Below are 48,908 nucleotides of genomic sequence, written 5' to 3'. Positions count from 1 at the left end.
CGGCACCTGCGCCGTCCAAACCTGCGACCGACCCGCCGCCACCGCCCAAGCAGCCCACCTCATCGCCTGGCAACACGGCGGCCCCACCGACCTGACCCACGGCGCACTGCTCTGCAGCCGACACCACACCCTCGCCGACCACCCCGACTACCGCATCGAACACCTACGCCCCGGACGCATCCGCATCCACCGACGCTGCTGAGCCGATCTCTACGCAGAGGTTGGTCCGGGCGCGCTCGCGTCAGCCGGCAGGCCGGCATCGATCAGCTGCTCCCAGCACTCGAGGAAGTCCTCGTTGAGGTGCCGGTTGTCGTCCAGCGCTCCCGAGACGACGGCACCGGTCCGCGCCATCATGAGCTTCTCGGCGCCGCCGCGCGGGTCGCGGTGGTCGAGCCGGCGCAGCAGCTCCTCGAGCCGGCCGGTGACCCATCGGCGGATCTCCTTGGCCGCGACGCGCGATGCGTGGGCGCCGGTGAACTCGGCCGAGGCGTTGATGAAGGGGCAGCCACGTCGCATCGCGGCGAAGTCGTCGCGCGTCAGCACGGTGGCGAGCTCGGTCAGGGCGCGGCGCGGGTCGTCGGGATAGGCGTCGATGATCGCGTCGACCTGGGTGTGGTCGTACGAGGCCCGCCGTCCCAGGTACGCCGCGATCAGGTCGTCCTTGGACGGGAAGTGGCGGTAGAGGGTCACCCGGGTGACTCCCGACTCGGCGATGATGCGTTGGATGCCGACGGCGTGGATGCCCTCGTCGTAGAACAGCCTGTCCGCCGTCAGCAGGATGCGTTCCCTCGCCTTCGAGGTCTGCCCCGTGGCCGTCGGCGTCGGCGTCGACGGTCCGACGGATCCGCGTGCGGGGAGTGTCATGGCCGCTCTGCTCCTCTGGCTGAACTCGATCCAGTGCCGTTGCCGGGGCCCTTGCCAAGGTCTCGGTCGCGCCTCTACGTTAGCCCGCAGGTAGGTAGATCGATCGGTCTACCCGTGAAGCGGAGGATCCGAGATGCCCGAGCACGCCCCTGTCCTGTTCATCCACGGCCTGTGGCTGCACGCCAGCTCATGGGACGACTGGATCGGTCACTTCGCCGCCGCCGGCTACGACGGCTCCGCCCCGGGGTGGCCGGGAGACCCGGACACCGTGCTCGAGGCCCGTGCGCATCCTGAGGCCATCGCCGATCACGGCATCGACGATGTCGTCGCGCACTTCGCCGAAGTGATCGAGGCCCTGCCTGCCAAGCCCATCCTCGTCGGGCACTCCTTCGGCGGCATGATCGCCCAGCGGCTCCTCGGCGAGGACCTGGCGGCCGCGGCCATCGCGATCGACGCCGCACAGATCAAAGGGGTGCTCCCGCTTCCCCTCTCCGCACTCAAGGCGACGCTGCCGGTGTTCAAGAACCCGGCCAACAAGCATCGGGCGGTGTCGCTGACCGCCGAGCAGTTCCGGTTCGCCTTCGGCAACGCGATCCCGGCCGAGGAGTCGGACGCCCTCTTCGAGCGCTGGGCGATCCCGGCCCCCGGAAAGCCACTGTTCGAGGCGGCGGCCGCCAACTTCAACCCGCACTCGCCCGCCAAGGTGGACACGGCCAATGCGGGCCGCGGGCCGCTGCTGCTCATCATGGGCGGCCAGGACCACACGGTCCCCGAGGCGGTCACGAAGGCCACCCTCAAGCAGTACCGCCACAGCGAGGCCACCACCGACCTCCAGGAGTTCTCCGACCGCGCCCACTCGCTGACGATCGACCACGGCTGGCGCGAGGTCGCCGACGCGTGCCTGTCGTGGCTCAAGGACCAAGGGTTGTGAGCATGGACCTCGAGCTCGCCGGCCGGACCGCGCTGGTCACCGGTGCGAGCAAGGGCATCGGGCTGGCCATCGCCCGTGCGCTGGCGGCCGAGGGTGCCTCGGTCGTCGCCGGTGCCCTCACCGGGAGCAGCGAGCTCGACGAGCTGGCCGGGTCGGCCGACGTACGCGTCGTGTCGGTCGACCTCACCACCCCGGCAGGCCCCGGGGAGCTCGTCGACGTCGCGGCGGGGCTCGGAGGCATCGACATCCTGGTCAACAACGTCGGCGCCGTCCGCCCGCGGCTGCAGGGCTTCGCGGCGTTGACCGACGACGACTGGGACTGGGCGCTGACCATCAACTTCCTGGCCGCCGTGCGCACCATGCGCAGCGCGATCCCGCACATGGTCGACCGGCCGGGCGCCAACATCGTCACCATCAGCTCCGTCAACGCCTTCCTCCCGGATCCGGGGGTCATCGACTACAGCGCTGCGAAAGGTGCGCTGACGAACCTCTGCAAGTCGCTCTCGAAGGAGCTGGGGCCCGGGATCCGCGTGAACACGATCAGCCCGGGGCCGGTGCGGACCGACCTGTGGCTCGGCAGCAACGGCGTGGCGGCGACGGTCGCCCACGGGAACGAGGCCGACCCTGCCGAGATCGTCCGACGACAGGAGGCGCAGGCCGCCACCGGTCGCTTCACCTACCCCGGCGAGATCGCCGATCTCGTGCTCTTCCTGGCCAGTCCACGCGCGGCGAACATCACCGGCAGCGACTTCGTCATCGACGGCGGTCTGATCACCACGCTCTGACCTGCCCGCGACGGGCGGGGCCCGCCATGTCAGCCCGCCGTCAGCCCGCGGTGTCAGCCCGCGGTGTCAGCCCTCCACGTGGCGCGACCACGAGTACGGGCCGAAGCTCGTGCTGGTCGTGGGTCGGTGGCCACCCGGGGTGACGACCAGCTTGAGGTACTCCAGCGGCACCGTGCTCCCGTGCACGACGATCCGGTGGAAGTTCGAGACGTCGTACGACGGGTGGCTGTTCCAGGCGTCGTAGGAGCACACTCCCGCGTCGGCGGCGCACGGTGCGGCATGCTGGAGCGGGTTGTCCGAGCGGTAGACGTGCGAATCGCCCTCGAGAGCGAGCACCGGGCGGCCGAACGCCTCGGTGTGCTCGGCCAGGCTCTGCACGATCGGTTCGTACTGGCTGAGGTGGGCCGCCGTCTTGCCGTCGAGGTCCCACAAGTCGGCCTGCTCGACCAGCACGAGGCCCTGGGCGTCGTCAGCCGACGCGACGGCGAAGGCGCGGTCCAGCCAGCGCAGGTCGGCAGCCGTGCGCTGCCGGGTCTCCGCCGCCTGCTCGTCGCTCATCGCCGGCGCGCCGTACCAGGGGTCGGTGTCGTTGTTCGAGCCGCCCGGGATGTTGAGCGTGACGAACACGAACCCCTTCTGCTTCCAGATCACGTTCTCGACGTACGCCGCGTCCTCGGGGTGCGCCGGGTCGAACGCGGTGGCCTGCGAGGTCGTGTGCAGGGACCCGCTCCCGAGCGTGGCGCCCGGCTCCGGGAAGAAGGTCGAGCGGACCAGGTCGAGGTTCCGGACCGGGTTGCCGCCCGCGTAGTCCACCGGGTTGCCCTGCGCGTCCTTGACGACGTCGATCTGCCCGGTCGTCCTGTTGTAGGTGCCGCCGCCCTCGGCAGCCTTGTGGCAGTCGGTCCACTCGTTGTCACCGGGCGTGTACACCAGCGGATCCGCGAAGTGGCTCCACAGCCCCGCGATCTGCCGGTCGTACGCCTCGGTGCAGAACTGCTTGCCCGAGTGGATGTCTCCGACGTGGACCACGGTGCTGACCTCGGGGTCGGCGTTCACCGACTCGATGAACGCCGGCGTCGCGTCGGTCTCCGACGTGTCGGTCGGACCCACTCCGTAGGGCGCGTCGCCGTAGACGGCGTAGGTGAACGAGCCGTGGGTGCTCGTCTTGCCGACGGGCTCTGACTGCGCGGCATGGGCGGCGAGGGGGAGGACGATCAGGGCCGCGCCGGCGGCGACGGCCGGGATGAGTGAGGTTCGCATGGCTCTCCTGTGCTCGGGGGTCATCCTCACTCTGGACAGGGGGATCGCGGGGTGGTCGACAGTGACGTGAAGGTCCGGCGAACACCTGTCGTCGCGGGCGACGGGCGAAGGGCCCCGAACCAGAGGTCCGGGGCCCTTCGTCCAGGATCGAGCGATCAGAGGAACTGGTTCAGGAACGCACGCGAGTACGCCGTGTCGACCCGCTGGTAGCTGCCGTTGGCGTTGCAGGTCAGCGAGTTGACGTACGACGCGTCCCCGATCACGTACGGCCCGAGGAACGCACCTCCGCCGGAGTCGCCGAAGCACGATCCGCCACCGGCCTTCGAGTCGCGGTCGTTGATCTGGAAGACCACGACCTCGCTCTGGACGTTCTTGAGGAACGACGTGGTCGAGCGCCGCTCCCTGATGACGACCTGCGCCTTCTTGTCACCGATCTCCACGCCGTACCCGACGAGTGTGAAGGTCTGGTCCTTGAGCGCACCCTGGTTGGCGTCCAGGGTGCCGAGCGGGAGCAGCGGAGCCGGCGAGACGGCGGGCCACTTGCTCGTGGCCGGGGCGTCGAGCACGACCACGCCCTGGTCGTGCTGCTGCGAGATGCTCAGCTTGCCGGTCCACGCGGGGTCGGGGTGGGCCGTGCCGGTGATGTAGTGCGCGGCGCGGGCGGCACTCTCCGCCGGCGTGATGTTCGCCGCGAGCGGGTCGCCGGGCAGGTCCGTGTCGAAGGAGACGTAGACGTTCGTGGCCGGGTGCGCCGCGTCGACGCCGGTGCAATGGCCGGCCGTGAGCACGACGGTGGGCGAGATCAGCGTGCCCGAGCAGCGGAACCTGCCCTCGGACGTGGTGAAGCGAACGACGCCGACGTTGGTGTGCACCTCGTCGCGCTGGCCGTCGGTGATCGCCGAGGCCGGCTGGGCCTGCGCCACGAATCCGATGACGAGCAGGAGGCCTGTGAGCGCCGCGCCCACATGACCGAACCGAATCTTCTGCATCAGGAAGTCCCTCCCGTTGGTGGTCCTGCAGTCCACCACCGGGATCAGGCTCGGAGAATCGCCAGAACCGATGATGACTTCCCGCCGGTCGCGTTCGTGGGGCGCCGGCCTCAGCCGGGCTCGCGGCCCGGCCCGAGCCGGTCGAGCAGCCCGCGCACCGACGCGGGCACGGGAAGGTCCGACGCCCACGGTGCCGGGACCGGCGGGTCCGCGACCCATCGGCCGGGCACGAGTCCGCTCCAGACACCCGGGTCGGCGCCGGCCGTCTCGGGCGTGGCCGGCCAGTCGTCGGCGATCTTCAGCAGCCAGCCGCCGTCGGAGATCGGCAGCGACAGCACCAGGGTCGCGGCCAGCTCCTTGCGGTTCGGGGGTCGCACCTCCTCGGTGCGCCCGGGCAGCACCACGTCGCTGAACAGGTCGAGCGCGGCGGGGTGGTCGTCGACAGGGGTCAGCCGGCCGCGGACGGTGGCCGAGCGGTAGTTGACCGACGACTCGAAGGTCGTCGGCGCGACCACGAGCGCGTCGATCGCGAAGACCGTCAGCACGGCCGGCGCTCCTGCCGCGACCTGACGAAGCGCGCCGGCGCCGGTCGAGCCGTGCAGCAGGACGCGGTCGCGGTCGCGGGCGTACAGCATCGGGACGGCGAGCGGCTCGCCGTCCACCACGCACGAGAGCACGCCCGCCCACTGCGAGTCGAGCAGTGCGTCCAGGGCGGCACGATCCTGCACCCCCAGCTCCGGATAGCGGTTCAGGGCGGTCACGACTCGGCCCTCGCGGACGGGAGGACGGCACGGGGCATCACGACGTCATCGTGGCACTGGTGGCGGGTCGTCGGGGCGTTGCGGCGAGCCGCGTCACAGCGTGCGGACCCACGTGGCCACTCCTTCGTCCAGGGCGAGCGTCGCGTCGGTCTCGGCAGCCGCCTCGAGGTCGTGCGTGGCGAGGACGACCGACGCGCCCCGCGCGGCCTCCTCCCGCAGCGCTGCGATCATCCGCCCGCGGTTCTCTGCGTCCAGGTCGCTGGTCGACTCGTCGGCGAGCAGCACCGCCGGGCGCAGGGCGAAGGCCCGCGCCAGGGCCACCCGCTGCTGCTGGCCTCCCGAGAGCTGGTCGACGAGATGGCGACCGGACTCCGCCAGGCCGACCCGCGTGAGCGAGTCGTCGACGCGGGCCAGCGCCTCGCGTGCGGGCACCCCGAGTGCGAGCAGCGGGACCAGGACGCTCTCCTCGGCCGTGAGGGCACCGCCCAGGCCGTTGCCCTGGGGCACGAGGACGACGCCGGCCCGTGCGGCGCCCTCCCGATCCTCGAGCACGGAGCCGTCGACGCACACGGTGCCGCGCACGGTGGCGGCCGCTGGGCGGATCGCACCGGCCAGCGCCCACAGCAAGGACGACTTGCCGGCGCCTGAGGGGCCCGTCACCGACAGCAACCGCCCGCCGGGCACGCGCAGGTCCAGCGGGTGCACGGCGACGGTGTCGCCGTACGTGACGCTCAGTCCGACCGCCCGCAGCTCGCTCATGGCCGCTCCGGCCGCAGCTCGTAGTGGTCGCCCACCTCGTGGATCCGGACCAGCGTGCCCGGCGGCAGCCCTTCGCGCAGGTGGCCCAGGAGCGGGAGGAAGCCGTCGGCGGTCACCACGGCGTACTCCTCCCCGCTGCGGCCCTCGCCGCCGATCCGACCGTCGCGGATGGTCACGGTGCGCGGCAGCACCCGGGCCACGTCGGGATCGTGGGTGACCAGGACGACGGTCGTCCCGTACGTGCGGTTGACGTGCGCGAGCGCCGCCAGGACCTGGTCGCGGGCGGCGTGGTCGAGCTGGCTCGTGGGCTCGTCGCACAGGAGCAGGCCGGGGCGGGTGGAGATCGCGACGGCGACAGCTGCCAGCTGCAGCCCGCCGGGTGTCAGCTCGCTCAGCGGTCGGTCGGCGTGGTCGGCGAGCCCCACCTCCGCGAGGACCTCCCGCGGGTCGGTCAGCGGCCTTCCGGCCCGCCGTGCCGGGTGCTGGGCGAACCGGACGTTGTCGTCGGGGGTGGCGTGCGGGAGCAGGTTGCGCCCGGCGCCCTGCAGCATCAGCGCGATCTCGGTCGCGCGCAGGCGGTCGAGGTCGCGCGGCGGCGCGGCGGACAGCTCCGTGCCGCCCACGAAGACCTTGCCGGCGCTGGGCCGGAGCACGCCGGCCAGGAGGCTCATCAGGGTGGACTTGCCCGACCCGGACGGCCCCAGCAGCCCGACCATCTCGCCCGGGGTGACGTGCAGGTCGACGCCGGAGAGCGCGGCCACGTCGTGCCCGTCGGCGTGGTAGATGTGCACCAGGCCGCGGGTCCGGATCTCGAGTCCGGGCATCAGACGGTCTCCTTCACGCGCTCCAGGTGCGCCCGGCGGGCGACCCGGCGGCCCGCCAGAGCGGCCGCCAGCGGCAGCACCACCACGTAGACGGCGGCGGCGAGCAGGACGGCCGGCCACGAGGTGGCCAGGTCCACGACGGGAGTCTCCAGGGGCGCGCTGAAGAGCGGGACATCAGGCAGGGCCAGCGCCCCGCCCACCAGGCCGGAGACGACGCCGGCGGCGATGGCGAGCAGGATGGCCGGCTGCTGGGCCCAGACCGCCAGGCGCCGGGTCGTGCGCTTCGCGGCGCCGCTGAGTCGCAGCACGGCGAGGTCACGGGAGCGCTCGCGCCAACCCGTGATTGCAAGCACGAGCAGGACGAGCAGCGCGATGAGGATCGCGGCCGCGCCGACCACCGCCCCCAGGGCGAGGCTCCAGGTGGCGACGGTGTCCTGGTAGGACTGCCGGACCGCCGTGAAGCGGCGTACGCCGTTGACGGTGATCCCGTGCCCGCGCAGTGAGCTCCGCACGGCCGCCAGGAGCGCAGGGTCGTCGACGAGCCAGGCCTCCATCCGGGCCTCGTGGCCGATCTGTACGCCGCGGGAGAGTGAGTCGATGTCCACCAGCGCCGAGCGCCGGGGCATCGTCGGGACGAGGACGACGCGACCGACCGAATGCGCCGGCCGGTCCTTGCCGTCGAGCCCGGTCACCTCCACTCCGAGCGGATCGCGGCGGGCGGTGGGGAGCAGCGCTGGGACGGTGACCGGGACCCAGGCCGGCGTGACGTCGGCCGGGTAGATGCCCTGGGCGCTCACCGCGAGGTGCAGGACACCGTCGGACCCCGAGCCGCTCGGCCGGATGACGGAGTACTGGCCCTTGGTCGTGTTCCAGTCCGTGGCCGGGGAGCCCCAGTCGACCGGCCGCCCGTCGACCCGCAGGTCGCTGAGGTCGAGCTCGCCGTCGATCTGGACCCCGGGAGCCGCGGTGACCTGCACGGCCGCCAGCTGACAGCCGGCGGCGCAGGCCGGGTCACGGGCGACGAGCGTCGTGCGGCCGCCGGACCGTGCGATCGCGCCGAGCGGGATCGTCCGGAGCGCCCCGGTGGAGGTGGTCGCGACGAGGTCGATGTCGACCTCGGAGTCGGTGCCGAGCGCGTCCTTGGCGGTCGCCCCCTCGCCGGTCTGCACCGTCAGCGACATCCGCGTCCCCGTCAGCGTGACGGGCCTCTTGTCCGGGGGCGCGATCGCTCGCCACTGTGCGGCGGTCGGCGCGCCGCGCGGGAAGAAGGCGATCCGGCGGAAGCCGTCCGGCTCCACGGCGAGCGTGGTGCCGGCGACCAGCACCGGGGTCGCACGGCGGCCGGTGGCGTCGACCGACCGCAGCGCCTCGCGGACCCCGTCCACGTCGTGTCCCTCCAGCCGGAGCACCACCGGCGCGCCGGCGTCCTGCTCGCTGGCACTGGTGCGGTTGCGCGCGCCCACGGCGAGGGCGTCGACGGCGAAGACGGCGAGCGCGGTGGCCACGGTGATCACCGCGATCACCGCACGGGTGTCCCGCCGCCGGCCCGTCTCGAGCAGGGTCATGCCGGTGACGAGCCGCCCTCGGCGCAGCTGCGAACGCCCCGACGCGGACGCGGCGGGACCGGTGACGTGCGCGAGCAGCAGCCCGGCGAGCAGCGCCAGGAGCGCGGGGCCGGCCAGGGCGAAGGGCCCGCTGAGGCTCCCGGTGACGAATGCGAGGACGCCCGTGCCCACGGCGGCGATGAGGAAGGCGTCGAGCGCGCCGAGCGCCCAGCGTGTCGACGGGGCCTGCCCGCGGCGAACCAGGCCGTCCAGCGGCTCCCGGGCGACGCGTACGGCGGCCGCGACCGTGGTCAGCACCACGGCCGCCACGGCGAGGGTGATCGCCGTGACGAACCCCGGGCCGATCTCGAACGGTGTCGATCCGGGCAGCAGCGCCCGGGCCAGCGCGCCACCGAGCAGCGCGACCGCCGCCCCCGGTATGACGCCCACCAGGAGGACCGGCAGCAGCTCGATCAGCAGCAGGCCGACGGCCCCGGCGGGCCCACGGCCGCGGAGTCGGGCGACGGCTACCTCCCCGCGCCGCTGCTGGGTCGCGGCTCCGAGCACCAGCCAGAGGACGTACAGCGCCAGCACGGCCATCGGCGCCATCAGCATCGGCACGGTGCGATGGGCCTGGCGGGTCTGCGCGCGAACGTCCTTCGTGACGAGATCGAGGTCGGTGACGACGTACAGGCCCTCGCTCGCGATGCCGCGTGACACCTGGCTCACGCGATCGCCGAGCGTCAGCACCTCGTCGACGCCGATCGTCGCGGTGCGCACCGGAGCACCTGCCTGCGCGGTCTCCCCGGGCAGGATCGGACTGTCGACGAAGGTCTCCTCGGTCGTCAGCCACGCGTCGTGGGCGGCTGTCGGATCGGTGCCCTGGGAGACGCCCGAGATGCCCAGCAGGGTCTGTCCCTGCCACCACTCGGTGTCCCGAGGCTCGTAGGTGCCGACGACCTCGAGCGGCACGGCCTGCTGACCGTCGAGTGCCGTGCCCACCGTGGGGGTCGCGCCGATCGAGAGGCCGTAGCTCTTCGCGTCGACCTCGCTCACCAGGATCTGCCCCGGCCCGGTGGGACAGGTGCCGCTCAGCAGGCGGAGGTGTGCGCACTCGCCCTCCCGCCAGACGAGCGGGCCGGTCGGCGGGACGGATCCGAGCGGTGAGGTGACGCTGGCGGTGCGGCCGAGCACGGGCGGACCGAGGCGTGCAGCGACGTCGCCCGGAACCATCTCCTCGAGGCCGCGGGGGTCCTGCGCCTCCGTGGCACCGCCCGCGTTGACCTGCGCCTCCGACACGATCGTGACGGTCTTCTCGGCGAGGTCGGCATGGGCCAGCAGGGTGTCGACGAGCGCCTGCTGCATGGCCCGGTCGTAGACCGGCGCGAACGCGGTGCACGCGGTGATCAGCGCGGAGACGGCGACGAGCGCCAGGGTCTGTCCGCGCCGGTGGCCCAGGGCGGAGCGCCGCGCGAAGCGGATGGGCGACCAGCTCGGTCCGCGCCGGGATCGCCAGCCCCTCATCGCCACTTCCTGTCGTCGTATAGGTGCGGGGAGGGTATCCCGTCCTCGGCACGACGGTGTGGGGTTGAGCAGCGTCTCAGGATTCCAGCGTGGCGAGCAGCGCCCGGTCCTCCTCGGACAGCCAGGTCTCCTCGAGAAGGGTGGCCCCGGCCGACCGCAGCGCCGCGCTGAGGGGTCCGGCCCAGAGGTGCTCGATCAGGGCGACGACGGCGAGGCCCTGCTCCGGGACGACGTCGGCCAGCGACCAGGTCTCCGCAGCGCCCGGCTCCTCGGCAGCGACGCCGCCGAGGAGGGCGGCCGCCACCTCGCCGCGGCCCTCGAGGTGGGCCTCCACGATCTCGAGCGTCCCGTCGTCGGCACGGCTCACGACGAGCAGGTCGACGAGGCGTACGACGCCCGCCTCACCCAGGCGCGTCAGCTCGGCGAGCACCGACCCGTCGAAGTGCGGCTCGTCGAGACCGAGCACGAGCACCTGCACCGGCCCCGTGCTCACGGCCGCGCCCTCACGGCTGCTCGCTCACGGCTGGACCCTGGCGGAGATCGTCGTGAACTCCTCGTCGGTGATCACGCCCTTCTCGCGCATCCTGCGGAGCTGGCGCACGACCTTCGGCTCCCTCGCGGTGGTCGCGGACCGGCCCATCGGCGGGAGGGCCAGCGACGCAGGCACCGGCTCGTTCGGATGTTGCAGGGCGTGGATGTGCGCAGGGGTCAACCTGCCGCCGTAGTAGGGCACCTGCCCCGTCATCCCCGCCCGCTGCAGCTGCCTGGGCACCAGGATCATCGGAGACCTCCTTCGACAGTGTGAACGGTGTCGGCGGTGCGCCGGTGTCAGCCTGCGCCGGCGGCCTCGCCGGCGTCGTTCGCGAGGGCCTCCTGGTCGACCTTGAGCTCCTTCTGGGCGACCTCCTCGGCGCGTTGCATCGCCTCACGCACCCGCGACTCCATGTCGGCGACGGCGACGACCACCAGGCCTGCCTGGCCGGCGTCGAGCTGCTCGCCGAGCTCCTTCAGGTCGCTTCGGCTCATGCCCGCGGCAGCATGACCGGCCACGGCACCCAGGACGGCCCCACCGGCGGCGGTGCCGACGAGCAGCCCGCCACCGAGGGCGGCGAACGGGAAGAGCGCGACCACCAGGCCGGTGGCCAGGCCCACGCCGCCGCCCAGCACTCCGCCGGCCCGGGTCGGTGTCTCGTGCTTCCTGCCGAGCTTGACCTTGCCGTCCTCGCGCCGCTCGACGATCGCGGCGTCGTACGCGTCCACCAGCCCGGCCTTGCCGAAGAGGTCCTTGACGAGCTCGTAGTCGGCCTCTGCGGACTCCTTGTCCGGGTAGACCCCGGTGAACACGATGAAGGTGTCGAACGCCATGTGCTGCTCCTCGCTGGTCTGACCGACGCGCTGCCCGCGCCCAACGATCCGCACCGGCACCCGCGCGCGGCTTCCCCCGGGACGGGTGAAGCGCGAGGTCGGCCACGAGGACGGCCGGGGGCCGCCGCCCCCGTACGCTGCTGCCATGAAGATCGCCATCGTCGGCACGGGCTACGTCGGCCTCTCGAACGCTGTCATCCTCGCCCAGCACCACGAGGTCTGGGCGCTCGACCTCGACGCAGCGAAGGTCGACAAGGTCAACAGCCGGGTCTCCCCGATCGAGGACACGGAGATCGAGGACTACCTCGCCCACCGGCCGCTGAACCTCACCGCGACGCTCGACAAGCAGGCGGCGTACGACGGCGCCTCGTTCGTCGTGATCGCGACCCCGACCGACTACGACGAGCGCACCAACTACTTCAACACCCGCTCCGTCGAGAGCGTCATCGCCGACGTCCTGGCGATCAACCCGACCGCCGTCATGGTCATCAAGTCGACCGTCCCGGTGGGCTTCACCCAGCGGATGCGGGAGGAGCACCCGGACGCCTCGATCATGTTCAGCCCGGAGTTCCTCCGCGAGGGCCGGGCGCTGTACGACAACCTGCACCCGTCCCGCATCATCGTCGGCGACCGCACCGAGCGTGGGAAGGCCTTCGCCGAGCTGCTCCTCGAGGGCGCGATCGACAAGGACGCGCCGGTCCTGTTCACCGACTCGACCGAGGCGGAGGCGATCAAGCTGTTCGCCAACACCTACCTCGCCCTGCGCGTCGCCTACTTCAACGAGCTCGACACCTACGCCGTGATGCACGGCCTCGACAGCGCCCAGATCATCGAGGGGGTCGGCCTCGACCCGCGCATCGGCTCGCACTACAACAATCCGTCGTTCGGGTACGGCGGCTACTGCCTGCCCAAGGACACCAAGCAGCTGCAGGCCAACTACCGCGAGGTGCCGCAGAACCTGATCAGCGCCATCGTCGACGCGAACACCACCCGCAAGGACTTCATCGCGACCGACATCCTGCGCCGCGACCCGAAGGTGGTCGGCATCTACCGGCTGATCATGAAGGCCGGCTCCGACAACTTCCGGATGTCCTCGATCCAGGGCGTCATGAAGCGGATCAAGGCCAAGGGCGTGGAGGTCGTCGTCTACGAGCCGTCCCTGACGGAGGACACGTTCTTCCACTCCCGTGTCGTCCGCGACCTCGAGGAGTTCAAGGCCGTGTCCGACGTGATCGTCGCCAACCGGCGCACCGACACCCTCGACGACGTCGCGGCGAAGGTCTACACACGCGACATCTACGGCCGCGACTGAGGCCGTCGGTCGAGGAGGGGGCGTTCGCTGGTCGAGCAGCGAGCGCCAGCGAGCGTGTCGAGACCCCGCGGGTAGGGTGCCGCCCGTGACTGACGCTCCCACCGACGACCACGGTTTCGCGGCCTGGCTGGCCGAGCAGGCCGGAGCGCGCCTCCTCGAGGTGCGTGCGACCTCTGGCCTCGAGGGCGAGGAGCTGAAGGACGCCGGTGACGCCGCCGCGCAGGCCCTGCTCGCCGAGCTGCTCGCCCTCCATCGCCCGCACGACGCCGTCCTCTCCGAGGAGGCCGTCGAGACCCACGGCGACTCCGGTCGGCTGAACGCCGAGCGCGTCTGGATCATCGACCCGCTCGACGGCACCCGTGAGTTCTCCGAGCCGCCTCGGGACGACTGGGCGGTGCACGTCGCGCTCTGGTCGGGAGGCGCGCTGACCGTTGGCGCCGTGGCGCAGCCCGCGCTGGGGGAGACGTTCCACACCGGCGTACCGCCCGTGGTGCCGCCGTCCTCCTCCGAGCGTCCGCGGATCGCCGTGTCCCGCTCCCGGCCGCCGGCCTTCGTCTCCGCACTGGCGGAGGAGCTCGGTGCCGAGCTGGTCCCGATGGGCTCGGCCGGCGTGAAGATGATGAGCGTCGTGCGCGACGTCGCCGACGCCTACGTGCACGCCGGCGGGCAGTATGAGTGGGACTCCGCGGCTCCGGTCGCCGTGGCCGCCGCGGCCGGTCTCCACACCTCCCGGGTCGACGGCTCGCCGCTGGTCTACAACCGGCCCGACCCCTACCTTCCCGACGTGGTCGTCTGCCGCCCCGCCCTGGCCGACCCGATCCTCGACTTCATCCGGCGGCACGGGACGGACTGACCCTCACCGGCCCCCGGGCCCTCGGCCCCGGGTGGCGCCGGTCAGCTGGCCTGGCTCTCCCTGAGCCGATGCCGGGGCTGGGTGGTCGGCATCCGGTGGGCGGCGTTCGAGCAGCCGCACCGGGTGGCGTCCGCGCGCGTGCCGGAGACGACGGCGCGGCAGGAGTGCTGCGGGTGGCCGACCGGCGCCATCAGTGGCCGGTAGACCAGGTGTCCGCAGTCGGGGCACGGGATCGGCTCGACGGCGTTGGTCTGCATGCGTCGATCCTGGCGGCCGCGCCCACGTGCTCGGTGAAGATCGCGCAGTCCCATCCCCTATCTGGGGTATGGAACCCCCCGAGTGGGGCATCACCGGTCTAGGCCGGTCACTGCCGGTCGGACTCACGCACCTGCCACGCACCGGAGTTGCGGTCGAAGGCCGGCACGCCGGCGGTCTGGCGGATCAGGCCCCACAGCAACGGGCCCAGCAGGAGGAGCCCGGCGCCGATGATGCCGACCCAGTTCGGGGGGACGCCGAGCATCTTCAGCCCGGTCAGCGTCAGCACGATGACGATGCCGCGGCGGATCACCGACTGCCCCACCCACGCCGCGGCCCGCGCGCCCAGGAACGTGCCCGGCGTGCCGCCGATGATGAGCGGCACGAGCACGCCGACGTCGACGCCGGTGTTGGCGACGTGGCCGATCGCGGCCGCGAGCACCAGCGGGACCGCCTGGACCAGGTCCGTCCCGACGAGCTTGACCGCCGACAGTGTCGGGTAGAGCAGCAGCAGCGCCACCATGATCAGTGAGCCGGAGCCGACCGACGTGATGCCGACCAGCAGACCGCCGACGGCGCCGACGAGCATGGTGGGCAGGGGCCGTACGTCGATGTGCGTCGTCGTCTGGCGCCCGCTCGCGATGATCCGCAGCTGCAGATACATCCGCAGCGTGTACGACGCCGCTGCGAGGAGGAGGGCGACACCGATCGCGTACGTCAGGAACGTCTCCGCGTCGGCGCCGCCGATGTGCTTCACGATGAATCCGCCGGCGAAGGCGAACGGGACCGAGCCGATGATGAGGTAGAGCGCGAGTCGCAGGTTCGGGGAGCCCTGCCGCCAGTGCACGGCCGCGCCGACGGACTTGTTCACCGACGCCGCGACCAGGTCGTTCGCGACCGCTGCGGTGGGGTTGATCCCCAGGAAGATGAGCGCCGGCGTCATGAGGGCCCCGCCGCCCATGCCGGTGAGCCCGACGACGATGCCGACGCCGAAGCTGACGATGAGCACGGAGAGGGCGTCGGTCGTGAAGAGCTCGTGCACGGTGCGCCATCCTGCCAGACGGCCCGAGAAGGTTTAGTTCGTCCCGAATGAGGAAAATGGACTAGACCAGGGGCGAATTTCCTCGGATCGCCCGTCGACCGGCCGAAGGGGACGTCATGGGAGTGGTGACCACCATCGCGATCGTGCTCGTCGCGTGGTGCGCGTGCGCCCTCGTGGTCGGCGTCGTCGTCGGTCGCGCGATCTCCCTGAAGCCGCGCGGCGGGGTCCCGACCCCCGAGCCGCACCGAGGCCCGGCCCGCATGGCGCCGCTCTCGGTCTCCTACCGCGAGCGTCTCTAGGCCCGCTGGTCCCGCGCGAGAGCGGGGAGCACGACGGCCAGCAGCCGCTCGATCCGGGCCGCCGCCTCCGAGGCCGCTTCCGGTCCACGACGGTAGGGGTCGCTCACGTCGAGCGCAGGGTCGGCGCTCCCTCGCGACTGCGACAGCCGCGCCAGCAGCTCCTCGCGGGGCAGCCCGGGCTCCAGCCGTCCGATCGCCGCTGCGGCCTGCCCGAGGGTGAAGACCTTGCGGAACAGCCCCGGCTGCTCGTCGAGGATGAACGCTCGGTGGCTCGCCTCCGCGGTCAGCACCAGGTCGGCGCCCTCGAGCAGCTCGCGGGTCAGCGGCCTGCTCCGGAACGCCGCCGCCCCACCGTTCAGTCGTGACGCCATCTCCACGTCCATCTCGGCCGCGTCGAAGCCGCGCGTGCCGGCGCTCGAGAAGACGATGTCGCTCTCGTCGGGCACGATCCGCCGCGCGGTCAGCTCCATGTACGGCGACCGGCAGATGTTGGCCGTGCACACGAAGAGGACCCGCAGCGGCCGCGTCGCGGGCCCGGTGGTGGACGCGGTGCCCAGGTCGAGGAGTCCCTGCGCGCGCAGCCCGGCGAGCACGTCGCCGAGGGCGTCCTCGACGGTCCGCCCGGTCGTGTCGACGACGACGTCGGCGTCGCGCGGCGCCTCGTACGGCGAGGAGATGCCCGTGAACTCGGGGATCTCCCCGGCCCGGGCCTTGGCGTACATGCCCTTCCGGTCGCGGCGCTCGCACTCCTCGAGCGGTGTCGCCACGTGCACGAGGAAGAACGCACCGCCGGCGTCGGCGACGTAGCCCCGCACGTCCTGCCGGGTCGCGTCGAACGGTGCGATCGGGCTGCAGACGGCCACCCCGCCGTGGCGGGCGATCTCGGCGGCGACCCAGCCGATCCGGCGGATGTTGGTCTCGCGGTCCTCCTTCGAGAAGGACAGGCCGGCCGAGAGGTTGCGGCGCACCACGTCGCCGTCCAGGGAGGTCACGGTCCGCTCGCCCTGCTCGAGGACGAGGTCGACGAGCGCGCGGGCGAGCGTGGACTTCCCGCTGCCGGACAGGCCGGTGAAGAAGACGACCAGGCCGCGCTCCGACGGCGCGGGCTCGTCGAGCACGACCGGCGGGGCGACCGCCGGGTCGCCGTACGCCGCGAGGACCCGGGGCAACCGCGGGTCGCTCGCCGCGACCGGGATCGCGACGACGTCGCCGTGCTCGGCAAGGGCGGCACGCAGCACCGCCGGCCGGTCGGCGATGCCGCCGACCAGCACCGCGGTGAACCCGCCCGGGTGGCGCTCGAGGGCCTCGTCGGGCGTCAGGTAGAGCCGCCGGAACGGCCCGTGCGCCGGCCGGGCCAGCGCCGTCACCTCGCGTGACGGCCAGGTCGCCTCGGCCAGCGGGAGCCCTTCGGGGTCGACGAGCGCGACCGCGCCGGCCTCGCTCGCGAGGGCGGCGACGTCGGCCGGCAGGTCCAGCTCCAGCGGTCCGCCGAGCGCTCCGGAGACGATCAGCTCGAGGTCGTCGAGCTCGTGCGGGGTCGGGTGGAACTGCGGCGCTGGCACGCCTGTCATCCTTCCATCCCTGCATCGCTACCCTTGCGCCCATGTCCGTCCCCGTTGCCGAGATCGTCCGTTCGGGGTTCGTGGAGGGGCATCACCACGGCTCGGTCGTCGCGCTCGGTGCGGACGGCGCGGTCGCGTGGTCGGTCGGCGACGTGACGTCGCAGATCCTGCCGCGCTCGACGAACAAGCCCCTGCAGGCCGTCGGCATGGTGGGCCTCGGGCTGGACCTGCCGCCCCGCCTGCTCGCGCTGGCCGCGGCGTCGCACTCGGGTGAGGAGATCCACCTGGCCGGCGTACGCGAGATCCTCGGGTCCGCCGGCCTGACCGAGCAGGCGCTCGGCAACATCCCCGACCTGCCGTTGGACCCCGTGGTGCGCGACCGGTGGCTGCGCGAGGGCCGCGAGCCGAGCAAGCTCGTCCAGAACTGCTCCGGCAAGCACGCCGCCATGCTCGCCACCTGCGTCGTGCACGACTGGCAGCTCTCCGGCTACTTCGAGCCCGACCATCCGCTCCAGCTGCACCTCCAGCGCCGCTTCGAGCAGCTCACCGGCGAGCCGGCGGTCGTCGCCGTCGACGGTTGCGGCGCGCCACTCCTCTCGGCGTCGTTGACGGGCCTCGCCCGCGCGTTCCGCACGCTCGCGCTGGCGACCGAGGGCCCCGAGCGTCGCGTGGCCGACGCGATCCGAGACTTCCCCGAGTACGTGTCGGGCACGGGCCGCGACGAGGTCCGCCTGCTGCGCGCCCTGCCGGGCGCGATCGGCAAGCTCGGCGCCGAGGCGGTCTACGCGGTCGCGCTGCCGGACGGTCGCGCGGTCGCGCTCAAGATCGAGGACGGCGGCGACCGCGCCCGTCCCGTCGTCATGGCCGAGGCTCTGCGCCGCCTCGGTGTGGAGTCCGCCGAGGTCGACGCGGTCGGCACACACACGCTGTACGGCGGCGGGGTGCCCGTCGGGGAGATCCGAGCGACCCTCTGATGGGGCGGCGCTGATGGTCGAGCCGCTGCTGACCCACGACGTCTTCCCGGCGGTGTGGCCAGGTGTCGGCCTGGCGCTGCTGGTGCTCGCCTCGGCGATCGGGCCGCGCTTCGGGCGCCCCGGCGGGGTGGTGATCGCGCTGCTCTCGACGCTCTGGCTGCTCGGCAACAAGCCCCTGGAGGGTGGTGTGCTCGTGGTGCTCTGGCCGGGCACCGGGCTGACGGCCGCCGATCTCGCCGGCCTCGCCGGGCTGGCGGTCGCCGCTCGGTTGCTGGCGTGTGGACGACTGTGACCGGTGCACCACCGCCGAGCCGCTCCCGACTGTGACAGGTCCCACTCCCGTACTGCTTGCAACTGTTAGCATTTGCTAGCAAAATAGGAAGCATGGTGAGGAGCAAGGGCAAGGTCACGCAGAGAGCGCGTGCCCTGGGTGAGTACCTCAAGGAGCAGCGGGTCTCGGCCCAGCTGTCACTGCGCCAGCTCGCCGAGCAGGCGGGGGTCTCGAACCCCTACCTGAGCCAGATCGAGCGCGGGCTGCGCAAGCCGTCCGCCGAGGTGCTGCAGCAGATCGCCAAGGCGCTGCGGATCTCTGCCGAGCAGCTCTACGTCCGCGCGGGGATCCTCAACCCCGAGGACGGCGTCGGCGGGTCGGTCGAGCTGGCCGTGCTCGGCGACACCTCGCTCACCGAGCGTCAGAAGCAGTCGCTGCTCGATGTGTACGCCTCCTTCCTTGCTCTCAACTCACGCCAAGAAGACACGTCCGGATCACCGGACGAGTCCTGATGCCTCCCTCCCCTAAGGAGAAACTGATGCCCAAGTTCGAACTCCCCAAGCTCCCCAAGCTCCCCGCAGTCGAGGTCCCGAAGCCGGTCTACGCCGGTGCGGCTGTCGCCGGGATGGCCGTCGAGGCCGTCAAGGAGTACGTCGACACGCTCACCGCCCTCGCGCAGACCCGTCGCGCCGCCGTGACCGCCCGCGTCTACGGCTACCAGAAGCAGGTCGCTGGCTTCGAGCCCAAGTCCTTCGCCGACAGCGTCCAGGGCAAGGCCACTGCCCGCGTCGAGTCGCTCACCGCCGAGGCCAAGGCCCGTCGGGCCAAGGTCGAGGCCCGCGTCGGCGAGCTCCAGGTCGACGCCCTGGCACTGCCGGACAAGGTGACGTCCTTCTACAAGGAGACCGCCACCGAGGCCCTCGGGACCTACGAGGACCTGGCCAAGCGCGGCGAGGTGCTCGTCGCCCGGCTCCGCGGCGAGACGCCTGCTGCCCCGGCCGCCACGAAGGCGCCCGCCAAGAAGGCGCCGGCTGCGAAGAAGGCCACCGCCAAGAAGGCGACCGCCACGAAGGCGCCGGCTGCGAAGAAGGCCACCGCCAAGAAGGCCAGCGCCACGAAGGCGCCCGCGAAGAAGGCGCCGGCCAAGAAGGCGCCGGCCGAGAAGGCGCCGGCCGCCAAGCAGGCGCCTGCCGCGAAGACGGCGCCCGCCGCGAACACGGCGCCGGCCAGCACCACGACGCCGACGACCACGGCGCCCACCAGCAGCACGACGTCCGGCGACAACGCCTGACGGTCGATCCCGCTCCACCGAGGACCCGCCTCGTCCCCCCGGACGACGGCGGGTCCTCGCGCTTTCTCACGTAAGATCGTCGGCATGTCCCTGCTGAGCATCCCTTCCACCGTGATGCTCATCGTCGGCGTCGTGCTGCTGGCGGTGAAGCTGTTCGCCTTCGTCAGCGCGCTGACGTTCTCGGCGCAGCACTACGAGGCGGCGGGCAAGTGGACGAAGCCGGGCTGGACGATCCTGCTGGGCGTCGCGGTGATGGTGCAGGTGTTCCTGCCGGGCATCCTCTTCCTCAACCTGGCGATGACGATCGCGGCGTTCGTCTACCTCGCCGACGTGCGGCCCGCGTTGTCGGGCCTGCGCCGCCGCTGACTTCCCCTTGTCGTCCGTCGACCGCAGCCCTCGTCTAGGGTTTGCCGCGTGATCGGTGACAAGGACGCGCGCCCCTGGGGCACCTGGCAGGTGCTCGACGAGGGCGACGGCTTCAAGGTCAAGCGCATCACGGTGAACCCCGGCGCGCGACTGTCCTACCAGACCCACGAGCACCGCGCCGAGCACTGGGTCGTCGCCGCGGGCCGGGCCACCTGCGTCATCGACGGCCGCACGGTGGTCGCCGAGCTGGGTCAGTGCATCGACGTCGAGGTCGGAGTGCCGCACCGGATCGGCAACGCCGACGACACCGAGCTCGTCGTCATCGAGGTCATGCGTGGTCCCTATCTGGGCGAGGACGACATCGTCCGCCTCGACGACGACTTCGGGCGCGCCGACTCCTAGCCCGCGCTGCGGGTCCGGGTGTAGCGGCGGATCGCGGCGAACGCCGCCGGCAGGTCCCTGACCGCAGCCCGCAACCGCCACCACCGCGCGAGCCAGAGCGCCCTGCGCCCGGCCGGCAGCTGGGGGAATCGCTCGCGGAGTCGGTCCTCGCGACCGAGCAGCATCTCCGGCACGAGCGCCGGCCAGCGGACGACCGGGGCCGATCGCAGCCGCAGTAGCCAGGTCACGCCGGCGGTCGTGCCGCTCGTGCGGCGCAGCTCCCAGGCGGCGTACGCCTCGGAGTGGAGCGCGGGAGGATCAGCGGTCACCGCCCAGCCGAGCCGGTCGAAGAGGGGCGCGAGCGTGCGCAGGGCACCGGTCTCGCGAGCCAGTGCCTGGATGGGCTCGCGCATCTGCGGGCGCTCCTGGAGCCGGGCGACCAGGTGCTCGAACTCGTGGAAGTGCCGGCCGTGCTCGGGCTCGCGGAGCGCATGGAGCGCGGCGACGACGGCCGAGCCCACCGGTCCGGTGCAGGGCTGCGGGCTGTGGGCCAGCTCGATCGTCGAGCGCGTGCGCCAGAGGGCGTCGAAGACGACGTCGGGCTCCGCGAGGAAGCCCGGGAACCGGTCGTGGACGTCGAGCTCGCACGGCCAGAGCGGGTGCGTGAGCGTGACGGAGTGGTCGGCGTACCGGGGCTTCTGCTGCCACCCGAGCTCACCCAGACGGCTCAGCAGCGGCGCCAGTCCCGACGGCTCGACGAGCAGGTCCGCGTCGCTCGAGTGACGCGGGTTGCGCCAGCCGTGGTGCGCGCTGACCGGCCCCTTCATGGCGAGGGCGCGGACACCGCAGTCCCTGGCCAGCCGCGCGGTCAGGGCGTGGGCGAGCGCGATGCCCTCGGGTTGGCTGAGGGCTGTCGCACTCGGCCGGCCCGAGGGCGTCGTCATCTGCTCGTCAGAGCGAGAGGTTGACCGACGTCTGCGGTCCAGCCGTCGCGGTGGTGTTGTCGAACGCGTTCAGGCCGGTGGCCGCGACATTGAACAGGTACGCCTTCGCGGCCTTGTCCATCTTGCCGAGGTCGACCGTCACGGTCACCTGCTGCGGCGCGCCGACCATGACGTTCGTGAGGACGACGGAGGGGTTGGACATCGTGCCCGCCGACGTCGTCTTGACCGCGCCGAACCCGGCGCCGCTGAAGGTCAACGTCACCGTGCTCGCGGTGCTGTTGCCGTTGGCGGTCTTGATGCCGTTGTTGGACACCGTCAGGTTGATCGTGCCGACCTTGCCGCTCTTGCTGCTGCTGTTGACCGTCAGGTTGATCGTCGCGTGGTTCGACGCGCTGGCGAACGCCGGCACCGACGTCGCGATCTGTACGGCCGGCACCACCCAGGCGGCGTTCGCGGCGGTGCGCAGCACGGCGCGACGGCTCGGCGCTCGGCGCGGCGAAGTGGTGTCGAGGTCGTTCGTCATCTGGTGTCCCCTTGAGGCGGACAGCCCGAGTGCCCTGATCCTGCACAGGCCCCACGCCCGTGCTTCTCTGCGAGCCTAGGAAGGCGCATCCCCCACCTGAGGGAAAAGGGGGGAGCTGTTCCCGAACGTTTCCCGAGTAACAGCGGCGTCAGCCGCGTCGCAGCTCCACCAGCCCGACGTCGGAGAGGTCACTGACCAGCGAGAAGACCGCCTGGGCGCCCTCGTCCGGCAGGCCGAACCGTGCCTCGACGGCGTCCGTGAGCGACGCGAGGCTGGTCCAGACCTCCGACCCCAGGTGGTCTAGCGCACCGGAGGCGACCTCGCTGAGCACGAGCACGTCCTGGCCGCGCAGCACGACGAGCTCACCGTCGACGAGCAGCTCGTCGTCGACCGGCACCCGGCGTACCTCGACCGTGCCCGGCTCGACCGTGCCCGGCTCCATGACGCCCGGCTCCATCACGCCCGCTCCATCAGCTCGGCGACCAGCGGCTCGAGCTCGGCGGCCTCCCGGTAGCGGGCCAGCCGCACGCCGCCGGCCCGCTCGATGAGCGAGGCCATGAACGACAGGGGCCGCTCCATCCGGGCGACGTACGACGTCTGCTCGCCGAGCCTCGCGAGCGCGACCGCCGTGCGGACCGGCGTCGTCGCCACCGGGCTCGCCCCGTCGCGCTCGATGATGGCGATGCCGGCGAGCCAGGGCGCGGCCTCGGGCCGGACCAGTCCGGCGTCGGCGGGGGAGACCTGGGCCTTGACCGTGGTCGTCGGGCGCACGATCGACAGGGGCTTGGGGTGCGGGACGACGCGGCCGTCGGCAGCGATGCCGGCCGTCTCGTCGGTGACGTAGCCCCAGCGGCGGGCCAGGGTGCGTGCAGCGGTCGACTTGCCGGTGCCCGAGGGAGCCACCAGCACCACGGTCGCACCGCTCGCCGGGTCGGCCAGCGCGGCGGCGTGGAGCATCCACAGTCGGCCCGCCTGGCGCTCGATCACCCCGAGCGTGAGCGCGCTCGACAGGTGGTGGAGGGTCGTCTCGACGTCGTCGAGCAGCGGGACGTCGAGGTCCACCGGGTCGCCGGCCGAGGCGTCGACCGGGGGCTCGGTGAGCGCGTCGGTGAGCGCGTCGATGAGCGTCCAGGCCCAGGCTCGGCGTACGGCTTGCGCGAGCTCGTCGGCCTGCGCCGCCGTCGGTGCGGACAGGCGCAGCTGCACCGGGACACCGAGGGTCGTCAGGACGACCGCACGACGTACCCAATCTGTCGGACTCGCGGACGGGGGCATGCCCGGAGTGTAAGGATCACGGCGTTCGCAGCAGGCTGGAACTCGGGACGCGGCCGCTTCACACACGGAAGAGACCGTCATGGAACTCCAGGACTACTGGCGCGCCGTTCGCAACCACTGGGTGGGCGTGCTGGTCATCGTCCTCGTCACCCTGCTGGTGGCCGGCGCCTACACCGTCACCCGCCCGAAGGTGTACGGCGCGAACGCGTCCGGCTTCGTCGGCACCGGCGCCGCGGTCAACGGCGCGCTCGGCCAGCTCAACGACCAGCTCGCCAAGTCCCGCGCCACGTCGTACGTCGATGTCGCGAAGAGCCGCGCCACCGCGCAGGCCGTCATCGACGACCTCGGGCTCCACACGAGCCCGTCCGCGCTCGTGGGCTCGGTCGACGTGAGCCAGCCGACCGACACCGTCCTGGTCAAGATCACCGCCCGGGCGGGCAGCCCGCGCGAGGCCCAGCAGCTGGCCGACGCGTGGGTGGCCGCGCTCGCCGAGCGGGTGCAGGCGATCGAGTCCCCCAAGAGCGCCCCGGCCGACGGGACTCCGCGCATCGTGCCGGTCGAGGCCGCCGCACTCCCCTCCTCGCCGGTGTCGCCGCGACCGGAGCGCAACGGCGCCCTGGCGCTGGTGCTCGGCTGCCTGCTCGGTCTCGCGTACGCCGTGCTCCGCAGCAACCTCGACCGCCGTCTCCGCAGCGCCGAGGACGTGCGCAAGCGCCTCAACGTGCCGGTCGTCGCCTCCATCCCGGTCGCCGAGGTGCTGCGCCACGAGGTCGGGGAGCTCGCGCCGATCGCCGTCAACGAGGCGCCGGGCGCCGGGGCCGGGTTCGCTGCCGCCGAGGCGTTCCGCAAACTGCGCACCAACCTCATGTTCATGGACGTGGACAACCCGCCGCGCGCCCTGGTCATCACCAGTCCCCGTCCGGCGGACGGCAAGTCGACGGTGGCCGCCAACATCGCGGCCGCGATCGCCTCGAGCGGCCAGCAGGTCATCCTCATCGACGCCGACCTGCGTCGCCCGACGGTCGCGGAGTCGTTCGGCGTCGACGGGTCCGTCGGTCTCACCAACGTGCTCTCCGGCCAGGTGACCGCCGACGACGTGCTCCAGACGCCGGACGGCTACACCTCGATGCGTGTCATGGCGGCCGGCATCACGCCGCCGAACCCGAGCGAGCTGCTCGGCTCGCAGGCGATGCGTGCTCTCATCGAGACGCTCGGACGCGACGCCATCGTCATCCTCGACGCGCCGCCCATGCTGCCGGTGACCGACGCGGCGCTGCTCAGCACGTCGGCCGACGGCGTCCTCCTCGTCATCGCGTCGGGTCGCACGCTCGACACCGAGGTCGCGACCTGCCTCGACTCCCTGCGCGCCGTCAACGGCCGAGTGCTCGGCATCGTGCTCAACCGCGTGCAGCCGCGGCACACGCCGGGCGGCTACTACGGCTACTACGGCTACGACGGGTCCGAGCGATCCGCCCGGTCCGACCGGTCCGCGGCGCAGTCGCGGCCGACCAAGCAGCGTGCCTGACGCACCCCTGCGGCACCGGGCGGAGCTGGCCTTCACGGAGTCCGCCGACCGGGTCGCCGTACTCGACCTCGACCGACCCGGTGAGCCCGCGATCGTGCTGACCGGCCCCGGCAGCGCCATCTGGGCGGCCGTCGACGGCCGGCGCGGCATCGCGGAGATCGTCGCCGTCGTCGCGTCGTCGTACGACGTGGCGGAGTCGGACGTGGACGCCGACGTGCGCGCGTTCCTGCAGGACCTGGTCGCGCGGGGGCTGCTCGTCGGCTGACCTGGTCGCACGGGTGCCCTGGTCGCCCTGGTCGCCAAACTGTCACCGTGACCCTTTGAGCGGTCGGTGATAGATGCGAAGTGTCACCGACCGCGCGAACTATCACGGTGACAGTTTGGCGACCAGGGCGAACCACCGGGCGTCCGGTGATCCGGTGCTCCTCAGCCGCCAGGACGTACGCCGGCCGCCGCGAGCACCTGGGCGAGCCGGTCCCGCGACATGGCGACGTCCCATCCCCAACGGGCGGCTCGTGGTCGATGGCGGCGGATGCGGTCCTCGCGGATCTTCTCGTCCCACAGGACCTCCTCGGGAGTGCGGCTGCCCGTCATCTCCTCCCGGAAGTACTTCCCTCTCCCGTCGAACTCGCCGAACACGCCGAGCTCCGGCCAGTCGAAGTCGACGACGTCCTCACCCGGCACGTCGATGCGGGGGAACCGGACCTGGAGCTCAGGGCGCGGGATGTGGAGCAGCGCCATCTGGCCGCGGCTCAGCGCCTCGCCCGCCGATCCGGAGCGCGGGTCGGCCAGCCGCAGATGGGCCTCTGCGCGCGAACGCCGCTTCATCCCCCGAGGGATGAGGTCGAGGAGCATGGCGATGACCGCGGACCCGGTCGGATCACCGACCGGGTCGGTGTTGAGCAGTCGGGCGAGGTGATCGAGCGGCAGGAGCACGTTCGGAAGGGGCAGCTCCGCCGCGATCTGGATCGCCGTCCATGCCTTGCTGGTGATGGTCAGCCCACTCGGCAGCTCGACGACGTGCTCGTCGGGGAGCGACGTCCTGTGGATCTGCGTGCCGGCGGTCGTCTTCCTTGCCTTCCCTGGCTGCGTCGCGTGCACGAGCCGGGTGTCGGACCGCAGCAGAGGGCAGCCCCAGAGGTGGGCTGCCGACGCATGTGAGAACACGAGGGTGCCGCGGCGTGCGTCGGCGGTGGCGCGGAGGCGCAGCTCGTACTGCTGAGACCCGGTGAGGCCGTCCCCGACCGCACGGTAGTAGCCGCGCCGGACGCGTTCGAGGGTCGGATCGAGGTGCGGCGGCTCGGCGCCGTCTCGCCGACGGGCGCGGGCACTCACGAGCTGGTCGGCAAGGTCGAAGTCCAGGTCCAGGTCGGTCATGCACGGCAGCATGCTCACGGCGTACGCCGTCCACACCTGCCACGTGCCGCCCTGTGGAGGACGCGAACTGTCACCGTGACAGTTCGCGCGACCGGTGACAGTTACGAACTATCACCGACCGCCGGAACTATCACGGTGACACTTTGGCGGACTGTTGGGCGGGACACCTTGGCGGGACACCGTGGCGGACTGTCTGGCGGCCCGTTGGTCGCCAGGCGCGTGTCAGCCCAGGTAACGGCGCAGCGCGTCCAGCTGCGCCTCGGCCGTGAAGCCGGTCGCCGTGAGCTTGTCCAGCGACAGCACCGAGCCCAGCGGGCGGGGACTGATCGGCTTCCCGGCGGCGACGGCCGAGGCGAAGTACGCCTCCGTCGTCGTCGGCGACACGTCGGCCGCCGACCGGCCCACGAGCTCGAAGACGGCGGCGGCGATCTGCTGCCACGACGTCGGCTCGCCGCCGTTGGTCACGTTGTAGGTGCCGTACGGCGCCCCGCTGTCGACCAGGTGGACGATCGCCGCGGCGAGCGTGTCGGTGAACGTGAGCCGGCCGATCTGGTCGGCGACCACGGACGGCGAGATGCCGTCGGCGGCGAGCCGGGCCATGGTGCGGACGAAGTTGTTGCCCTCGCCGATCACCCAGGACGTCCGGACCACGTAGTGCCGCGGCGTCGCGGCCACGGCGATGTCTCCGGCGGCCTTCGACTGGCCGTAGGCCCCGAGCGGTGAGAGCGGCTCGTCCTCGGTGTGGCTCTGCTCGATCCCACGGCCGGCCGTGCCGTCGAAGACGTAGTCCGTCGAGACCTGCACCAGGGTCAGCCGGTGCTCGCTGGCCGCGCGGGCGAGCAGCGCCGGGGCGAGCGCGTTGGCGGCCCAGGCGGCGCGGCGGCCCTCGGGGGTCTCGGCGAGGTCGACCGCGGTGTAGCCGGCCGCGTTGAGCACGACGGCGTACTCGTTCCACGGCCAGGCGGCCACCGCGGCGGGGTCGGTGATGTCGAGCTCCGCCCGCGTGACCACGTCGGCCGACGGGAGGGCGGCCGCGAGGGCCTTCCCGAGCTGGCCGTTGCCGCCCAGGATCAGCGTCCTGCGGGGCTTCATCGGGGTCACCTCCGCGAGCGGGGGGTTGCGCTGGTCCTTCTCCGAGATCTCGGCCTCGTCGGAGGAGAGCGGGATCGGCCACGGGATCGCCGCATCGGCGTCGCCCAGGTGGAGTGCCGGGTAGGCGGGCCCGGGCTGCCAGTGGTCGTTGACCAGGTAGGAGTAGACGGTGCCGTCCTCCAGCGCCTGGTAGGAGTTGCCGACCCCCCGCGGCACGAACACGGCCACGTCGGGGCCGATCTCGGTCCAGTACGTCGTGCCGAACGAGTCGCCCTCGCGCATGTCCACCCAGGCGGCGAAGACCCGCCCGATCGCCACCGAGACGAACTTGTCCCACGGCTCGGTGTGGATGCCGCGGGTCGCGCCACGGACGGCGTTGAACGACATGTTGTTCTGCACCGGCCCGAAGTCCGGCAGGCCGAGCGCGGTCATCTTGGCGCGCTGCCAGTTCTCCTTGAACCAGCCGCGCGCGTCGCCGTGCACCGGCAGCCGGACGACCAGGAGGCCCGGGATCGAGGTCGACTCGACGGAGAGGTCGGTCACGGAGGCTACTGTCCCTTGGCGGCGTACGCCGCCTCGGTCGCGGCCTTCGCGGGACGCCACCAGGCCTCGTTGGCCTGGTACCACTCGATCGTGTCGGCCAGGCCGGCCTCGAAGTCCTGGAACTGCGGGGTCCAGCCGAGCTCGGTGCGCAGCTTGCCGGACTCGATGGCGTAGCGGCGGTCGTGGCCGGCGCGGTCGGTCACCCACTCGATGTCGTCGTCGTCACGGCCGAAGTGCCGCAGGATCGCACGGACGACGTCGATGTTCGACCGCTCGCCGTCGGCGCCGATCAGGTAGGTCTCGCCGATCCGCCCGCGATCGAGGATCGTCAGCACGGCCGAGGAGTGGTCGGAGGTGTGGATCCAGTCGCGCACGTTGAGGCCGTCGCCGTACACGCGCGGCCGGCGGCCGTCGATGACCTCGGTGACCTGGCGGGGGATGAACTTCTCGATGTGCTGCCACGGGCCGTAGTTGTTCGAGCAGTTCGAGATCGTCGCGCGCACGCCGAACGAGCGCACCCACGCGCGCACCAGGTGGTCCGAGCCCGCCTTCGAGGCGGAGTACGGCGACGACGGGTTGTACGCCGTGTCCTCGGTGAACCGCTTGGGCTCGCCGAGACTCTCCTCGACCAGCGGGAGGTCGCCGTACACCTCGTCGGTGGAGACGTGGTGGAAGCGCTTGTCGTAGCGCCGCGCGGCCTCGAGCAGCGTGAACGTGCCGACGATGTTGGTCCGGATGAACGGCCCCGGGTCGGAGAGCGAGTTGTCGTTGTGCGACTCCGCGGCGTAGTGCACGACCGCGTCCGCCTCCTCCACGAGCGGGTCGACGACGCTCGCGTCGGCGATGTCGCCGACGACCAGCCTGACCCGGTCCTCGGGCAGCCCCGCCAAGGACTCCTCGGTCGACGCATAGGTGAGCTTGTCGAGGACGGTCACCTGGGCGTCGGTGTTCCCCACCACGTGGTGGACGAAGTTCGAGCCGATGAAGCCGGCGCCGCCGGTCACGAGAATGCGATTCACGGGCCGAGTCTAGGTAGATTCACGCGAGTGAAGGGAATCATCCTCGCCGGTGGGACCGGCTCGCGCCTGCACCCGATCACCCTCGCAGTCAGCAAGCAGTTGATGCCGGTCTACGACAAGCCGATGATCTACTACCCGCTGTCGACCCTCATGCTGGCCGGGATCCGGGACGTCCTGGTCATCACGACGCCGCACGACGCCGAGGCCTTCGAGCGCCTGCTCGGCGACGGCTCGCAGCTCGGCGTGAACATCACCTACGCCCAGCAGCCCTCTCCCGACGGGCTCGCGCAGGCCTTCACGATCGGCGCCGACGCCGGGTTCCTCGACGGCAACGACCGCGTCGGCCTCGTGCTCGGCGACAACATCTTCTACGGTGCCGGCCTCGGCAACCGGCTGCGCCGCTTCGAGGACCTCGAGGGGGCCGCGGTCTTCGGCTACCGGGTGAGCGACCCGACGGCGTACGGCGTCGTCGAGTTCGACGACCAGTTCCGGGCCGTCTCGCTGGAGGAGAAGCCGGCGCAGCCCAAGAGCGCGTACGCCGTCCCCGGCCTGTACTTCTACGACGGCTCCGTCATCGGCCACGCCCGCGACCTGAAGCCGAGCGCACGCGGCGAGCTGGAGATCACCGACCTCAACCGGATCTACCTGGAGGCCGGCACGCTCCAGGTCGAGGTGCTCCCGCGCGGGTCCGCCTGGCTCGACACCGGGACGGTGCAGGACCTCAACGAGGCGGCCAACTACATCCGTGCCATCGAGCACCGCCAGGGCACCAAGATCGGCGCGCCCGAGGAGGTCGCCTGGCGGATGGGCTGGCTGAGCGACGAGGAGCTCGAGAAGCTCGCCCAGCCGCTGATGAAGTCCGGGTACGGCGCCTACCTCCTCGGCCTCCTCGACGAGGCCTGAGGCGCCGTCGCCGAGATCCGGGTTGTGGTCCTTCGAGATCCGGATTCTGGCGCACGCCAGAATCCGGATCTCGAAGGACCACAACCCGGATCTCGGCTTTCGTCAGTAGGCGCCGCGGCTGCTGAGCACGGCGCCGACGGTCTTCGACAGGATGCTGAGGTCCTGCATCATCGACCAGTTGTCGACGTAGTAGAGGTCCAGCCGGACTGCCTCCTCCCAGCTGAGGTCGGAGCGGCCCGAGACCTGCCAGAGCCCGGTGAGGCCGGGACGGACGTTGAGGCGTCGGGCGGTGTCGCCGTCGTACTGCGCGACCTCGGACGGGAGAGGCGGGCGTGGCCCCACGAGGCTCATGTCGCCGCGCAGCACGTTGATGAGCTGGGGCAGCTCGTCGAGTGAGAGGCGACGCATCCACCGGCCCGCGGCCGTGATCCGCGGGTCGTCCTTCATCTTGAAGAAGCCGTTGACGTGACCGGTCTCGGCGTGGAGCGCGGCGAGCCTCGCCTCGGCGTCGACGACCATCGTGCGGAACTTCAGGCAGGGGAACTCCTCGCCGTGACGACCGGTCCGCGTCTGACGGAACAGCACGGGGCCGCCGTCGCCGAGCTTGACGGCGAGCGCGAGGAACGCGAAGAGCGGCGCGATGACCAGCAGGAGGGCCGAGGTGGCGGCGATGTCGAAGGTGCGCTTGGCCCACCGCGACGCGAACGCCCAGCGGGGCGCCTGGAGGTGGATCAGCGGCAGTCCGCCGACCGGGCGGGTGCGGACGCGCTCGCTGGAGAAGTCGGTCATCGCCGGCGCCATGACGAGGTGCACCGAGCGCTGCTCGAGCTGCCAGACGATGCGTCGCAGGTCGGTGGCGGTGCGCTGCGTGCCACCGGTGAAGAAGATGACGTCGATGCCGTCGAGGGCGGTCAGGTCGTCGGCGTCGTCGGCGTCTCCGAGGACGGGGATGCCGGAGGCCGTCTCCGTGCCGGTCCGCCCGCCGGGGACGAGTGCCCCCACCAGCTGGTAGCCGAGCCACTTCTCGCGGCGCAGCACGCCGGCGACATCGTCGACCTGGGCCGACCCGCCGGCGATCACCACGCGCTGGAAGAGAGCGCCGTGGACACGTGCCGAGTGCAGTGCGCGGCGCAGCAGGAGGCGCGCCGAGAGGACGAGGACCGCGCCGATCACGAACACCAGCACGAAGAACCCGCGGGAGAGCTGGAACTTCATGAGGTAGCACCCGATGCCGACGAGCGCCGCGGCGGAGGCGCTGGCCCGGAAGGTCCTCTGCAGCTCGTCGGTCCCGGCTCCGAAGATGTCGCTGCGGTAGCCGCCGAACACGGCGATCGCTGCGAGCCATCCCACGGCGAGGAACGGCGCGACCACGGTCGCGGCGCCCCTGACGTTCGCCGCGTCGTCGAAGATGCCGAGGTGGCTACGGCCGAGCACGGCCGCGACGCACGCCAGCGCGATCGCGGTGAGGTCGAGCGCGAAGGCGGTGAGTGGCAGGTACTGCAGGGCCCGACTGGGCCCGACCGTCGTCCGGTTTCCCCATACCGACAGGGTCGTCAATGCAGCGCCTCTCTGAACCTGATGCCTCACGTGGAGCGCTGTGCCGGCGGGGGTCCGGCCTGCGCGCGTCGGCCAATCTAGGGGTGGCCTGAGACGTTTCCAGGAAAAGCGCCGATAACCACCCGGGCGGCCCATCGGCATAGCCCGGTCGGTGTCCTCGACCCGGGTAGAAGGTCCCCTCTCGATCCCTCTCGGTGCTGGGGTTGTGTCAGCCGAGCCGCGTCAGCCGGGGTAGGCGGCGCCGGCAGCCTGGCGCGCCTGCCACGCGCTGTCGACCATGTCGCGCAGGTCGTGGCGCATCGCCCAGTCGAGGTCGCGCGCGGCCAGCTCGCCGGTGGCGACGATGCGGGCCGGGTCTCCCGGGCGGCGGGGGCCGACCTCGGGAGTGAAGTCGACACCGGTCACCTCGCGGACGGCGTCCATGATCTGCCGGACGCTGACGCCCTCCCCGCTGCCGAGGTTGTAGACAGGCTCGAGCGTCTCACCGGCCGCGAGCCGGCGCGCCGCGACGACGTGCGAGTGGGCCAGGTCGGTGACGTGCACGTAGTCACGCACGCAGGTGCCGTCCGGGGTGGCGTAGTCGGATCCGTTGATCCGCGGCGTCCGGCCCTTGGCGAGGGCGTCGAAGACCAGCGGGAAGAGGTTGTGCGGGCTCGCGTCGAACAGGTCGGTGCTGCCCGAGCCGACGACGTTGAAGTAGCGCAGGCTGGTGTGCCGCAGGCCGTGGGCGGTCGCGACGTCGCGCAGCAGCCACTCGCCGATCAGCTTGCTCTCGCCGTACGGGCTCTCCGGGCTGGTCGGCGTCTCCTCGGTGACGAGATCGACGTCGGGAGTGCCGAAGGCCGCCGCGCTGGAGGAGAACACGATGCTCTCCACGCCGGTCTCGACCATCGCCTCGAGCAGGGTCGCGGTGCCCTGGACGTTCTGCGCGTAGGTGTGCAGGGGACGCTGCACGCTGACCCCGGCGTACTTGAACCCGGCGAGGTGGATCACGCCCTCGACGCCGTGGTCCTTGATCGTCGCCTCGAGGGCGCCGCGGTCGAGGATGGTCGCGTTGACGAACGGCACGCCCTCGGGCACGAACCTCGCGAAGCCGCTGGACAGGTCGTCCACGACCACCGGGGCCAGGCCGTCGGCCGCCAACGCTCGTACGACGTGCGCGCCGATGTAGCCCGCTCCACCCGTCACCAACCAGCTCATCGAGGCTCCTGTCGCATTTGGGATCGCCCAGGATACGGGTCGTACGATCGTCCGATGCTCGCGCGCCTGCTCACCCTGGGTGTCGCCGGCCTGGCGCTCCTGGTGCCGGCGGCGACCGACGCGGTGACCACCGACGCTCCCGGCGGCGATCCCGTCGGTCGAGCAGCGAGCGGAAGCGGGCCTGTCGAGACCCGCCCGGCGTCGGCGCGCCCGCTCACCGGGCGCACCGTCGTGCTGGACCCCGGCCACCAGCTCGGCAACGCGCGCCACCTCCGGCAGATCGACCGGCTCGTCACGGCCGGCCCGCACCGCAAGCCCTGCAACACGACGGGCACCTCGACGAACGACGGCTACCCCGAGGCGACGCTCACCTGGCAGGTGGCCCAGCTCGTCAGGCGGTCGCTCGAACGCGCCGGCGCCCGGGTCGTCCTGACGCGGTCGTCCAACTCGCTCTCGGCCTGGGGACCGTGCGTCGACGCGCGTGGCCGGCTCGGCGGGCGCGTGCACGCCGACCTGACCGTGTCGATCCACGCCGACGGCTCCTACGCGCGCGGCGCCCGGGGCTTCCACGTGATCGCGCCGGCGTCGCTGCGCGGCTGGACCGACGACATCGCTGCCCCGTCGAGGAGGCTGGCGCTCGCGCTGCGCGCCTCCCTCGGCCGCGCCCGCTTCCCGCGCGCCAACTACATCGCCGGGGGCGACGGTCTCGACGTCCGCTCCGACCTCGGCACCCTGAACCTCTCCGACGTGCCGATCGCGATGGTCGAGCTCGGCAACATGAGGAACGCCGGCGAGGCGCGCAGGATGCGGTCGAAGGCGGGCCGGGCGAGGTACGCGCAGGCGCTCATGGACGGGATCACGTCCTACATGGCGGCTCGCTAGGGTCTGGCCATGCTCAAGCTCGGCCACCGGGAGCTCGTCGACGGGCTCCCGCTCGTGATGGCCATCGTCAACCGCACCCCCGACTCGTTCTACGACCGGGGCGCCACGTTCGCCGAGGACGCCGCGTTCGCGCGGGTCGAGCAGGTGGTGGACGAGGGCGCCGACATCGTGGACATCGGCGGCGTCCGAGCGGGCTACGGCCCCGTGGTCGACGCCGACGAGGAGATCCGGCGGGTCGGCTCGTTCGTCGGGCGGGTGCGGTCGGCGTACCCGTCGCTGATCATCTCGGTGGACACCTGGCGCTCGGAGGTCGCGCGGGTCGTCTGCGGCGAGGGCGCCGACGTCGTCAACGACGCGTGGGGCGGCCACGACCCGCGGCTGGTCGACGTGGTCGCCGAGCACGACGCGGCCATCGTCTGCACCCACACCGGGGGACTGCGGCCGCGGACGGACCCGCACCGCCAGGAGTACGACGACGTGGTCGGTGCGGCCATCGCAGCGACGACCGCGTACGCCGAGCGGGCGCTCGCCGCCGGCGTGGCGAAGGAGTCGATCGTCATCGACCCGGCCCACGACTTCGGCAAGAACACGTTCCACTCGCTCGAGGTCACCCGCCGGATCGGCGAGATGGTCGACACCGGATGGCCGGTGCTGGTGTCGCTGTCCAACAAGGACTTCGTCGGCGAGACGCTCGGCCGCCCGGCCGGGGAGCGGCTGCTCGGCACGCTCGCCGCGACCGCGGTCTGCGCGCTCGGCGGGGCGCTGATCTACCGCGTCCACCAGGTGCGCGAGACGCGCGACGTGGTCGACATGACCTGGTCGATCGCCGGTCGCAGGCCGCCGTTGCGCGCGATCCGGGGGCTCGCGTGACCCGCGTGGCGCTGGTGCCCGGGGTGCCGGCGCTGCTGCCCGCCTACTCCTCCCTCGAGGACCCGGTCGCGCCGCTCCGCGCGGCCTGCCTCGACGCCGTCGCCTGGCTCGGGCCCGCACCGCGGGTGATCGCCTCCGCGCAGGGGTCGCGGGTCGCCGCCGCGCTGCTCGACGAGGTTGCGAGCGAGGCCGAGCGGCGAGCGGTCGACGACGTCGCTCACCATCCCGGCGTGCTCGTCGTCGGCAACGGCTCGGCACGGCGTACGGACGTCTCGCCCGGACCGTTCGACCCGCGCGCGCTGCCCTTCGACGACGCGCTGTTCGCCGCCCTGGGTGGCCCCGACCCCGCAGCCCTTCGTTCGCTGGACGCCGCGCTGGCCGAGGAGCTCTGGGCCGACGTGGGCTGCTTCGGCGAGCTCGCCGACCTGCTCGGGGGCGCGAGCCTGGTGGGCGTCGACTACGACGACGCGCCGTACGGCGTGCAGTACTGGGTGATGAGGTGGCGGGCGTGAGGACGCTGGTCGGCGACGGTCCGATCGAGGAGCTCTACGCGTGGCCGGACCGGCCGTGGCTGCGGGTGAACATGGTCTCGACGGTCGACGGCGCCGCCCAGGGCCCCGACGGTCGCAGCGGCAGCATCAACAACGACGTCGACCAGGTGGTCTTCGACGCGCTCCGCGTCGACGCCGATGTCCTGCTGGTGGGCGCCGGCACCGTCCGCACGGAGGGCTACGGGCCGCTCGGCAAGCCGTTCGTGGTGGTCGGCTCGACGCTCCCACCTCAGCTGGAGGGTCACCCGGAGGTGCGGCTGCACCCCGGGGGCGACGCCGACGCGCTGCGGGTGCTGGTCGACGGGCTGCGCGCCGAGGGGCTGCTCCGGATCCTCTGCGAGGGCGGCCCGACGCTGCTCGGTGCGCTGCTGCGCGCCGGTGTGGTCGACGAGCTCTGCTGCACCATCACTCCGTCGATCGTCGGCGGGCCCGGCAGGCGGATCGTCGACGGGCCGCCGGTCGACGTGCCTCTGACGCTGGCGTCGCTGGTGGAGCAGGACGGGACGCTGCTCGCCCGGTGGCTGGTCTCGGGCCGGATGGATTGACCTCTCGCCGGGGCAGCTAGTGTCCGTGGGCGTGAGTGGCGACGTCAGCACCCCCGAGCTGAGGATCGAGCGGCGCCCCGGCGTCGTGGAGGTGACCTTCGACCGGCCGGAGCGGCACAACGCCTTCACACAGCAGATGTACGCCGCGATGCACGAGCTGTGCGACTCGCTGGCCGAGGACCCGTCGGTGAAGGTGCTCGTGCTGCGGGGCGCCGGCGGCCGGGCGTTCGCCGCCGGCAACGAGATCTCGGACTTCCTGTCGCAGGACGCTCCTGCCTACGAGGACTGGATCCGCGCGCTGCTCGCCAAGCTCTTCGCGCTGCCGCAGGTGACGATCGCGGCCGTCGACGGGGTCTGCGTGGGTGGCGGCCTGGCCGTCGCCACGCACTGCGACCTCCGCGTCGCCACCCCGCACTCGCGCTTCGGCTATCCGATCGCGCGCACGCTCGGCAACGCGCTCGCGGCGCCCATCGTCTACCGCTGCGCGGCGGTCTTCGGGGAGCCGCTGACACGCGAGATGCTGCTCGCCGCGCGCTTGGTGGACGCTCCGCGGGCCTACGCTGTCGGGGCTGTGACGGCAGTGGTGCCGTCGCTCGACGACGAGCTGGCGTCGCTGGTGCCCTCGATCCTGGCGCTCTCGTCGGTGACGCTGCGGGCGACCAAGTCGCAGCTGCTCGCACGCGCGACGGCGCTCGAGGTCGCCCCCGAGGGCGACGACTCGCTGCTGCGCGAGGTCTACACCGGGCCCGACTTCGCGGAGGGGGTCAGGGCGTTCCTGGCGAAGGAGAAGCCGGCCTTCGGGTGACGCCGTGACGTCCGGAGCGACCTCCGGGTCACCCGTCCCTTCACAGGTCGGCGGCCTCGACGAGGCTCGGGCCGTACCAGGTGATCAGCCGGCCGCTGACGAGCTCCGTGGGGAGCGTGAAGGCCTCCGGGCCGTCGGTCGCGGTGAAGACGTACGGCTCGTCCGGGAGCAGGACGACGTCGGGGCGCGCCGCCTCGATCTCGTCGACCGTGACGTGCGGGTAGCGCCCCGACGACCCGGCGAAGACGTTCTCCCAGCCGAGCCGCCGGAGCAGGTCGCCGGTGAACGTGTCACTCCCGACGACCATCCAGGGGTCGCGCCAGATGGGCACGGCGACCCGGCGGGTGACCGGCCGGACGGGACCGCACCACAGGTCGCGAGCGCGGGCCAGCCAGGTCGGACGGGCCCAGCCGAGGACGTCGTCGAAGAGGTGCTCGTAGGTCGTGATCGCGTCGGGGACGGTCCGGATGTCGGTGAGCTCGACGCGCACGCCGGACTCGCGGAGCCGGCGTACGTCGAGCTCGCGGTTCTCCTCCTTGTTGGCGATCACGACGTCGGGCCGCAAGGACCGGACGGCCTCGAGGTCGGGGTTCTTCGTGCCCCGCACGCGGGTGACCTCGAGGTCGGCCGGGTGCGTGCACCAGTCGGTCGCCCCGACCACCGAGGCGCGGTCGACGGACGCCAGCGCCTCGGTGATCGAGGGGACGAGGCTGACGACGCGGGTGACGCTCACACGTTGCGCCGGTAGGCGCCGCCGACCTCGAAGAACGCCTCGGTGATCTGGCCGAGCGTGCAGACCCGGGCGGCGTCCATGAGCACGGCGAAGACGTTCTCCTGCGAGGTCGCGACGGCCTTGAGCCGGGCGAGCGCGTCGGCCGCCTCGGTGCGGTGCGCGGCCTGGAACTCCCGCACCCGCTCCAGCTGCGACTCCTTCTCCGACTCGGTGGCGCGCGCCAGCTCGACGTGGTCGGGGGTGCCGTCGCCGGACTCCGGGCGGCGGAAGGTGTTGACCCCGATGATCGGCAGCGAGCCGTCGTGCTTGCGGTGCTCGTAGAGCATCGACTCGTCCTGGATCCGGCCACGCTGGTAGCCGGTCTCCATCGCGCCCAGCACGCCGCCGCGCTCGGAGATCCGGTCGAACTCGGTGAGGACGGCCTCCTCCACCAGGTCGGTCAGCTCGTCGACGATGAAGGAGCCCTGGAGCGGGTTCTCGTTCATCGCCAGGCCCCACTCGCGGTTGATGATCATCTGGATCGCGAGGGCCCGGCGTACCGACTCGGCCGACGGCGTGGTGACGGCCTCGTCGAAGGCGTTGGTGTGCAGCGACTGGGCGTTGTCGTAGATCGCGCAGAGGGCCTGCAGCGTGGTGCGGATGTCGTTGAAGTCCATCTCCTGCGCGTGCAGGGACCGGCCGGAGGTCTGGACGTGGTACTTGAGCTTCTGCGCGCGCTCGCCGGCGCCGTACTTGTCGCGCATCGCGACCGCCCAGATGCGCCGGGCGACGCGGCCGATGACGGTGTACTCCGGGTCCATGCCGTTGGAGAAGAAGAACGACAGGTTCGGCGCGAAGTCGTCGATGTGCATCCCGCGGGCGAGGTAGGCCTCGACGTAGGTGAAGCCGTTGGCGAGCGTGAACGCGAGCTGGCTGATGGGGTTAGCGCCGGCCTCCGCGATGTGGTAGCCGGAGATCGACACCGAGTAGAAGTTGCGCACCTGCTGGGCGATGAACCACTCCTGGATGTCGGCCATGCAGCGCAGCGAGAACTCGGTGGAGAACAGGCAGGTGTTCTGGCCCTGGTCCTCCTTGAGGATGTCGGCCTGCACGGTGCCGCGCACGGTCCTCAGCGCCTCGGCCGGGTCGACGCCGCGCTCGCGGGCCTGGTCGATGACCGTGTTGAGGAAGAACGCCAGCACGGTGGGGGCGGGCCCGTTGATCGTCATCGAGACCGACGTGGTCGGGGCGAGCAGGTCGAAGCCGTCGTAGAGCGTCTTCATGTCGTCGAGCGTCGCCACGCTGACGCCCGAGGTGCCGACCTTGCCGTAGATGTCGGGCCGCTCGTCGGGGTCGCGGCCGTAGAGCGTCACCGAGTCGAACGCGGTCGAGAGCCGGGTCGCCCGCTGCCCCTCGGACAGGAGCTTGAAGCGGCGGTTGGTGCGGAACGGGTCGCCCTCGCCGGCGAACATCCGCGCCGGGTCCTCGTTGGTCCGCTTGAACGGGAAGACGCCGGCGGTGAACGGGAACAGGCCCGGCAGGTTCTCGCGCCGCATGAACGACACCAGCTCGCCGTGGTCGGTGAAGCGGGGGGTCGCCACGCGGGGCACGCGGTTGCCGCTGAGGGAGAGCCGTCCCTCGTCGGAGGAGTACGCCGCGACCGTCTCCGGCCACGTCTCGAGCTGCTTGCGCAGCGACTCGGGCACGTCCGCCGCCGCCTTCGCCGCGGCGTCCGCGACCTCGACGACCTCGCCGGCGACCAGCTCGAAGGCCTGGGCCCGGCGGGCCTTCCCGACGAGCTCCGCGGTCTCGGCGTGGTAGCCGCGGACCGTGTCGGTGATCTCGGCCAGGTAGCGGGTCCGCTCCGGCGGGACCACGGCGTGCAGCCCCGTCGACGTCTTCGTGGTGACGGGTGCCAGGGTCCCCTCACCGACCGGCAGCCCGCGCTCGGCGAGCAGGCCGCGCACGTGCTGGTAGAGCGCGGTCACGCCGTCGTCGTCGAAGTGCGCGGCACTGGTGCCGAAGACCGGCATCTCCTCGGGCGGCGTGCCGAACGCCTCGCGGTTGCGGACCAGCTGGCGCGAGACGTCGCGCAGCGCGTCCTCGGCGCCGCGTCGCTCGAACTTGTTGATCGCGACGACGTCCGCGTAGTCGAGCATGTCGATCTTCTCGAGCTGCGAGGCCGCGCCGAACTCCGGCGTCATCACGTAGAGGCTCGCGTCGACGAACGGCAGGATGCCCGCGTCACCCTGGCCGATGCCCGGGGTCTCCACGATCACGAGGTCGAAGCCGGCCGCCTTGACGACGTCGATCACGTCGGACAGGTGCTCGGGCACCTCGTGGGCGCCGCGGGTCGCCATGCTGCGGAAGAAGACCTGGTCGCTCAGGTCGTGGCTCAGCGAGTTCATCCGGATCCGGTCGCCCAGCAGGGCGCCACCGCCCTTGCGACGGGTCGGGTCCACCGCGATCACCGCGATGCGCAGCTTGTCCTGCTGGTCGACGCGGAAGCGTCGTACGAGCTCGTCGGTGAGGGAGGACTTGCCCGAGCCGCCGGTGCCGGTGATGCCGAGGACGGGCGGGTTGTGACGTCCCGCGAGCCCGGCGCGTACGTCGGCCGGCAGCCGTCCCTGCTCGGCGCCGGTGATCGCCCGCGCGACCGCCACCCGGTCGCCGGTCAGCAGCTCCTCGAGCCCGACCGCACGCTGCGCCCACAGGTCGGCGTCAATGTCGCGGACGACCGAGTTGATCATCCCGACGAGGCCCATCCGCTGGCCGTCCTCGGGGGAGAAGATGGTCACGCCGCTGGCGCGGAGCCGGGTGATCTCGTCGTGGACGATGACACCGCCTCCGCCGCCGACGACCTTGACGTGGCCGGCGCCGCGCTCGCGCAGCGAGCTGACCAGGTACTCGAAGTACTCGACGTGGCCGCCCTGGTAGCTGCTCACCGCGACCGCGTGGGCGTCCTCCTCGACGGCGGCGTCGACGACCTCCTGCACGGAGCGGTTGTGACCGAGGTGGACGACCTCGCAGCCCTGGGACTGGAAGATCCGCCGCATGATGTTGATGGATGCGTCGTGGCCGTCGAACAGGCTCGACGCGGTCACGAGGCGGACGTGGTGGCGGGGGGTGTACAGCTCGGGCACGACGACTCCGGGGAAAAGGTTGGATGTCCTAGCAATTCAATAGTAGGACGCCCAGGTAGTTCTCGCCATGTCGGCGGCTCGGTCGACGCTGGATCAGTCGACGACGCGGTCGCCGTGACCGGCACGCAGCCGGCCGAGCAGCGCGGTCAGGTCGGTGACGTCGCCATTGCCGAGGCCAGGGTCGGCGAAGACCCCCTGGTTGAGCTGGCGGGTCGCCTCCTCGACGACCGAGCGGCCGGCGTCGGTGATCGCGCAGAGGACGACCCGCTTGTCGGCGGCGCCGCGCGAGCGTCGTACGAAGCCCTGCTTCTCCAGCCGGTCGACCGCCGACGTCACCGAGGTCGGGTGCACCTGGAGCAGCGACCCGAGCCGCGTCATCGGGAGCGCGCCGGTCCGGGTGAACGCCAGCAGCCGCAGGATCTCGTAGCGCGCGAAGGTGAGGTCGTGCGGCCGCAGCACCGCATCGATCCGCTCCATGAGCAGCTGGTGGACGCGCACGACGGAGGTGACCATGGCCATCCCGGGCGCGGCCTCGTCCCAGCCGTGGCCGACCCACTGCCGGCGGGCCTCACGGATCGGGTCGAGGCGGCTCGGGTCGGGGTCGGGCATGGGCCACACCCTAGGGCGCACGGGTCCGGAGCGAGGCGACGCGTCCATGACGCGGCGTCGGCGATCGGACGCGCACCGTCGAACGCGCCGTCGGACGCGTCGTCGAACGCGCCGACGAACGCGTCGTCGAACGCGCCGTCGGACGCGCCGTTGAACTCTGGGCCATGCTGTTTCGTGTCATGGAGGTGGTGATGGCGGACCCGGATGCGATCCAGCAGCTGCACCGCGCGCATGCTGCGGCGCTGTGGGGCTACGTGCTGCGCCTCACGGGCGATCGGGCGCAGGCGGAGGACGTGGTGCAGGAGACGCTGCTGCGCGCCTGGCGCAACGACGTGACCGACGACGAGCAGGGCTCGGCGCGCGCGTGGCTGTTCACCGTGGCCCGCAACCTCGTCGTCGACGAGGCCCGCAGCGCCCGGCACCGCCACGAGGCGGCGACCGACGAGGTCCCCGAGCGCCCCGAGGCGGACAGGATCGACCGCCTCTTCGACTCCCTCGTCGTCACCGACGCACTGCGCTCGATCGGCGAGGACCACCGCGCCGTCGTCGTCAAGGCCTACTTCGGCCGGCTCACGACCGCCGAGATCGCCGCCGAGCTCGGCATCCCGGCCGGCACGGTGAAGTCACGGCTGCACTACGGGTTGAGGGCCTTGCGGCTCGCGCTGCAGGAGAGAGGGGTGACGCGATGATCCTCGACCACGAGAGGTACGCCGACTGGGACGGCGCCTACGTCATCGGCGCCCTGACGCCCGCCGAGCGCGAGGAGTACGAGCGGCACCTCGCCGTCTGCCCCGACTGCGCCCGGGAGGTGGCCGAGCTGCTGCCACTGCCCGGCCTGCTCGGCCGCGTCGACGAGGCCGACCGCGCGGCGCTGCTCGCCGGGGCCGCCCCGGCCGAGCCGCCGGCCGATCTGGAGAAGCGGCTGCTGGACGCCGCACACGCCGAGGCGCCGGCAGCGACCGTGCTGCCGTGGTGGCGCCGGACGCGCACGCGCGTCGCCGTCGGCCTCGCGGCCGCAGCCGCCGTCGCGGCAGTGGTCGTCGTACCCCTGACGCAGCGGGACCAGCCCGCTCCGCCGCCGACCGCGAGCGTCACGCTGCGGCAGACGGTCCCCAGCCCGCTGTCCGCCGATGTCGCGCTGACGAGCACCGCCTGGGGCACGCGGATCGACATGACCTGTGAGTACGCCGAGTGGGCCGGCGGGTCCGAGGAGCGGCGGGCCTACGGGCTGTACGTCGTCGACAAGACCGGCCAGGACCACCTGGTCTCGACCTGGCTGGCCGGTCCGGGCGAGACGGCGCGCACGACCGGATCGATCGACCTCGGGGTCGACAAGCTCCGCTCGGTCGAGGTGCGCGCGGCGGACGGGAAGACCGTGCTGCTGTCGGCGAACGTCTGAGGCTCGGTCGTCCTGCCCCGCGGCTCCGGGGCGCGTCCGTCGCGGAGGTCCGACTGAGGGCCCCTACGCTGCGCGGGTGACCGATCTGTCAGCGATCCAGGCCGAGCTCGAGGCCGCCGAGGCAGCCGTCGCCGAGGCTGAGGCCGTCCAGCGCCGGCTCGACAGCGCGCTCACCCTCAAGGAGGCTGCGTCGAAGCTGCTTCTGGAGGCGCGGGTCAGCCTCGGCGACGAGCGCCAGGACGTCGCCGCGCTCGAGTCGTTCAGCCCCACCCGGATCTGGGCGGCGCTGCGCGGCACCCGCCTGGAGGACCTCGACCGGGAGCAGGCGGAGGTCCGCGCCGGGGAGTACGCCGTCGCGGAGCTCGAGACCCGGTTGCGGGCGATCGAGGTCGGCGAGGCGAGCCTGTCGGCGCGCGCGGCCGAGCTGGCCGGAGCCGCGGAGCGGCGCAGGCTCGCACTCGCCGCGAAGGAGGAGCTCCTGCTCGCGTCCGGTGGCGACGCGGCCGTGGAGCTCACCCGGATCGCGGCGGAGATGGGCGCCGCTGAGACCGAGCTGAAGGAGGTCTCCGAAGCGTTCGAGGCCGCGACAGACGCGGCGAGCGTGCTCGAGGACGCCGCCACGATGCTCGGCAAGGCGAGCGACTGGGCGGGCGTCGACACCTGGCTCGGCGGCGGGCTGCTCACCGACTCCATCAAGTACGACCGCATGGATCAGGCCACCACGCTGCTCCGCAGGGCGGACGCCGCCATCGGGCGGCTGGCCAAGGAGCTGGGTGACCTCGGGCGCGAAGGAGTGGCCGGGCCGCAGGTCACCAACCTCACCCAGGCTTTCGACGTGTGGTTCGACAACATCTTCAGCGACATGGCGGTCAGTCGTCGGATCCACGAGGCCGATGAGCGCGCCCGGCGCGCGTTCCACGAGGTCGCCGGCGTCAGGCGGGGGCTGTTCGCGCGCCGCGAGGAGCTCACGGCGGCGGTGGTGGCACTGCGCACCCGGCGCGAGGAGCTACTCCGCGGTTGACGCCAGGCCGGCGTGCTCCTCGCGCAGCTGCCGCTTGAGGATCTTGCCGGACGGGTTCTTCGGCAGCGCGTCGGCGATGACGACGTACTTCGGCGCCTTGAAGCCCGCGAGCACCGCGCGCGCGTGCGTCATCACCGCGTCCGCGGTCAGCGTGACTCCGGGCTTGGGGACCACGACCGCCGCGACGGCCTCGACCCAGTGCGGGTGGCTGACGCCGAAGACCGCCACCTCGGCCACCCCTTCGAGACGGAAGATCGCCTCCTCGACCTCGCGGGAGGCGACGTTCTCGCCGCCGGTCTTGATCATGTCCTTCTTGCGGTCCACGACGTAGAGGTGGCCGTCGTCCGTCAGGTAGCCGAGGTCCCCGGAGTGGAACCAGCCGTGCCGGAAGGCGTCGGCCGTCTTGTCCGGCTGGTCGTGGTAGCCGAGGGTCGCGTGCGGCGAGCGGTGCACGATCTCGCCGACGACGCCGGGCGCCACCGGCCGGTCCTCGTCGTCCACGATCATCGTCTCGACGTTGAGCGCCGCCCGGCCCGCCGACCCGGCGTGCGAGAGCTGCTCGTCCGGGCCGAGGATCGTGGCGAGCGGAGCCATCTCGGTCTGGCCGTAGAAGTTCCACAGGTCGACACCGGGCAGCCGCGTGCGCAGCTCCTCGAGCACCGCGACCGGCATCGGCGAGGCGCCGTAGTAGCCCTTCCGGAGCGTGGCGAGGTCGGCGTTGTCGAGGTCGGGGGAGCGCAGCAGCCCGATCCAGACCGTCGGCGGCGCGAAGAACTTGGTCACGCCGTGCTCACCGATCGCCCTCAGCACGGCCGTCGGCTCCGGGCCGCGCAGGATGACGCTCGTGGCGCCGAGGTAGACGTCGACGCCGAGGAAGCAGTCGAGCTGTGCGCAGTGGTAGAGCGGCAGCGTGTGCAGCTCGACGTCGTCGGCACTCATGTTGCCGTCGACGATGCAGGAGACGTACTGCCACATCAGCGAGCGGCTCGACAGCAGCGCGCCCTTCGCCCGTGACTCGGTGCCGGAGGTGAACATCATCCGGACCGGGTCGTCGTCGGCCACGGGGACGTACGGCGCCGGGCCGGAGTGGTCGAACCAGGTCTGCGCGTCCTGCCAGCCGGCGGGCACGGGCTCGCCGGCCAGGCCGACGGCCAGCCGCCTCGTCACCGTGCCGGCCGAGGCCGCCAGCGCCTTCTCCGCCACCGGGACCAGCGCGTCCTCGGCGACGAACGCCTTCGCGGAGGAGTGGTCGAGGATGAACGCGATCTCCTCGGCGCCGAGCATGAAGTTGATCGGCACCAGCACGACGCCGACCCGGGCGGCCGCGAAGTCGAGGACGGCGAACTGCCAGCAGTTGTGGCACAACAGCGCGAGCCGGTCGCCCTTCGCCAGACCGGCCTCCGCGATGGCCGCGGCGGTCCCGTCGACGACCGCCTCGAGCTCCGCGAACGTCAGCCGCTTCTCGCCGTCGATGATCGCCGTCTTGCCCGGCACCCGTTGCGCTGTCCGCCGGGGCAGGTCGCCGAGCGCGTGCTGGCGGGCGGTGTCGAGGTCGGCGGGGCTCATCGTCGCTCCTGGGTCGTGTGCGCTGGGTCACATGCATGCTAGGGCCCGGGGGTAACCGTCAGTTCGCCACGCCTCCTGAGCGTTGCAAGGGTCATCCAGCGTGTCGGACGGACGGTTACCCCTCGGACCGGGTGGACGTCTGCTCAGCGGGTCAGACCAGCGTCGCGGGCGACGACGACCGCTTGCGCCCGGTCGCGCAGGTCGAGCTTGGCGAAGATGTGGCGTACGTGCGTCTTCACCGTTGCCATGCTGATGACCAGCTCGGCCGCGATCTCGGTGTTGGAGCGTCCGGCGCCGATGCAGGCGAGCACCTCCCGTTCCCGCTCGCTGAGCTCGGCGAGCGCGGGTGGGAGCTGTGCCGGAAGAGGCGGGCTGGCGGCGAAGTGACCCATCATGCGGGTCAGCACGGCCGGTGCGACGACCGGCTCTCCAGCGGCTGCCCGCTCGACGGCCTCCACGAGGCCCTCCGACGTGACGTCCTTCAGCAGGAAGCCGACAGCGCCGGCGCGCAGCACCTCCGCGACGTTCTCGTCGGTGTCGAAGGTGGTCAGGGCCAGCACGCGGGTCACCGCGGCGACGCGGCGGGTGGCCTCGACCCCGCCCATGCCGGGCATGCGCAGGTCCATGAGCACCACGTCGGGGCGCAGGTCGGCGACGAGGTCGACCGCAGACTCCCCGTCGACAGCCTCGCCGACGACCTCGACTCCACCGAGCTCGAGCAGCAAGCGGAGACCCTGTCGCACGAGTGGCTGGTCGTCGGCGAGCAGCACCCGTGTCATCGGAGCACCCGAACCGGCTCGGCGGGCAGCGTGACCCGGACCGTGAACCTGCCGTCGGCGACGCCCGCCGCGAAGTCGCCACCGAGCAGCTCCGCCCGATGCCGCATGCCGGTCAGGCCACGGCCCGGAGCCGGGCGCGAGCGACCGGGTGCGGGATTGGAGGCGACCACCCTGACGCGGTCCTCGGCCCAGTCGACCTCCAGGTCGACCGGGGCGCCGGGCGCGTGTCGGCCCGCGTTGGTCAGGCACTCGCCCACGATGCGGGAGACTGCCAACCAGACCGCGGCCTGGCCCGTCCACGGCGCGCCCGAGACGACCAGCGAGCTGTCGATGCCGCTCTCGGCGGCCCGGCGGACCACCTCGTCGAGACCGTCGTACGACGGCTGGACCGTGTCCAGCGGGGCGAGGACGTCGAGCGTGCGGCGGATCGACGCGAGCGTGCGGTGCGCGGTCTCGCGGATCGTGTCCACCGGGCCCACGGCCAGCTCGGGGGCCGATCGCAGCGCCGTCGCCGCCGCCTCCGCCTGGATGGCGATCAGGGTGAGCTCGTGCCCGACCACGTCGTGGAGCTCCTGTGCGATCCGCGCCCGCTCCGCTCCGACCGCCGCCTCCTGCACACGCCGACGCTCCTCCTCCAGCTGTGCCGTCACCTCGGCCAGGGCGGCGTTGCGCGCCCGCTCCCACGCCACGACCCGGCCGGCCAGCAGCGGAGCAACGACGACCAGCACCGCCCCGATGGCCGCCACCGGAGCCTCCGGCCCGAGCAGGGTGCCGACGACCGCGCACGCGGACGCGAAGGCGGCCACCGCCACGACCGCGGCGGTCGGCCGGCCCCACGCGCCGAGTGCGTAGAAGATGAGGAGCGCGGTCACGAATCCGAGCAGCGGGAAACCGTCCAGGGGGATCACCCAGAACGCCGACGAGATGGCGGCGACCTCGACCGGCCGGGTCCGGCGCCACGCCAGGGGGAGCGTCGTGCCGACGACGTACACCGCCGCGACCAGCAGCGGGGCGAACGGGCTGACGACCGCCTGCACGAGCCCGGCGGCCATCAGCACACCCGCCAGCGCGGCCTCGCCGCGTGGCGCTCGCAGCCGGTCCCAGACGGTGCTCACGGGACCGAGGGTAGGGCCGCCAGGCCTCCGCGCGGATCAGCCCAGGGGCTGATCGAGGTGCAGCCCTCGGGTCGATGTGGCCTCGGACGGCCCGCTCCTAGCGTCGGCGGACATCCGAACCATCCCTGACGAGAGGAACACCCGATGTCCACCACCCTCAGCAACCAGCCGGCGCTCAGCTCCCCCCGGACCTATGACGCGAGCCGCCTGAGCACCCGCTTCGGCCTCGCCTTCGCGATCTGCCAGCTCGGCGTCATGGTCTGCATGTCGATCTTCGTGCTGCCCCACGGCGGCTCGCCGCACGACTCCGCGCTCGTGCGTGGCAACAGCGTGCACGACGCCGACACGTACTACCGGGTCGGCAACTACGTCTTCATGATCTCCGGGATCCTGCTGCTCGGCTTCCTCGGTGCCGTCGGCACGCGGTTGCGTCGCGTCGACCCTTCGGGTGCGCTCGCCGGGGTCGCGGTCGCCGCGGGGACGCTGGTCGCACTGGTCTGGCCGATGGCCGCGATGTTGCACGACGTCGCCCTCGACACGGCCGCGGCTGGCACGGACCCGCGGATCCTCGGCGCCTGGGACGCGGTGGCGCCGTACTCCCTGGCCTTCTCCGCGCTTCCACGGCTGTTCCTGGTCGGCGCCCTGGTGCTCGGCATGCGGGCGGTCGGGGCGACGCCCTGGCTGACGCGAGCCGGCGTCGGCATCCTCGTCCTGAGCGCCGTCGGCTCGGCCACCTTGCTGACCGGTGACATGTTCCCCGTGCTGGCGCTGAGCACCCTGGCCTTCGAGGTCTGGGTCGGGGCTGTGGCGTTCGCGTGGCTGCGCGATCGCACCGCCCCGAGCGCGTCCGAGGTCCGTCGCTAGGCTGGCCGAGGCGTGTGTCGACCCGAGGAGAGACGTTGAAGATCGGCTACAAGGCATCGGCTGAGCAGTTCGGCCCGCGTGACCTGGTGGAGTACTCCGTCCTGGCCGAGGAGGTCGGCCTGGACAGCGTCTGGGTCAGTGACCACTACCAGCCGTGGCGCCACGTCGGCGGCCACGCGCCGTACTCGCTGGCCTGGATGGCCGCGGTCGGCGAGCGCACCGAGCGGATCACGCTGGGCACCAGCGTGCTGACCCCGACGTACCGCAACAGCCCGGCGATGATGGCGCAGGCGTTCGGCACCCTCGGCTCGCTCTACCCGGGCCGGGTCGTGCTCGGTGTGGGCAGCGGCGAGGCGCTCAACGAGATGGCGGTGGCGGGCGAGTTCGAGTGGCCGGAGTTCAAGGAGCGCTTCGCGCGGCTGCGTGAGGCCGTCCGGCTGATGCGGCTGCTGTGGACCGAGGAGCGGGTCACGTTCGAGGGTGACTACTACCGGACGAAGGATGCGACGGTCTACGACCGGCCGGACGGGGGCGTGCCGATCTACGTCGCCGCGGGCGGTCCGCTCGTCGCGAAGTACGCCGGCCGCGGCGGCGACGGCTTCATCTGCACCTCGGGCAAGGGGATGGACCTCTACACCGAGAAGCTGCTCCCCGCGGTCGCCGAGGGCGAGGAGGCGGCCGGCAAGCCGGTCGGCTCCGGCGAGCGGATGATCGAGATCAAGCTGTCCTACGCCCACACCCGCGATGAGGCGCTGGAGAACACCCGGTTCTGGGCGCCGCTGTCCCTCACCCCCGAGCAGAAGCACGGCACCGAGGACCCCGCGGAGATGGCCAGGCTGGCCGACGCGCTGCCGATCGAGCAGGTCGCGCAGCGGTGGATCGTCGCGACCACGCCCGAGGAGGTCGTCGAGGACTGCCGGGCCTACGTCGACGCCGGCTTCGACCACCTCGTCTTCCACCCACCCGGCCACGACCAGGCGGGCTTCCTGCGCACCTTCGCCGCCGAGGTGCTCCCGGGCCTGCGGGGGCTCGGAGCGTGATCGACTACGAGCTGCGCGACGGCGCCGCGTGGATCACCCTGGCCGACGGCGACCGGGGCAACACCTTGACCCTGGACTCCGGCGCCGAGCTGATGGACGCGGTACGCCGTGCCCGGGCCGACTTCGCGCGCGTGATCGTGCTGCGGGCGACCGGGCGGTTCTTCTCGGCCGGCGGGGACATCGGCGGGTTCGCCTCGCTCACCGACGTCACGGCCGGCGTCGACGACCTCGCCGAGTCGCTGCACCGGATCATCAGCGAGCTCGTCCGCTCCGAGGCCGTGGTGGTCTCGGCCGTGCACGCGATGGCGGCCGGAGCGGGCTTCCCGCTGGCCGCGGCGGCCGACATCGTGCTCGCCGGGGAGTCGGCGAGGTTCACCCTCGGCTACACCCGGATCGGGTTCTCCGTCGACGGCGGCAGCTCGCAGCTCGTCCACACGCTCGGGCTGCACCGCGCGCTGCGGCTGGCGCTGCTCAACGACGTACTCACCGCGCCGGAGGCGCACGCAGCCGGCCTGGTCGCGCGCGTCGTGCCCGACGCGGACCTGGCCGCGACGACCGAGCAGGTCGTCGCCGGCCTGCTCGCCGGGCCGGCCGCGGCGCAGGCCGACGTCAAGCGCCTGCTGCGCGACGCGGTCGAGCCGTCTCCCGAGGCTGCGCTGCGGCGTGAGACCCTCGCGATCCGGCGCAACGCCGCCGGCCCGGACGGCCGCGAGGGCGTTGCGGCGTTCCTCGACAAGCGCCCGCCCCGGTTCACGCACTGACGCCGAGTCGGCGCATCCTCGCACTCCAGAAACGCCGAGTCGGCGCATCCTCGCACTCCAGAAACGCCGAGTCGGC

At 72.2% G+C, this 48,908-nt stretch carries 53 protein-coding genes and 1 pseudogene; 26 read left to right on the top strand and 28 right to left on the bottom strand.

Annotation, left to right across the window (positions count from 1 at the left end):
* Window positions 1-202, top strand: a pseudogene (locus ABD205_RS00675) (HNH endonuclease signature motif containing protein); the annotation flags it as partial.
* 8 nt (window positions 203-210) lie between these two features.
* Here ABD205_RS00675 and ABD205_RS00670 read toward each other — a convergent pair.
* Window positions 211-864, bottom strand: a complete 654-nt coding sequence (locus tag ABD205_RS00670; protein ID WP_344041354.1) for a TetR/AcrR family transcriptional regulator — start codon at window positions 862-864, stop codon at window positions 211-213.
* 133 nt (window positions 865-997) lie between these two features.
* On the opposite strand from ABD205_RS00670, the gene ABD205_RS00665 reads away from it, so the two are divergent.
* Entirely contained in the window at window positions 998-1,795 is a 798-nt protein-coding gene (locus tag ABD205_RS00665) for an alpha/beta hydrolase (protein ID WP_344041352.1), read from the top strand.
* A gap of 2 nt (window positions 1,796-1,797) precedes the next feature.
* Entirely contained in the window at window positions 1,798-2,580 is a 783-nt protein-coding gene (locus ABD205_RS00660) for an SDR family NAD(P)-dependent oxidoreductase (protein WP_344041350.1), read from the top strand.
* A gap of 66 nt (window positions 2,581-2,646) precedes the next feature.
* Here the strand turns inward: ABD205_RS00660 and ABD205_RS00655 are convergent, their stop codons facing one another.
* From ABD205_RS00655 to ABD205_RS00615, 9 genes are all read right to left on the bottom strand, one after another.
* Window positions 2,647-3,840, bottom strand: coding sequence for a hypothetical protein (locus ABD205_RS00655; RefSeq protein WP_344041348.1), 1,194 nt, complete (start codon window positions 3,838-3,840; stop codon window positions 2,647-2,649).
* 155 nt (window positions 3,841-3,995) lie between these two features.
* Window positions 3,996-4,829, bottom strand: coding sequence for a trypsin-like serine protease (locus tag ABD205_RS00650; RefSeq protein ID WP_344041346.1), 834 nt, complete (start codon window positions 4,827-4,829; stop codon window positions 3,996-3,998).
* A 110-nt stretch (window positions 4,830-4,939) separates the two neighbouring features.
* Complete coding sequence (locus tag ABD205_RS00645) at window positions 4,940-5,590, bottom strand: pyridoxamine 5'-phosphate oxidase family protein (RefSeq protein WP_344041344.1); 651 nt, start codon at window positions 5,588-5,590, stop codon at window positions 4,940-4,942.
* Between the two features lie 93 nt (window positions 5,591-5,683).
* Window positions 5,684-6,349, bottom strand: coding sequence for an ABC transporter ATP-binding protein (locus ABD205_RS00640; protein WP_344041342.1), 666 nt, complete (start codon window positions 6,347-6,349; stop codon window positions 5,684-5,686).
* On the bottom strand, window positions 6,346-7,173 hold the full coding sequence (locus tag ABD205_RS00635; protein WP_344041340.1) for an ABC transporter ATP-binding protein: 828 nt from the start codon (window positions 7,171-7,173) through the stop codon (window positions 6,346-6,348). The genes ABD205_RS00640 and ABD205_RS00635 overlap by 4 nt, the downstream gene beginning before the upstream one ends.
* Window positions 7,173-10,241 carry an FtsX-like permease family protein gene (locus tag ABD205_RS00630; RefSeq protein WP_344041338.1) on the bottom strand — a complete coding sequence of 1,023 codons (3,069 nt, stop codon included), beginning with the start codon at window positions 10,239-10,241 and terminating at the stop codon, window positions 7,173-7,175. The genes ABD205_RS00635 and ABD205_RS00630 overlap by 1 nt, the downstream gene beginning before the upstream one ends.
* A 76-nt stretch (window positions 10,242-10,317) precedes the next feature.
* Entirely contained in the window at window positions 10,318-10,734 is a 417-nt protein-coding gene (locus tag ABD205_RS00625) for a DUF6325 family protein (RefSeq protein ID WP_344041336.1), read from the bottom strand.
* A 24-nt stretch (window positions 10,735-10,758) separates the two neighbouring features.
* The gene (locus tag ABD205_RS00620) at window positions 10,759-11,022 is read right to left on the bottom strand and encodes an SHOCT domain-containing protein (RefSeq protein WP_344041334.1); all 264 of its coding nucleotides are present in this window, start codon (window positions 11,020-11,022) and stop codon (window positions 10,759-10,761) included.
* 47 nt (window positions 11,023-11,069) lie between these two features.
* A complete protein-coding gene (locus ABD205_RS00615; RefSeq protein ID WP_344041332.1) occupies window positions 11,070-11,606 on the bottom strand; it encodes a DUF1269 domain-containing protein in 537 nt (178 codons plus the stop codon).
* Between the two features lie 145 nt (window positions 11,607-11,751).
* Between ABD205_RS00615 and ABD205_RS00610 the strand changes: the two genes are divergently transcribed.
* On the top strand, window positions 11,752-12,918 hold the full coding sequence (locus ABD205_RS00610) for a nucleotide sugar dehydrogenase (protein ID WP_344041330.1): 1,167 nt from the start codon (window positions 11,752-11,754) through the stop codon (window positions 12,916-12,918).
* A gap of 85 nt (window positions 12,919-13,003) precedes the next feature.
* On the top strand, window positions 13,004-13,771 hold the full coding sequence (locus ABD205_RS00605) for a 3'(2'),5'-bisphosphate nucleotidase CysQ (RefSeq protein WP_344041328.1): 768 nt from the start codon (window positions 13,004-13,006) through the stop codon (window positions 13,769-13,771).
* Between the two features lie 41 nt (window positions 13,772-13,812).
* Here the strand turns inward: ABD205_RS00605 and ABD205_RS00600 are convergent, their stop codons facing one another.
* Window positions 13,813-14,028, bottom strand: coding sequence for a hypothetical protein (locus ABD205_RS00600; protein ID WP_344041326.1), 216 nt, complete (start codon window positions 14,026-14,028; stop codon window positions 13,813-13,815).
* 107 nt (window positions 14,029-14,135) lie between these two features.
* A complete protein-coding gene (locus ABD205_RS00595) occupies window positions 14,136-15,068 on the bottom strand; it encodes a sulfite exporter TauE/SafE family protein (RefSeq protein WP_344041324.1) in 933 nt (310 codons plus the stop codon).
* Between the two features lie 116 nt (window positions 15,069-15,184).
* On the opposite strand from ABD205_RS00595, the gene ABD205_RS00590 reads away from it, so the two are divergent.
* A complete protein-coding gene (locus ABD205_RS00590; RefSeq protein ID WP_344041322.1) occupies window positions 15,185-15,367 on the top strand; it encodes a hypothetical protein in 183 nt (60 codons plus the stop codon).
* Here the strand turns inward: ABD205_RS00590 and cysC are convergent.
* Window positions 15,364-16,929 carry an adenylyl-sulfate kinase gene (cysC, locus tag ABD205_RS00585; RefSeq protein ID WP_344041320.1) on the bottom strand — a complete coding sequence of 522 codons (1,566 nt, stop codon included), beginning with the start codon at window positions 16,927-16,929 and terminating at the stop codon, window positions 15,364-15,366. The genes ABD205_RS00590 and cysC overlap by 4 nt on opposite strands.
* A gap of 41 nt (window positions 16,930-16,970) precedes the next feature.
* On the opposite strand from cysC, the gene ABD205_RS00580 reads away from it, so the two are divergent.
* The 6 genes from ABD205_RS00580 (at window position 16,971) to ABD205_RS00555 (ending at window position 20,233) form a co-directional block, all read left to right on the top strand.
* Entirely contained in the window at window positions 16,971-17,903 is a 933-nt protein-coding gene (locus ABD205_RS00580) for an asparaginase (RefSeq protein WP_344041318.1), read from the top strand.
* A gap of 13 nt (window positions 17,904-17,916) precedes the next feature.
* Complete coding sequence (locus ABD205_RS00575) at window positions 17,917-18,195, top strand: hypothetical protein (RefSeq protein WP_344041316.1); 279 nt, start codon at window positions 17,917-17,919, stop codon at window positions 18,193-18,195.
* A 92-nt stretch (window positions 18,196-18,287) separates the two neighbouring features.
* Window positions 18,288-18,686: a helix-turn-helix domain-containing protein gene (locus ABD205_RS00570; protein WP_344041314.1), complete on the top strand. Its 399-nt coding sequence runs from the start codon at window positions 18,288-18,290 to the stop codon at window positions 18,684-18,686.
* 26 nt (window positions 18,687-18,712) lie between these two features.
* Complete coding sequence (locus ABD205_RS00565) at window positions 18,713-19,465, top strand: hypothetical protein (protein WP_344041312.1); 753 nt, start codon at window positions 18,713-18,715, stop codon at window positions 19,463-19,465.
* An 84-nt stretch (window positions 19,466-19,549) separates the two neighbouring features.
* Window positions 19,550-19,831, top strand: coding sequence for a DUF2516 family protein (locus ABD205_RS00560; protein ID WP_344041310.1), 282 nt, complete (start codon window positions 19,550-19,552; stop codon window positions 19,829-19,831).
* Window positions 19,832-19,879: 48 nt separating this feature from the next.
* On the top strand, window positions 19,880-20,233 hold the full coding sequence (locus ABD205_RS00555; RefSeq protein ID WP_344041308.1) for a phosphomannose isomerase type II C-terminal cupin domain: 354 nt from the start codon (window positions 19,880-19,882) through the stop codon (window positions 20,231-20,233).
* Here ABD205_RS00555 and ABD205_RS00550 read toward each other — a convergent pair.
* The 4 genes from ABD205_RS00550 to ABD205_RS00535 all read right to left on the bottom strand — a co-directional run bounded on the left by ABD205_RS00550 (window position 20,230) and on the right by ABD205_RS00535 (window position 22,954).
* Window positions 20,230-21,156 carry a nucleotidyltransferase family protein gene (locus ABD205_RS00550; RefSeq protein WP_344041306.1) on the bottom strand — a complete coding sequence of 309 codons (927 nt, stop codon included), beginning with the start codon at window positions 21,154-21,156 and terminating at the stop codon, window positions 20,230-20,232. The two genes, ABD205_RS00555 and ABD205_RS00550, sit on opposite strands and share 4 nt — an antisense overlap.
* Before the next feature lie 7 nt (window positions 21,157-21,163).
* A complete protein-coding gene (locus tag ABD205_RS00545; protein WP_344041304.1) occupies window positions 21,164-21,679 on the bottom strand; it encodes a hypothetical protein in 516 nt (171 codons plus the stop codon).
* Between the two features lie 148 nt (window positions 21,680-21,827).
* Window positions 21,828-22,136 carry a hypothetical protein gene (locus ABD205_RS00540; RefSeq protein WP_344041302.1) on the bottom strand — a complete coding sequence of 103 codons (309 nt, stop codon included), beginning with the start codon at window positions 22,134-22,136 and terminating at the stop codon, window positions 21,828-21,830.
* Complete coding sequence (locus ABD205_RS00535; protein WP_344041300.1) at window positions 22,136-22,954, bottom strand: P-loop NTPase and SpoVK domain-containing protein; 819 nt, start codon at window positions 22,952-22,954, stop codon at window positions 22,136-22,138. The genes ABD205_RS00540 and ABD205_RS00535 overlap by 1 nt, the downstream gene beginning before the upstream one ends.
* Window positions 22,955-23,033: 79 nt before the next feature.
* On the opposite strand from ABD205_RS00535, the gene ABD205_RS00530 reads away from it, so the two are divergent.
* Window positions 23,034-24,479, top strand: coding sequence for a tyrosine-protein kinase domain-containing protein (locus tag ABD205_RS00530; RefSeq protein ID WP_344041298.1), 1,446 nt, complete (start codon window positions 23,034-23,036; stop codon window positions 24,477-24,479).
* Window positions 24,472-24,744, top strand: a complete 273-nt coding sequence (locus tag ABD205_RS00525) for a PqqD family protein (RefSeq protein WP_344041296.1) — start codon at window positions 24,472-24,474, stop codon at window positions 24,742-24,744. The genes ABD205_RS00530 and ABD205_RS00525 overlap by 8 nt, the downstream gene beginning before the upstream one ends.
* A 161-nt stretch (window positions 24,745-24,905) precedes the next feature.
* On the opposite strand, the gene ABD205_RS00520 is transcribed toward ABD205_RS00525, so the two are convergent.
* The 3 genes from ABD205_RS00520 to rfbB all read right to left on the bottom strand — a co-directional run bounded on the left by ABD205_RS00520 (window position 24,906) and on the right by rfbB (window position 28,510).
* The gene (locus ABD205_RS00520) at window positions 24,906-25,856 is read right to left on the bottom strand and encodes a hypothetical protein (protein ID WP_344041294.1); all 951 of its coding nucleotides are present in this window, start codon (window positions 25,854-25,856) and stop codon (window positions 24,906-24,908) included.
* A 222-nt stretch (window positions 25,857-26,078) separates the two neighbouring features.
* Entirely contained in the window at window positions 26,079-27,491 is a 1,413-nt protein-coding gene (locus ABD205_RS00515) for a sugar nucleotide-binding protein (protein ID WP_344041292.1), read from the bottom strand.
* A 5-nt stretch (window positions 27,492-27,496) separates the two neighbouring features.
* The gene (gene rfbB / locus ABD205_RS00510) at window positions 27,497-28,510 is read right to left on the bottom strand and encodes a dTDP-glucose 4,6-dehydratase (RefSeq protein ID WP_344041290.1); all 1,014 of its coding nucleotides are present in this window, start codon (window positions 28,508-28,510) and stop codon (window positions 27,497-27,499) included.
* 27 nt (window positions 28,511-28,537) lie between these two features.
* On the opposite strand from rfbB, the gene rfbA reads away from it, so the two are divergent.
* Complete coding sequence (gene rfbA, locus ABD205_RS00505; protein WP_344041288.1) at window positions 28,538-29,413, top strand: glucose-1-phosphate thymidylyltransferase RfbA; 876 nt, start codon at window positions 28,538-28,540, stop codon at window positions 29,411-29,413.
* Window positions 29,414-29,515: 102 nt separating this feature from the next.
* On the opposite strand, the gene ABD205_RS00500 is transcribed toward rfbA, so the two are convergent.
* Both ABD205_RS00500 and galE read right to left on the bottom strand, forming a co-directional pair.
* Window positions 29,516-30,970, bottom strand: coding sequence for a sugar transferase (locus tag ABD205_RS00500; protein WP_344041286.1), 1,455 nt, complete (start codon window positions 30,968-30,970; stop codon window positions 29,516-29,518).
* Between the two features lie 222 nt (window positions 30,971-31,192).
* Complete coding sequence (gene galE / locus ABD205_RS00495) at window positions 31,193-32,170, bottom strand: UDP-glucose 4-epimerase GalE (RefSeq protein WP_344041283.1); 978 nt, start codon at window positions 32,168-32,170, stop codon at window positions 31,193-31,195.
* 54 nt (window positions 32,171-32,224) lie between these two features.
* Between galE and ABD205_RS00490 the strand changes: the two genes are divergently transcribed.
* From ABD205_RS00490 to ABD205_RS00470, 5 genes are read left to right on the top strand one after another with little or no spacing between them, the layout of a single operon-like run.
* Complete coding sequence (locus ABD205_RS00490; RefSeq protein WP_344041281.1) at window positions 32,225-33,052, top strand: N-acetylmuramoyl-L-alanine amidase; 828 nt, start codon at window positions 32,225-32,227, stop codon at window positions 33,050-33,052.
* 9 nt (window positions 33,053-33,061) lie between these two features.
* Complete coding sequence (gene folP, locus ABD205_RS00485) at window positions 33,062-33,922, top strand: dihydropteroate synthase (RefSeq protein WP_344041279.1); 861 nt, start codon at window positions 33,062-33,064, stop codon at window positions 33,920-33,922.
* Window positions 33,919-34,434, top strand: coding sequence for a class III extradiol ring-cleavage dioxygenase family protein (locus ABD205_RS00480; RefSeq protein ID WP_344041277.1), 516 nt, complete (start codon window positions 33,919-33,921; stop codon window positions 34,432-34,434). Before folP ends, ABD205_RS00480 begins: the two co-directional genes overlap by 4 nt.
* A complete protein-coding gene (locus ABD205_RS00475) occupies window positions 34,431-35,018 on the top strand; it encodes a dihydrofolate reductase family protein (RefSeq protein ID WP_344041275.1) in 588 nt (195 codons plus the stop codon). The genes ABD205_RS00480 and ABD205_RS00475 overlap by 4 nt, the downstream gene beginning before the upstream one ends.
* Before the next feature lie 31 nt (window positions 35,019-35,049).
* A complete protein-coding gene (locus tag ABD205_RS00470) occupies window positions 35,050-35,823 on the top strand; it encodes an enoyl-CoA hydratase-related protein (RefSeq protein WP_344041273.1) in 774 nt (257 codons plus the stop codon).
* A 40-nt stretch (window positions 35,824-35,863) separates the two neighbouring features.
* Here ABD205_RS00470 and ABD205_RS00465 read toward each other — a convergent pair whose 3' ends face one another.
* From ABD205_RS00465 to ABD205_RS00455, 3 genes are all read right to left on the bottom strand, one after another.
* Window positions 35,864-36,556 carry a helical backbone metal receptor gene (locus ABD205_RS00465; RefSeq protein ID WP_344041271.1) on the bottom strand — a complete coding sequence of 231 codons (693 nt, stop codon included), beginning with the start codon at window positions 36,554-36,556 and terminating at the stop codon, window positions 35,864-35,866.
* Window positions 36,553-39,678 (bottom strand): fused isobutyryl-CoA mutase/GTPase IcmF, encoded by a 3,126-nt coding sequence (gene icmF / locus ABD205_RS00460; protein ID WP_344041269.1) that lies wholly within the window; start codon window positions 39,676-39,678, stop codon window positions 36,553-36,555. The genes ABD205_RS00465 and icmF overlap by 4 nt, the downstream gene beginning before the upstream one ends.
* 93 nt (window positions 39,679-39,771) lie before the next feature.
* Window positions 39,772-40,287: a MarR family winged helix-turn-helix transcriptional regulator gene (locus tag ABD205_RS00455; protein ID WP_344041267.1), complete on the bottom strand. Its 516-nt coding sequence runs from the start codon at window positions 40,285-40,287 to the stop codon at window positions 39,772-39,774.
* Window positions 40,288-40,451: 164 nt separating this feature from the next.
* Here ABD205_RS00455 and ABD205_RS00450 point away from each other — a divergent pair, with 164 nt between their 5' ends.
* The 3 genes from ABD205_RS00450 (at window position 40,452) to ABD205_RS00440 (ending at window position 42,707) form a co-directional block, all read left to right on the top strand.
* A complete protein-coding gene (locus ABD205_RS00450; protein WP_344041265.1) occupies window positions 40,452-40,976 on the top strand; it encodes a sigma-70 family RNA polymerase sigma factor in 525 nt (174 codons plus the stop codon).
* Window positions 40,973-41,686 carry a zf-HC2 domain-containing protein gene (locus ABD205_RS00445; RefSeq protein WP_344041263.1) on the top strand — a complete coding sequence of 238 codons (714 nt, stop codon included), beginning with the start codon at window positions 40,973-40,975 and terminating at the stop codon, window positions 41,684-41,686. Before ABD205_RS00450 ends, ABD205_RS00445 begins: the two co-directional genes overlap by 4 nt.
* Before the next feature lie 76 nt (window positions 41,687-41,762).
* Entirely contained in the window at window positions 41,763-42,707 is a 945-nt protein-coding gene (locus ABD205_RS00440; RefSeq protein WP_344041261.1) for a hypothetical protein, read from the top strand.
* Here ABD205_RS00440 and ABD205_RS00435 read toward each other — a convergent pair.
* The 3 genes from ABD205_RS00435 to ABD205_RS00425 all read right to left on the bottom strand — a co-directional run bounded on the left by ABD205_RS00435 (window position 42,693) and on the right by ABD205_RS00425 (window position 46,167).
* A complete protein-coding gene (locus tag ABD205_RS00435; RefSeq protein WP_344041259.1) occupies window positions 42,693-44,273 on the bottom strand; it encodes a fatty acyl-CoA synthetase in 1,581 nt (526 codons plus the stop codon). The genes ABD205_RS00440 and ABD205_RS00435 overlap by 15 nt on opposite strands.
* Window positions 44,274-44,416: 143 nt before the next feature.
* A complete protein-coding gene (locus tag ABD205_RS00430) occupies window positions 44,417-45,052 on the bottom strand; it encodes a response regulator (RefSeq protein WP_344041257.1) in 636 nt (211 codons plus the stop codon).
* Window positions 45,049-46,167, bottom strand: a complete 1,119-nt coding sequence (locus tag ABD205_RS00425) for a sensor histidine kinase (RefSeq protein ID WP_344041255.1) — start codon at window positions 46,165-46,167, stop codon at window positions 45,049-45,051. The genes ABD205_RS00430 and ABD205_RS00425 overlap by 4 nt, the downstream gene beginning before the upstream one ends.
* Before the next feature lie 144 nt (window positions 46,168-46,311).
* Here ABD205_RS00425 and ABD205_RS00420 point away from each other — a divergent pair, with 144 nt between their 5' ends.
* The 3 genes from ABD205_RS00420 to ABD205_RS00410 are packed head-to-tail and all read left to right on the top strand — an operon-like array spanning window position 46,312 to window position 48,832.
* Complete coding sequence (locus tag ABD205_RS00420) at window positions 46,312-47,031, top strand: hypothetical protein (RefSeq protein ID WP_344041253.1); 720 nt, start codon at window positions 46,312-46,314, stop codon at window positions 47,029-47,031.
* A gap of 14 nt (window positions 47,032-47,045) precedes the next feature.
* Complete coding sequence (gene fgd, locus ABD205_RS00415; protein ID WP_344041251.1) at window positions 47,046-48,071, top strand: glucose-6-phosphate dehydrogenase (coenzyme-F420); 1,026 nt, start codon at window positions 47,046-47,048, stop codon at window positions 48,069-48,071.
* Window positions 48,068-48,832, top strand: a complete 765-nt coding sequence (locus tag ABD205_RS00410) for an enoyl-CoA hydratase/isomerase family protein (protein WP_344041249.1) — start codon at window positions 48,068-48,070, stop codon at window positions 48,830-48,832. The genes fgd and ABD205_RS00410 overlap by 4 nt, the downstream gene beginning before the upstream one ends.
* The last annotated feature ends 76 nt before the right edge of the window (window positions 48,833-48,908 follow it).

It is taken from the genome of Nocardioides panacihumi (assembly GCF_039530925.1).
Taxonomy (GTDB): Bacteria; Actinomycetota; Actinomycetes; order Propionibacteriales; family Nocardioidaceae; genus Nocardioides; species Nocardioides panacihumi.
Note: the sequence above shows the minus strand (reverse complement) of the source record. Positions and strands in the feature narration are given on the sequence as shown.

Excerpts from the sequence above, each read along its gene's own strand:
- ABD205_RS00570 (WP_344041314.1), top strand. The coding sequence starts at position 18,288 with ATGGTGAGGAGCAAGGGCAAGGTCACGCAGAGAGCGCGTGCCCTGGGT.
- ABD205_RS00610 (WP_344041330.1), top strand. The coding sequence starts at position 11,752 with ATGAAGATCGCCATCGTCGGCACGGGCTACGTCGGCCTCTCGAACGCT.
- ABD205_RS00535 (WP_344041300.1), bottom strand. The coding sequence starts at position 22,954 with ATGCCCCCGTCCGCGAGTCCGACAGATTGGGTACGTCGTGCGGTCGTC.
- ABD205_RS00550 (WP_344041306.1), bottom strand. The coding sequence starts at position 21,156 with ATGACGACGCCCTCGGGCCGGCCGAGTGCGACAGCCCTCAGCCAACCC.
- ABD205_RS00530 (WP_344041298.1), top strand. The coding sequence starts at position 23,034 with ATGGAACTCCAGGACTACTGGCGCGCCGTTCGCAACCACTGGGTGGGC.
- galE (WP_344041283.1), bottom strand. The coding sequence starts at position 32,170 with ATGAGCTGGTTGGTGACGGGTGGAGCGGGCTACATCGGCGCGCACGTC.
- ABD205_RS00435 (WP_344041259.1), bottom strand. The coding sequence starts at position 44,273 with ATGAGCCCCGCCGACCTCGACACCGCCCGCCAGCACGCGCTCGGCGAC.
- ABD205_RS00580 (WP_344041318.1), top strand. The coding sequence starts at position 16,971 with ATGTCCGTCCCCGTTGCCGAGATCGTCCGTTCGGGGTTCGTGGAGGGG.
- ABD205_RS00620 (WP_344041334.1), bottom strand. The coding sequence starts at position 11,022 with ATGATCCTGGTGCCCAGGCAGCTGCAGCGGGCGGGGATGACGGGGCAG.
- ABD205_RS00650 (WP_344041346.1), bottom strand. The coding sequence starts at position 4,829 with ATGCAGAAGATTCGGTTCGGTCATGTGGGCGCGGCGCTCACAGGCCTC.
- ABD205_RS00655 (WP_344041348.1), bottom strand. The coding sequence starts at position 3,840 with ATGCGAACCTCACTCATCCCGGCCGTCGCCGCCGGCGCGGCCCTGATC.
- folP (WP_344041279.1), top strand. The coding sequence starts at position 33,062 with ATGCTCAAGCTCGGCCACCGGGAGCTCGTCGACGGGCTCCCGCTCGTG.
- ABD205_RS00615 (WP_344041332.1), bottom strand. The coding sequence starts at position 11,606 with ATGGCGTTCGACACCTTCATCGTGTTCACCGGGGTCTACCCGGACAAG.
- ABD205_RS00565 (WP_344041312.1), top strand. The coding sequence starts at position 18,713 with ATGCCCAAGTTCGAACTCCCCAAGCTCCCCAAGCTCCCCGCAGTCGAG.
- ABD205_RS00630 (WP_344041338.1), bottom strand. The coding sequence starts at position 10,241 with ATGAGGGGCTGGCGATCCCGGCGCGGACCGAGCTGGTCGCCCATCCGC.
- ABD205_RS00670 (WP_344041354.1), bottom strand. The coding sequence starts at position 864 with ATGACACTCCCCGCACGCGGATCCGTCGGACCGTCGACGCCGACGCCG.
- ABD205_RS00520 (WP_344041294.1), bottom strand. The coding sequence starts at position 25,856 with ATGACCGACCTGGACCTGGACTTCGACCTTGCCGACCAGCTCGTGAGT.
- ABD205_RS00455 (WP_344041267.1), bottom strand. The coding sequence starts at position 40,287 with ATGCCCGACCCCGACCCGAGCCGCCTCGACCCGATCCGTGAGGCCCGC.
- ABD205_RS00420 (WP_344041253.1), top strand. The coding sequence starts at position 46,312 with ATGTCCACCACCCTCAGCAACCAGCCGGCGCTCAGCTCCCCCCGGACC.
- ABD205_RS00560 (WP_344041310.1), top strand. The coding sequence starts at position 19,550 with ATGTCCCTGCTGAGCATCCCTTCCACCGTGATGCTCATCGTCGGCGTC.
- ABD205_RS00575 (WP_344041316.1), top strand. The coding sequence starts at position 17,917 with ATGGTCGAGCCGCTGCTGACCCACGACGTCTTCCCGGCGGTGTGGCCA.
- ABD205_RS00445 (WP_344041263.1), top strand. The coding sequence starts at position 40,973 with ATGATCCTCGACCACGAGAGGTACGCCGACTGGGACGGCGCCTACGTC.
- ABD205_RS00600 (WP_344041326.1), bottom strand. The coding sequence starts at position 14,028 with ATGCAGACCAACGCCGTCGAGCCGATCCCGTGCCCCGACTGCGGACAC.
- ABD205_RS00640 (WP_344041342.1), bottom strand. The coding sequence starts at position 6,349 with ATGAGCGAGCTGCGGGCGGTCGGACTGAGCGTCACGTACGGCGACACC.
- ABD205_RS00490 (WP_344041281.1), top strand. The coding sequence starts at position 32,225 with ATGCTCGCGCGCCTGCTCACCCTGGGTGTCGCCGGCCTGGCGCTCCTG.
- ABD205_RS00590 (WP_344041322.1), top strand. The coding sequence starts at position 15,185 with ATGGGAGTGGTGACCACCATCGCGATCGTGCTCGTCGCGTGGTGCGCG.
- ABD205_RS00430 (WP_344041257.1), bottom strand. The coding sequence starts at position 45,052 with ATGACACGGGTGCTGCTCGCCGACGACCAGCCACTCGTGCGACAGGGT.
- ABD205_RS00660 (WP_344041350.1), top strand. The coding sequence starts at position 1,798 with ATGGACCTCGAGCTCGCCGGCCGGACCGCGCTGGTCACCGGTGCGAGC.
- ABD205_RS00540 (WP_344041302.1), bottom strand. The coding sequence starts at position 22,136 with ATGGAGCCGGGCGTCATGGAGCCGGGCACGGTCGAGCCGGGCACGGTC.
- ABD205_RS00450 (WP_344041265.1), top strand. The coding sequence starts at position 40,452 with ATGCTGTTTCGTGTCATGGAGGTGGTGATGGCGGACCCGGATGCGATC.
- ABD205_RS00635 (WP_344041340.1), bottom strand. The coding sequence starts at position 7,173 with ATGCCCGGACTCGAGATCCGGACCCGCGGCCTGGTGCACATCTACCAC.
- ABD205_RS00665 (WP_344041352.1), top strand. The coding sequence starts at position 998 with ATGCCCGAGCACGCCCCTGTCCTGTTCATCCACGGCCTGTGGCTGCAC.
- ABD205_RS00545 (WP_344041304.1), bottom strand. The coding sequence starts at position 21,679 with ATGACGAACGACCTCGACACCACTTCGCCGCGCCGAGCGCCGAGCCGT.